Genomic DNA, 52,195 nt, shown 5'->3' with positions numbered 1-52,195 from the left:
AAGAGTATTTTGATTATCATCTTAAAGAAACAGAATGGCGTTGGATGAGGGAGCCTAATGAGCTAGCAACAGAGTTGTGGGACCTCATTAGGTAAAACTAAGTGCAAATCTGCTAGTCTAGAGCCATTCTATTTTTACAGGCAAATAAAAAACCGCTCAGAAGAGCGGTTTTTTTATGGTTTTGACTTCAATGGATTAGAAGCGGTATTTCGCTGCTACACCAAATGAATTGTAGTCATTGTTGTCAACTTCACCGAAACCAACACGACCTTCAAGGCTTACTTGTTGGTTGAAGAATTTACGTGCATTGATCCCTACTTCGTTACGATCAGTGACATCGTTGTTGTAGTAGTCAGCACCAACACTGAATGTTTTGTCGATGAAGTAATCCGCTGCTAGATTGAATTCATCTAGATCACCGAATGCTGCACCCGCTTCAAGGTTAATGTCTTTACCATTGCTTAAAGTTGTTACGTATTTAGCACGTAAAGTTGGATCTACACCATCATCATCATCGTTATCCCAACCTTTCACACCAACTGCAACTAAGAAGCCTGGTGCAGGAAGATAACCGACTTCAGCACCGTAGTAAGTTGTATCGTTGTCTACTGTGCCAAATGGAGTGTCAACTTCGACATTATTACGGCTTACATCACCAGATACATAGAAATCTGAGTTTGGTACGAAATATTCGATACCAACGCCATAAGTATTGTCGTCAACATTGCCACGGTCAGCGAAAGTTGCATGTGCATTTACGTTACTTGCACGGTTTAAGAATGCAGCTTCTGCAAGAGGAGCGTTACGAGTTTGAACAGGGTTGAAGTAATAAGTACCGTTTACACCAAATTCACTGCCAGAGCTTCCATTATCTGGGTCGATGTAACCAGCTGAAGCGCCCACTTCTGCTTGATAAGCATGAGCTGTACCTGTAATAGCAAGTGCAGAAAGAAGTGCTGAAGCAATTGCGAGTTTTTTCATGGAAACTACCCCTCTAAATTGTTTGGCTAAATTTAATACATTTTTTGTTACAAGTTTTAGTCTAGAGAATTTTTAAAGATGGTCAATCGCTGCAAAGTTGCAGAACTGTGTATTCGGTAATTTTATGTAATTTTAATTATTTAAGATATTGAAAAATATATAATTATTATTAATGTTTTGTTTTATTAAAACTGTGTAGATATTATGAATTTGTAGATTATTTGGTCAACAACTGGACTTTTTTTTAAGTAAATATTACATCGAAAAGAAAAAAGCACCTCAAATTTGAGGTGCTTTTTTAATGCACATTCCTAATTCAAACGAAATTAGAAACGTAAAGTTGCATTGATGTTGAACGCTTGAACGTCATCACCAAAACCAACTTGACCACCGATTGCTAGGTTCGGGTTAAGGAAGTATTTTGAACGGATAGCGAAGTAATCCGTGTCTTCATCACCATCATCTTCGATGTTGTAAGATGCACCAATGCTAAAAGCTTGGTCGAAGTAGTAGTCTGCACCAATCGTAACAGAGTCTAAATCACCAAAAGCGCCATCTGCCTCTAGGTTGATGTATTGACCATTGTTCAAAGGCGCAACATATTTTGCTTTAACAGCAAAACGGTTGTCTTCGTCTTCATCATTGTCGCCTTGATAGCCATCAATACCAACAGCAAGTAAAAGGTTAGAGACAGGTAAATAACCTACTAATGCGCGGTATGTTGTTGAATCATAGTCCTCGCTTGCTGAAATGCCAGCAACTTTTACTTCAGCTTTTTCTTCTTTGTAGCCTAATTCACCATTAAAGTAGAATTGTTCAAAGAAGTATTCAGCACCTAATGAAATATGGTGGCTGTCATATTCTGCTTTGCCTGCAAGCGGACCTGAAACAGGAAAATAATCTGATACATCTACTGTTTTTGTATCTAAATATTGATAGCTATATTTAGCATAAATATTGCTGTTATGACCTAAAAATGCAGCTTCGTTTAATGGGCCATTTTTAGGGTTTACTGAGTCTAAATATAACGTGCCTTGTAAGTTGAACAATCCGTTTGAATCTACGATGTCATTGTCCCAATCTGTATAAGTAAAACCGCCATCAACTTGACCATCATAAGCAAAAGTTGATGAAGTGATAACAGCTAACCCTAGTGCAAGTAATGTCTTTTTCATAAAACCCTCGAAACATTATTGTTGTAAAAAAAATGTAATAAATAGTAATGCGAGCGTATTGTTCATATTATGTGCATTGAAGTCAATGATTTGGATGATCAATCTGGCTGAAACTGTGCAAATGCTCTGTGATATAATAGGCGGCTATTTAAGCCAAATTTTTTGATTGAGAGTAATTCACGTGGAAATTAATCCGTATCTATTACAGCTAAAAGACTTAAACGACCGTGGTCAAACATTACGGGGGTATCTTTGACTACGATCTGAAAAAAGAGCGTTTAGAAGAGGTTTTACGTGAGCTGGAAGACCCAGCAATTTGGAATGATCAAAGCCGTGCGCAAGCAATGGCAAAAGAAAAAGGTGAACTCGAAAACGTCATTAACGTGCTCGAAGGGCTTTCAACTCAACTAGAAGATGCCCAAGCGATGTTGGATCTTGCGGTTGAAGCAGAAGAAGAAAGCTTACTTGCAGATGTGCAAGCAGAGTTAACTTCAGCGGAAGCAGAACTTGCGAAATTAGAATTCCGTCGTATGTTCAGTAATCCGATGGACCCGAACCCATGCTATGTCGAAATTCAAGCAGGTTCAGGTGGTACTGAAGCACAGGACTGGGCATCGATGTTACTACGTATGTATCTACGTTGGATTGAACGTCATGGTTTTAAAGCAGAAGTGATGGAAGAGTCTGATGGTGATGTGGCAGGGATCAAGTCTGCAACGATCCGTGTAGAAGGTGAGTATGCATATGGTTGGTTACGTACAGAATCTGGCGTACACCGTTTAGTCCGTAAGTCACCTTTTGACTCGGGTAACCGTCGCCATACTTCATTCTCAGCGGTTTTTGTATCGCCTGAAATTGATGACAATATTGAAATTGAAATCAATCCTGCTGATGTTCGTACTGATACCTATCGTGCATCTGGTGCGGGTGGTCAGCACATTAACAAAACAGACTCTGCAGTACGTTTAACTCACGCTCCAACAGGGATTGTGGTGGCATGTCAGAACCAACGTTCACAGCACGCCAACCGTGACCATGCTTGGAAACAGTTACGTGCAAAATTGTACGAACTTGAGATGCAAAAACGTAATGATGCGGCACAAGCGTTGGAAGACACCAAGTCCGATATCGGTTGGGGCAGCCAAATTCGTTCATACGTTTTAGATGACTCGCGTATTAAAGACTTACGTACCAGTGTGGAAAGTTCAAACACCGGCGCGGTACTTGATGGTGATTTAGATAAGTTTATTGAAGCCAGCCTCAAACAAGGTTTGTAATTTAAATTTATATAGAAAACAAAGTTCTATCTGTTTTTGATCATCATATCTAAAAAAATCGATATAAAAATCGAAAAAATACGATATAGTGTATTCAAGATGCTGAATAGAACTTTGTTGTCCAAATTTTTATTTAATTAAACCCGTTTAAATTATGGATATTGATTTAATTTTTAAAGCACTTGCCAATCCGACTCGACGTCAAATCTTGGAATGGTTGAAAACACCTGAACAATTTTTGTCAGAAGAACAATGTGGCGGCTTTAATCGTGGTGTATGCGCTGGCAATATCGAAAAACTCGGTAATGTTTCGCAGTCTACGATGTCTAATCATTTGTCTGTGTTACAACAGGCGGGCTTAATTCAAGCCGAGAAATATGGTCAATGGTCGTATTTTTCGCGCAATGAAGAACTCATTCAGCAATATATTGATTATCTGCAGAACTCACTTTAAATCATTTTTCGCATTTGAAGTGTTAGGCGAGACATATATGGCTGAACTTAATACTCCTCTCATTTTGGGTGATTTACACCTCAAAAATCGCGTTGTAATGGCGCCACTAACCCGTAGTCGTGCAACCATTGACCGTGTTCCAACGCCGATGATGGCTGAATATTATGCACAGCGTGCAAGTGCTGGATTAATCATTTCAGAAGCAACAGTCATTTCAGAAGCAGCTAATGGCTATTTGCAGACGCCGGGTTTATTTACCGATGCTCAAGTTCAGGGCTGGAAATTGGTGACCCAAGCCGTACATGAACAGCAAGGTTTAATTGTGGCACAATTGTGGCATGTCGGACGTGTCTCACATCCCGACCTTTTGAATGGTGATACACCAGTTTCTGCCAGTGCGGTACAACAGGCGGGTTATGTCAGTCTGCTTCGCCCAAAACGCGAATATGTCGTGCCACGTCCATTAGAGATTGCAGAAATCAAAAGCATTGTAGAACAATACAAACAGTCTGCGATCAAAGCCAAAGAAGCCGGTTTTGATGGTGTGGAATTGCATGCGGCCAATGGTTATTTGATCGATCAATTCCTACAAAGCAAAACCAATTTACGTGAAGATGAGTATGGTGGTTCTGTCGAAAACCGCGCACGTTTATTGCTTGAAGTGGTGGATGCGCTGATCGAAGTGTGGGGTGCAGGTCGTGTAGGTGTACATCTTGCGCCGCGTGGTGATGAACACGATATGGGCGATCATGATCCACGTGAAACCTTTGGCTATGCTTTAGAGCAGTTGGGGCAACGGAAGATTGCATTCTTCTTTACCCGTGAATATCTGGCGGATGACAGTATTAGTGACTATCTGAAACAGCGCTCAAATGGAGTGCCGTACATTGCCAATATGCGTTTAAGCCGTGAAGATGCTGTTGATTTATTGGCCTCAGGTAAAGCCAATGCGGTATCTTTTGGTAAAGCTTATATTGCCAATCCAGATTTGTTTGAACGTTTGCTGGCGAATGCTGCACTGAATGAATTGCAGTTGGAAAACATGATTGGAACAGATGTTGCCGAAGGCTATATTGATTATCCAAGCATGAAAAATAAATTTGGTTCAGGTCGTTCAACCTATTAATCGACACTTGAATATGCATTATCCATTAACATGTGGATAATGCTCTGATATATTCTGCCGATTCAAACCGTTTTTGAGCGTAATAATTTGACTACTCCTTTTTGGTATAACGCAGCTTTGGCGCTGATTAAACCGCTATATCAATGGCGCATCAAAAAACGTGCTGAAGATCTCCAACTATATCAGCAAGAGTGTCTTGAGCGCTTTGGGCCATTTCAGCCGGTTAAAAACCGCAATGCAATTTGGTTTCATGTGGTTTCCGTAGGAGAAACCAACGCTGCACAGCCGCTGATTGAACATTATCTCAAAGCAAGCCATCCAGTCTTAGTCACCAATACCACCAAAACCGGACAAGCGCGTGCGAAACAATTATTTTTAAAAGCACCTTATGAATCACTGTTTCAGGCCGTGTATTTGCCGGCAGATCAAAAAAAATTAGTCCGTCGTTTTATCGAAAAATATCAACCGAAAATGTTGGCACTGGTCGAAACTGAACTCTGGCCAAATTTGATGATTGAAGCCGATCAGGCCAACGTTCCGTGTTTATTAATTAATGCCAGATTATCTGAAAAATCGGCGAAAGGTTATGGCAAAGTCCCGAGTTTGACGCAGCCGATGCTAAAGAGTTTGAAACAATTATTGGCGCAAGATCAGGCAACTTTAGCGCGATTTATTGAGTTGGGTGCAAACCCCCATACCAGTCAGGTCGTGGGAAGTATCAAGTTTGATATTCATGCACCCGATAGCTTTGTGCAACAAGCAGCGCAGTTGCGTGAAGATTGGGCTTTGCAAGAGCGCAAAATCATTACCATTGCCAGTACGCATGCGCCAGAAGAACAAAAACTACTCGCAGCGCTGCAGCCGATTTTGCAACAACAGCCTGAGCTGTTATGTATCGTCGTACCACGGCATCCTGAACGCTTTGATGACGTTTTTGTAGAAGCGCAGAAACTGAATTTACGCACACAGCGCCGCAGTTTAAAGCAAACGATTCAGCCTGAAACACAAGTATATTTGGCGGATAGTATGGGCGAATTATGGCTTTGGCTGGCACTGAGTCAGGCGTGTTTTGTCGGTGGTTCTTTAAATGTACCGGGCGGTGGACATAATATTTTGGAACCTATCGCGCTGCATGTCCCGACAGTATTAGGTCAGCATTATTTTAATTTTCAAACCATTGTGGATGAGTTCGTTGCTGCTCAAGGCGTGAGAGTAGTGCAAGATGCAGAACAGGCTGCTCAGGTGTTGTTTGAGTTAATCGAAGATAAGCTTCAAGCTCAGTGTTTGAATGCTGCAGCGCAGCAGATTATGCAAAAGAATACAGGGTCATTGGCTCAACATATTCAAGTGATTGATCAGTACCTTTAAGTTTTAATTTTGCGATACATTAATTTTTATTAGGCAAGTTTTATCACGGCCTTATTTTATGGTGATCGTTGAACATCCTATTCGTAGGCATAATCTACTTTTAAAGGATTAAAAGTAGCAAAAATCCTCTGTACGCTGAAGGTACTTCCTGTACCTCAGCGCACAGGCGACATCCATGTCGCCTGTCCTCAATGACATATGCTTTGCGTGAATTGATATGGTTATTTATGAACATCGTCTTGCTTGATCCTCGTCAAACTGAATCTGAACTTTGGAGTATTAGCGCCAAACGTCAAATTGAGCATTTAAAAAACCATGTCGATGTACAAGTGGGCGATACACTCAAAGTCGGTATTCGGGAAGGAAAGCGTTATTTAACCCAAATCGTCAGTATTACGGATAACGGCATTCAACTTAAACCCTTACAAGAAGAAGAAGTACCAGCAAAGCATCCGGTGACTTTAATTGTGGCAATGCCTCGTCCGAAAGTGTTGCGCCGTCTGATCATGGATGCCGTCACCTTAGGCGTAGAAAAAATCATTTTGCTGCACAGTTATCGCGTGGATAAAAGCTATTGGCAGACCCCATTTTTACAGCAGCTCGATCACTATGTGACCTTAGGTTTGGAGCAGGCTGGTGACACTATTGCGCCCAAAATTGAACTGTATAAACGTTTTAAACCCTTTGTGGAGGATGTTCTACCGAGCATGATCTCGTCAGACTATCCCGCTTATGTGGCGCATCCTTATGTCGAAGATGTGATGCCTACAGGAATTCAACATGGATGTACGATCATCATTGGACCTGAAGGTGGATATATCCCTTATGAGGTAGATTTACTCATAAAAAACGGCTGCCAAGCAGTCAGCTTAGGCAACCGAATTATCCGTACAGAAACTGTGATTCCGTACGTTTTAGGGCGATTATTTAGCTGTTGAAGCTTCTACCTCAGCTTGATCACCACGGTAAACTTTCACTTCCTGTACAGGGTACGGAATTGAAATACCATTTTGATTGAATGCTTGGATAACGTGTTCTTGCACTTCACTGATCGAGTTCGCAGTGGTGGTTTCTGTGGTATCTACCCACCAACGGACATTCAGATTGACCGAGAAATCAGCCAAAGCATTCACGTTTACGGTAAACGCAGGTTGGCTCAAAATGGTCGGGTCTTTGTCTAAAATGGCCAAAACAATGTTTTTAGCTTTTTGAATGTCATCTTCATAACCAATACCCACCACAAATTCACAACGACGACGTTGATAAGCGGTATTCACCGTTACCGCACTGGTGTAAACCGTCGCGTTTGGAATCACGATACGACGACCATCGGGAGAGCGTAGGAAGGTTGCACGAATTTGAATATCTTCAACTGTACCTTCCATTCCTGACACAATAATGTCGTCACCGATTTTGAACGGTTCACCGAGGAGAATCAAAATACCCGACAGTAAGTTCTGGAAAATATCTTTAAACGCGAAACCGATTGCAACCGAACCAATCCCCAAGGCACTCATGAGCTGACCCGGTGTGAAACCAGGGATCGCAATGACCATTGCAATCAGGAAACCGAAGAACATAATGGCTGAGCTACCGACACGGTTCAGGACCAAAACTAGATTTTGTTTTGAATAAGAACGGTCAGTGAGCGCTTTACGAACAAAGAATCTAAAGAGTTTTGACAGTAGATAGAAGATCGTAAAAACAATTAATGCGATACAAATATAAGGCAGGCGTTCCCAAAATCCATCGACAAATTTATCGATCGTTGAGTATGCGTCATTATATTTAGAGGTATGTTCCAGCACGGTTTGTGCGGTTTTTTCTGTTGCCTCTTGCAAAAGTTGAGTCGTGCCTTGAGTGACATCACTCAAGGCATTTTCTTTTTCAGCCACGAGTTTTCCAAATGTTCAGATTTTTCGCTATTTTGCCTGAAATTAGTGGCGAAAATAACCCTCATTTACAGGCTTGCGAACAGATGTATCAAAATTCAGACAGGCTCAAATTCGGTCAGTGGCTTAGAAGTATTCAGTACCTTGTTGAATGATTTCTGTAGGCGATTCAATTTCTCCGCTACCCATCATATACGAGGTGATGCTACCTGTAGCCAAGAGCGACAAGACACTGATTAAAATCATCAACCATGCCAGAATTTTTTCCCAAACCGCAGCAGGGCGTGGCGCGCCGTATTGATTTACGGTCGGTGTGCCTGAGGCCAATAATAAATACAGGATAAAGAACAGATTGATCACGGGGATAAATAATAATAGTAGCAACCAACCGGCTTTATTGAGGTCATGCAGCCGACGCACGACAAAGACACAATAAAAATAAATGTAGAGAATAATAATCGCCAAATAGGCGAGGCCAGATACCCCTGTGAATATGCCAACAAATTGCTCATTTAACGCCATGGTATTGATGTTGAAAATACCCACAGCAAGGCTTAAGGCGATCAAGGCAAAAAAGCTGATGATATTGAGAAAGCCATACCAACCAATCATGCTCAGTCGACCAAAACGTCCATCTGGTTTCAAGGGATTGTCCGATGTAGTGTTCGTCTGACGGGAAAAGAAAGAAGAGTCTTGGGTATTCATGCTTGGGTCAACTCAACGTGTATGGAAGAATAAAAATGCGGAATGCTGAGTAAAATTACCTTTGCATTATAGGTTCAAATGAACTGATCAGATACTGAATTGAAACATGTTTTTGTTGAAATTTTGCTCAAAAATATGCTTTAAATGGGAAAGAATAATACGACCAAAGCATGATTGCTGCGATTAAAAATTAATCGTCATACTGCTGTGATGCAGAAATTATAAAAGTAGAAATGTGGCATGGCATCTCGTGATGAGATGAATCAGATCAAGGAAAATACAATATGAAAGAGATCTATCCAGTACCTGAAAGTTTTAAAAAAACCGCGCGCATCAATGAGTCGGAGTACTTTGAGCGTTATCAAAAATCGATTGAACAACCAGATGAGTTTTGGGCGGAGCAAGCGCAAAAGATCGATTGGATCAAACCGTTTACCCAAGTTAAAAATACCAATTTTAAGCAAGATGATTTCAAGATCGAGTGGTTTGCTGACGGTGAACTGAATGTCAGTGCCAACTGCCTCGATCGACATTTAAAAGAACATCCACATAAACCGGCCATTATTTGGGAAGGTGATCATCCTTCACGGCATAAAATCATTTCTTTTGAAGAACTGCATGATGAAACTTGCCGTTTTGCCAATGTGCTGAAAAAACATGGCGTGGGTAAAGGCGACCGTGTGGTGCTGTATATGCCAATGGTACCCGAAGCGGCAATTGCGATGTTGGCTTGTACCCGAATTGGTGCAGTACACTGCGTGGTTTTTGGCGGATTCTCACCAGACTCATTGGCAAGTCGTATTGATGATAGTCAGGCGAAAGTCGTGATTACTGCGGATTGTGGGATGCGTGGTGGTAAGCCCATCCCACTCAAAGAAAATGTCGACCTTGCACTCGACATCGAAGGCACATCTTCGGTTCAAAATGTCATTGTGGTGCACCGTACAGGTAACCCGATCGAAATGAAAGCGGATCGTGATTTGTGGTATCACATGGAAATCATGTCGGTTAATGATATTTGTCCACCTGAACCCATGAATGCCGAAGACCCGCTGTTTATTTTATATACATCAGGTTCAACTGGAAAACCGAAAGGTGTATTGCATACCACGGGAGGCTATTTAACCTATGTGAATTGTACTTTCCGTGAAGTTTTTGACTTAAAACAAGATGATGTGTTTTGGTGTACCGCAGATGTCGGATGGATCACTGGGCATTCATATGTATTGTATGGTCCCTTGTCGAATGGTACCACGACCGTGATGTTTGAAGGGGTGCCGCAATATCCAAGTTGGGCACGTACGGGACATATTGTCGATAAGCACAATGTCACCATTTTATATACGGCACCGACTGCAATTCGCGCCATGATGCGAGAAGGCGATGCCTTTGTCCGAGAAAGTGACCGCAGTAGTTTGCGTTTACTGGGTTCGGTGGGTGAACCCATTAACCCAGAGGCATGGAATTGGTACTACACCGTGGTAGGTGAAAGCCGCTGTCCAGTGGTGGATACATGGTGGCAAACAGAAACGGGTGGTTTCATGATTACGCCATTGCCGGGGGCAACTGATTTAAAACCGGGTTCGGCGACGCGTCCATTTTTTGGTGTACAACCTGCGATAGTTGATGCTGAAGGCAATGAGCTTGAAGGCGCCGTAGAAGGTAACTTGGTGATTAAGGATTCTTGGCCGGGACAAATGCGAACCATTTGGGGTGATCCTGAGCGCTTTATTGAAGCTTATTTCTCCACTTATCCGGGGACGTATTTTACAGGTGATGGCGCACGTCGTGATGAGTCTGGCTACTATTGGATTACGGGCCGTGTGGATGACGTCTTAAACGTTTCAGGGCATCGATTAGGAACGGCTGAAATTGAAAGTGCGCTGGTTGCACATGATGCTGTGGCAGAGTCTGCGGTGGTGGGTATGCCGCATGATATTAAGGGACAGGGGATTTGCGCCTTTGTGACCTTACAAGCCGGGACAGCCGAGACGGATGAGTTGCGTCAGGAACTGGTGGCTTGGGTACGAAAAGTCCTTGGACCAGTGGCAACGCCAGATGCACTGCATTGGGCGCCAGCCTTACCTAAAACGCGGTCTGGTAAAATCATGCGCCGAATTTTAAGAAAAATTGCGGCCAATGAGCTGGACTCTTTAGGCGACACTTCGACCTTGGCAGAACCTCAAGTGGTTGAACATTTGATTGTGACGGTTTATCCGAAGTCATAAGAGCAATTTGAGCATGAGTGATAGCGTTCTGATGAAAGTTCACTATCGCTCATACGACGGGTTATTAAGGCAATATTGAACGTCCTTTCCCTTAGGAAAGTTGATTAGGAAGAAGGGATGTTCATGATGCTTTTAATCCACCGTACATACGACGTATAAAAAGACCAAGCCATAAGTCGCCTGAATTTAGGTGACTTAGATTTCATGAGATATAGATTTTACAGATATAGACTGCAGGCATTGAGATAAGCTGAATGCCTGCGCTTTGTTAAGCTAAAACGGTAACAGAATAATCAGATAGACATATGAACGCTTCAACTCCATTGACTCAAGATCCAATCGATATTGCCCAAAAACTGGCGGCAGAATTTGCCACCACGGCTGCTCAGCGTGATAAGCAGGGGGGAAATCCCAAAGCTGAACGTGATTTGATTCGTCAAAGTGGTTTGCTTGCACTGTCCATTGGACAGCAATATGGTGGACAGGGTGCAGATTGGCAGACGATTTTTAAAACCATTCAAACCATTGCCCAAGTGGATAGCTCATTGGCGCATGTTTATGGTTTCCATCATTTATTGATTGCAACCGTACAGTTGTTCGCGCAGCCAGAGCAATATGGCCCATGGTTTGAACAGACTGCACGTGAGCATTTATTTTGGGGCAACACCTTAAACCCTTTGGACCGTCGTACGACAGTGACGCAACTGTCTGAACATGAATATGTGTTTCATGGCGATAAAAGTTTTTGTTCGGGTTCCATGGATTCTGACATTTTGCTGTGTTCTGGGTTCAATGATGACGGAAAATTATTGATCGGGGTGATTCCTACAGCACGTGAAGGCGTCAGTTTTCTCGGCGATTGGGACAATATGGGACAACGTCAAACCGACAGTGGAAGCAGTCATTTTGAACAGGTAAAAATTTCCAAAGATGAATTACTACTGAACCCGGGGCCTTTGAGTACGCCGTATTCCAGCTTGCGTCCATTGATTGCACAGTTGATCTTTGTGCATTTGTTTTTAGGGGTGGCAGAAGGAGCTTTTGAAACAGCAAAACAGACGGTTCAAAACCAAAAGGCGTGGTCAAAATCATTGGCTGAAAATGCAGTGAATGACCCATTTATTCAAAAGCATTTTGCTGAGTTTTATGTGCAATTAGAAAGTGTACGTTTATTGGCAGATAAAGCGGTTCAGCGTTTGCAAGGGGCTTGGGAGATTGGTGAAGCTTTGACGGCGGAACAACGTGGAGAAGTCTCTATTGCGATTGCAACAGCCAAAATTGCGGCCACCAATAGTTCGCTGTACATTACGCAAAATATTTTCCAAGTGATGGGCGCACGTGCCACGACGGCCAAACTGAATTTAGACCGCTTCTGGCGCAATGTGCGTACCCAGACCCTGCACGATCCGATTGATTATAAATATCAGGAAGTTGGTGAATGGGTGCTCACAGCCAAAGTGCCAGATCCAAGTTTTTATTCTTAAACGTATATTGCAAATGAGCCAATAAAAAGCCTCCGAAAGGGAGGCTTTTTGCAATGTGCTGTCAGTCGATTTTAACGCTGATGAATATTTTCTAAGGTATCGACTAAGGTTCGCGTTGTTTGATCAATTTCATAATTCACGGCATCACCGACTTGGACATCTTTCCATGTAGTGAGGCGCAGTGTTTCAGGAATGAGATCGATTGAAATTTCACTATTGGCACGATCAACACGGTTCACAGTCAAACTGCAACCATTGAGTCCAATAAAACCTTTGAGAAAGAAATATTTAATATTGCCTGCCGGAATGTGAATATCGAGATGAAAGGTTTCCCCACGATGTTCTAAGTTTTTGATCGTGGCTGTGCCTTCGATATGACCATACAGATTGTGACCACCATTTTCTGCGCCAACTTTGGCTGAGCGTTCGACATTGACCTCATCACCGGCCTTGAGAGCTTTTAGCGTGGTGAGTTGATTGGTCAAATCTGAGACATCAAAATGTACTTGGTTGGCTGCCAAATCAATATGTGTGGCCGTTAAACACACGCCATTAATCGCCACACTTGCCCCGATAAAGACATCATGAAAAAAATTCTGATGATTTGAAATCACCAAGGTTGTGAAGCCATTGCCTTGACGAATGTCTAAGACTTTTTCTAAACCTTGCACGATGCCTGTATACATGTGAGCGTCTCTAAAATGATTTGCGTTTTCTGTATTGTAGGGACAAAACGACCGCTCGGCTATGCCTTAGAGTGACCATTTCAGTACAGCGTTTTGATCCCTAGCAGTTCGATCTTGGCAATGGCCTACAATGCTCGGAAAGTTTCAATTGCAGCTAAGCGAGACTGCTTTAAATCGACAATCGGCTGAGGGTAGTTCAATTCTAGTTGAGGATTTTTGGCAAAGGGTTGGTGAATTTGCTTTGCATCCAAATCTGCCAGTTCAGGTAGCCATTGACGTAAATAATCCCCGTTCGGATCAAATTTCTGAGATTGGCTGATCGGGTTAAAAATCCGAAAATAAGGTACAGCATCTGTACCCGTCGAGGCGCACCATTGCCAACCGCCATTATTGGCTGCTAAGTCACCATCGACAAGGTGCTGCATAAACCATTGCTCCCCCAACCGCCAATCGATCAGTAGATTCTTACTGAGGAACATGGCACAAATCATCCGCACCCGATTATGCATCCAACCCGTAGCCAGTAGTTGACGCATCCCTGCATCGACAATTGGAATGCCTGTCTGACCTTGCTGCCATGCAGCCAAGTCTTGTGGTGCATGGCGCCATTTTATTTTTAAGGTTTTGGTTTGAAACGGCTGGTGCTGAGATACCTGCGGGTAGTCAAATAAAATGTGTTGGTAAAATTCACGCCAAAGTAGCTCATCGAGCCACGTTTGTTGCCCTCTGTGGTCGATCTGGAAATAGCCACCTTGTTCACGAAACAGGGCTTGCAGACATTGGCGAATAGACAAGATGCCCAAGTTGAGATACATGCCAATTCGACTGGTAGCATTGAGCGCAGGAAAGTCCCGATCATCAGCATAACGATGCAGATGTTGTTCAATAAATTCATCTAAGCACTGTAGTGCGTGATCTTCTCCAATCGGCCAAAGCTCGATTTGAGCAGCTAACAGCGATGTGGGATAAAAAGGAGTTAAATCAAATTGATTTTGCCACAGCGGATGCGGTTCGAGAGCCGCTTGGGCTTCAATAGCGGGATAACAAGTAGGCAGACTGATGCTTAATTTTTCGTAGCAATTTTTCTTAAATGCACCGAAAACTTGATAAGGATGTCCAGATTGATTGCGAATACTGCCAACAGGAAACAGGGTGCGGTCATGGTACAGCTCAACAGAGATGTGCTGCTGTTCTAATAACTGTTGTACTTCGCGATCTCGTTTAAGTTCATTCACACCATGTTCAATATGTGCATGAACAGTGTGTATATTGAGCTGAGTACATAGGGTTAATAGCTCATTGGCGATGTCTGACCAATCGGGAATATGCTGAATAATCAGTGGAATATTTAGTTCAGCCAATTGCTGTCGCAAAAGTTCCAGTTGGGCAAGATAGCGATGGATTTTAATAGGGGCATCATCATGCCTTGCCCATTGTTCAGGAGAAAGCGCAATAAATGCAACCGTTTGACCAGACTGTGTCGCCTGCCACAGTGCGCTATGGTCATGTTGTCTTAAATCTTGTCGAAACCAAACAAGTTGCATGTTTATTGCCTCGTTTTTGTTGGAAATATCACCAGAATTACGGGGGTATCTATTGGTAATGAAATTATCTAAAAAATCGATTTCTATAAAAAAACCATATAATATCTATGGTTTAACTTAAACGATTGCGCACAATCCTGTCAGCTTAAGCGTACAAGTAACGAAGTTTTTAGACGCTATGCGCGCTTTTAAATTTTACCTAAGATTAACTTATACAGGAACAGGACGTTCCGGAACATAAAACAATAACAAAGTGTTCACCATCAGGACTGTGAAGCAAGACAGGAGTCATGCTTAAGTATCCATATAGAAAAAGCCCGACAGGATGTCGGGCTTTTTCTTTGTCTATAGGTTAGCTCATTTTCTAGAATCAAAGCATATCTTTAAATGGGACTCGAGATAAAAAATCCCCTAAGCCGAGCCTTAGGGGAGGAAAGTGAAGTGAGCCGATTGTGATTATTATGCTGATTTTATGAGCTGTGACTGCATCAACAATTATGCTGATTTAGCCTGCACAACTTGCTGCTGTTGAGCTTCCAGTTCACGAACCAGTGGCAACACTTTTTCGCCAAAGTATTCCACTTCTTCAATGAAGTGGAGAAAACCTGAGAGAACCAAATCGACGCCTACACTTTTGAGTTCCACAATGCGTTCTGCAATTTGTTGTGGCGTGCCAATCAGATTGGTTTTAAAGCCGTCGTTATATTGAACCAAATCTTCAAAATTTGATTTTGCCCAGTTACCTTCGCCTTCTTTGGTGGATGCACCTGCTTCACGAGTTGCATCGCCAAAAGCATTGACCGCTTCGGTATTGGCATTGTCGATAATAGCTTGAAGCACCGCTTGGGCTTCTTCCTCCGTATCTCGGGCAATGATGAAGGCATTCACCCCGATTTTGACCTGATGGTTGTTGGCTTTGGCTTTTTTACGAATATCATCGATCTGCTTTTTCAACTCAGCAGGGGTATTGCCGTTGGTGAAGTACCAATCGGAAACACGGGATGCCATGTCACGTGCTGCACGTGAACTGCCACCTTGGAAGATTTCGATATGCGGTTTTTGCACCGGTTTTGGAGATAGGGTGTAGTCTTTAAATTGATAGTATTTACCATCAAAACTAAAGTTATCCTGCGTCCACACGCCTTTTAGGCTACGAATGAATTCTTCAGAGCGCGCATAACGTTGATCATGCTCGGGCCATTCTTCACCAATCGCATCAAACTCTCCACGGAACCAACCACTCACGACATTAATCGCAATACGGCCATTGGTAAGGTGATCGATGGTCGCCAATTGTTTTGCAGCCAGAGCCGGTTTCCAAGGGCCGGGTAAAATCGCTGCAATGACTTTGAGCTTTTCGGTTTTGGCCAAAATACCATGACTGAAACTAACCGATTCATGTTGATTTTCCGCGTTATAGCCTGCGGTAAAACGAATTTGAGTCAGCGCATAATTAAAGCCACTTTTTTCTGCAGCTTGTGCCAAACGCACGTTATAGTCATAGCTCCAATCGGTACGCTGTTCAATATTACTGACCACCAAACCACCACTGACGTTTGGTACCCAATACGCAAATGTAATGTTTTTTCTTGTACTGACATTTTGCAAACCCTCGGGATCGAATTGTTATGCTGTGGTGTTTAGGCCACTTGCGTTTTTGGCTTTTTACTATGCAGTCGAGCTTCAGCGGCATCCAAACTTGGAACAGCTGCAGAAGGAAGGACTTCTTCTTGCTCGATTTGCTTATTAATGCCCAAGTTTTGGTTGGCTTGTTGAGACTTGGCTTTCACCACTTCAGCACGCTGACCTTTGGCTGGAGCCCATTCCAAAATCGGCAGCGCACGTGCTACAGCTAAAGTAATGCGGTCACGGAGTAATTCACTATGAATGGTGTATTCAGGGGTGAAATCACGATCTGTTGCATAGACTCCGATTGGTAATGTTTGCGCTTGAAAGAAACTGAACAATGGACGCAGTTGATGTTCAAGCACTAAAGCATGGCGTTCAGAACCACCCGAAGCTGCAAGCAAGACAGGTACATCCACCAAGGCAGTTTGTTCGACAAAGTCAAAGAAGTGTTTAAACAGGCCTGTAAATGAAGCACGGTAAACTGGTGTTCCAACAATCAGTGCATCAGCAGCTTCAACGGCAGCAAGGTCATCTTGTACACGTTGCGGCAATTGGTTACGGTAAATCGCCCCACCTAATAAATTGCCAATTTCGCTAAACTTAATAAAATGCACATTGATTGGAGTCGCATCGCCGAGTTCATCAACAATGGCTTGTACCATAGCTTCAGTTTTAGATGGATTGTTTAGACCACCTGACACAGCAACAATATTCAGGGGTTTTTGTAGATTAACTTGAGACATTTTTTAAACCTAAAAGTGTGGTTTCTCGGAATGCCTTTTATTAATCCCGATGGGTGGATCACTGTAAAATAACGAAAATCAGAAAAGTTATCTGATTTTTAGATATGTTGGAAAAACCACAAGATTCGTGAAATTTCGAATTTTAAACTGTTGATATTTCAACATATAATGCTTAGATATAAGCATTTTTACTGTGTTGATAAAATTTATATGAAAATATGATTAGATTTAAAGATTTATAGAAAATGCGAAAAAAGACGCATTTTAGGTGAAAATCTACATTTTAAATGCAAAAAAATAAGTTCTTGCATATCCTTCACATAGCATGTGTGGTTAGAATAGGGTCATTGTGCACAAGATCTCTCACGTTGCTTATGAATATTTTAATCGTTGATGATCACCCGCTGTTTCGTCATGCTTTAATTCAGGCGGTTCGTTATAGTTTGCCTCAGGCGCAAATTCATGAGACTGCAGCAGTCAATGAATGCTATGAACGTCTTGAAAATGGCCCTGAGCCTGATCTTGTGTTATTGGATTTAAACTTGCCGGGTGCTTCAGGCTTTTCTGCCTTGGTGCATATACGCGCACAATATCCATCGATTCCAATCATTGTGGTCTCTGCGCATGAAGAAGCGTCGATTATTCAACGTGCGATTGCACATGGCGCGATGGGTTATATTCCAAAATCTGCGCATCCAAGTCACATTGGTGAAGCGATTCGTCAAGTCTTAGAAGGCGAGATTTGGTTACCACCAAATTTACCAGCCAATATGAACTTTGATCCACGTGCTGCAGATGAAACGGCATTGGCAGAACGTATTCAGTCTTTAACACCGCAACAATTCCGCGTGTTAATGATGGTGGCGGAAGGTTTGTTGAATAAACAAATTGCCTATGAGTTGGATGTGTCTGAAGCAACCATCAAAGCACATGTGACGGCGATTTTCCGTAAGTTGGGCGTACAAAACCGAACTCAAGCTGTTTTGGCAATTAATGCATTGAATATTGAAGAAAAGAAAATCTAAGGATTTTTTCAAAAAAAAAGACCTCCACGATGGAGGTCTTTTTTTATGCTATTTAAGCGCTAATGCTGGCGCTGGATCATTTCGGTGTAAATGCTGTTAGGTCTTTACATGTGGTTTAAAAGCAATAGAGCAATGCAACTTAACAATGACTTAAACAAACCACTTCAACTTAAGCAATATAGTCTTGCTTAGGCGTCAGATCGGTACAATACAAAGGATTGAGCGCACATTGCAGTTCATCAATTTGTTCATCGGACACATAGCCGCGCGCTTTGAGATAATCCGCGACACGGTCATCACGTAAACTTAGAAAAGTAGCATCATAAACACCCAAATCCACAAATAGGGCTGCAGTTTCTAAGCTGTTAAAACGGTCCAGATAGACATCATTGTCGTACATCAGGAAGATATGGTCTTGCTTGGAGTTGGCATCGACATTTAAACGTTGTGCCAATTCAAATGGCGCTGTTTTAATAAACAGTAAATCAGATAATTCATCAAACTGTGTTTTATCCAGCTGGTTTTTGTCGGTTTTGACTTTACCGAGCCAAGCTTTAAATACTAAGACCGCACCACCACGCAGTAGCATGCTCCAAATCTGATGACGGGTGTCCAAACCTAAGCTATTGGATTCTGCTTCTAAATTTTGCAGCAGTAGATCTTCTTGTTCTGCCAGTCGATCGAATAAGCCAAGACCTTGGGGTTTGTAAGCATTCGGTGCAAAGACATCAAAATTCAGTTCGTCAAATACTTGTAAAGCGAGAGGAACGGCACTGCGATAGAGCGTTTCCAGCGCTTCGACTTGCACATCACTTAATTTGCTGAACTTAAATAATTGACGCCAATCGATCTCTGGCAAAATGGCATTGGCACCATACTGACGATGAAACTGTAGATTTTGATCAAAACCATGCGGCATTGTTTCTGAAATATTCACAAGATCACTCCTAATATGCGGGGGAGATCAGCTTCTCAAGTGTTGAGTTATGACGCTTCTTGAATTGGCTTGAAACTGATCAACTTCTTATGAATATTTTTAAAACGAACGGCCGCAGCTAAATATACGACTAAAGTTTTAGTTTTTATTTTTGGTTATAAAAATATGATTTAAATCAAATAGATTTTTAATTGTAACTAAGTGTACAAGTGTTCACTCACGCATTCGATATCTTTTGCCATAGGCAATCTTAATTTGATATTTATGGCTAATAAATAGACGAAATATCGGGGCTATTTTGAATGGTCTTGCCGTTGAGACAAATTTTTTTGCCAGTTAGGTAAGTTTAAGTAAAAGCAAGGTAAACAAAAGCCCATTTCATGTGAATGAAATGGGCTACTTTTCACAGAGCGATGTCCTGTAACAACGCTACTGATTTGAAATTTTTAAACCAGATAACCATGAACGCAGTGAAGCCGGTTTCAATGGTTTTTTCAGTAAGACGATGTTTAACTCTTTTAGACGTTGCGGTAGTTCAGGATCAGAATCTGCGGTAATCAGCGCCACAGGGACATTTTCCTGACGGTTATCTAAAATAAAGTCGAGACCGATCTTGTTGTTATTCAAGTGTTGGTCAACCAACCAAACTTGAATATTTTCTTGTTGAATCAACTCCATGGCCTGTTCAGGTTCAGTGGCTTTAAAGACTTGATAGCCCCATTTGGTCAGTAAGGTCGACATCCCTTCCAAAATGGTTTCATCATTGTCTAAGCACAGAATCTTATAGGCTTTGGTCTTCAGCGGAACCGCTTGAGTCGGTGCAGCGACCACTTTTGGCGCAGCGACCACAGGCACTTCAATCATAAAACACGAACCATGACCAAGTTCTGAGAACACATGCACTGGGTAGTCGAGTAGGCTGGTCATGCGTTGCACGATGGCTAAACCTAAACCTAGACCCTGTTCGCCCCAAGGAGAGGTATGTCCACAGCGTTCGAACTCTTGGAACAACTTAATGCGCTGTTCTTCCGCGATCCCTGGACCTGTATCCCAAACGCCAATACGAATATGTCCTGGACGTGCTGAACGTAGCACACCCACCACAACACGACCACGCGCCGTATAGCGTAGGGCATTGCTGACGAAGTTTTGAATAATACGACGAATCCACTGTGGGTCGGTGTCAATCCAGAACTGAGCATCATGTACGGTCAGTTTGATATTACGCTGTGCTGCAATCGATTTAAATTGCAGTTCAAGATCGCTGAGTAAGTCATGCAGCGGATAAGGTTGACGTTTCGGTTGAATGGTTCCGCCTTCGAGTCGTGCAATATCCAAGAGGGCAGAGAGCATACTTTCCGCACCATGCAGCGCACGATCTAGTTGCTGAAGCGTTTTACGATCATCGTCATTTTGTACGCTTTGCTCGAGGGCGGTACTGAACAGGCGAGCAGCATGCATCGGTTGCAATAAGTCATGGCTTGCGGCAGCAATAAAGCGGCTTTTCGACATATTGGCTTTATCGGCTTGCTCACGTGCCAATTGTTGTTCAGACAGGGCATCTGCCAACTGTTGCGTACGGTCTTGTACACGTCCTTCAAGCAAGGCTTCATTTTCACGGAATGCAGTAATATCGGCAAAGGTCGTCACGAAACCGCCGCCTTCGATTGGGTTCCCGCGCATCTGAATTACACGGCCATCTTTACGGATCCGTTCAAATTCGTGTGCGCTGCCGACTTGCATCCAATGCATACGTTTACGCACATGTTCTTCGACTGAACCGGGACCACATTCGCCGCGTTCAGCGTTATAACGAATTAAGTCTGAAATTGGACAACCGACATAGACAATGTCTTTTGGATAATCAAACAGTTTGAGATATTGATTATTCCATGCCACCAAACACATATTTTCATCAACCACGGACACACCTTGAGTCATATGGTCGATCATGGTCATGATCAGGTTTTGGTTAAAGCGCTGCCACTGTGAGGCTTGGTCAAGAATATTGGCGACCTGACCGAGTGCTAAACCATTATTGACCATGGCTGTGGTGAGTAGGGTACGGGCAGATGCCGCACCGATGGTGCCGGCAAGATACTGTTCGGTAAAACGCCACCACATGCCGTTGGCGCTGCTATTTTCATTCAAAACCACATTGTTTTGTGCGCAGAACTGGTTGAAGGCGCGCATAGTTGGACCTTCACCGGTAATGCGTTTTGCCAAAGTAATCAGATCACCTACTTTTAAGCGTGCCACATCATGGTGAATATAGCTGATGTCGTTTGATGTACTTTGAGCCGGGAGGGGCTTGGTTTCATAATAAAAGAAACTTTCGGCCTGAATTTGCTCGGCAACACTTGGACGGAAGACGCGGGAAATCCAAATATAGAGGGTGATATTTAAACCCAGTGCCCAAACTACGCCATGGGTAAGTGGATCGAAAGATTCAAACCCTAACAGTGCTTCAGGACGTAACCAACTCAAGCCTAGCGGACCCTGACTTAAAAGATTTTCGGTAAATGTTTTAAATTGTTCAGGCAGGCTACGCAATACGGTTGGTAATAACAGGGTATAAGCCCACATGCCAAAGCCGACCAACAGACCTGCATATACGCCTTGCTTACTTCCGCCGCGCCAATATAAACCACCAATTAACGCCGGTGCAAACTGTGCCACAGCACTGAAGGCCAATAGGCCAAATACCGATAATTGGTCAATGTCATTGAAGAAATGGAAGAACAAGAAGCCCAATAACATGACCGCTAAAATACATACACGACGTGTGAATTTCAGTACGAGTGGTAGGCGTTTGTCATGACGTGACAATAAGCGTGTACGCCACAGTGCAGGCATGATCAAGTCATTACTGAGCATAATCGACAAGGCCACTGACGACACCAACAGCATACCTGTCGATGCTGAAAAACCACCGAGAAACGCAAGTAAGGTCAACCAGTCTTGGTTATAACTCAAAGGCAGTGAGAGCACGGCAACATCGGGGATTGCCAAGTAGGCAGGTGCTGCATGCAGCGCCCAACTGGCAATCGGGATGATCGCGATAATGGTTAAAATCAGATAAATGGCAAACCAACGACGAGCACCACGGATATGCTTTTCATCTCGCAGTTCAACCACCGCGACATGGAACTGACGTGGTAGACAAATAATCGCTAATGCAGCCAATAAAGTTTGAATCCAAAAGCTTTCTGGCACACCTTTGAGCTGAACATCTTTAAAGGTGGTGTTGATGTCATGGCTGATTTGAGCCATGTTTTCAGGTGATTCAAAAACAAAGAAAAATGCGACTGCAAGTAGTGCAAACAGCTTGACGAAAGACTCAAATGCCACAGCCAACATTAAGCCGCCGTGCTGTTCAGTATTGGCAATCTGTCGTGTCCCAAACATCATCGCCAAAATCGCCAATACACCAGTCAAAAACAGCACACTATTGGTGGTGCTGGTCAGACCAGCGGTCGGTTCTAAAATGACCGTTGCACTTAGGGCAATTGCACGTAGTTGCAAGGCTAAATAGGGAATAATGGCAATCACGGCAAGGATCGTGACTAATGACGCTAAGGGGCCACTTTTACCATATCGTGCTGCTACAAAGTCGGCAATCGATGAAATGGCATGATGCTGACGGACACGGCCTAAACGTCGCCAAATATCATAGCCGAGCGCAACAAATAGCAGCGGTCCTAGATAGATCGGCAGGAAAATAATGCCCTCACGAACCGCGGCACCTGTTGCGCCATAAAACGTCCAAGATGAACAGTAAACCCCTAAAGTTAGACTAAAGAGAAGCATTCTGCCGCGAGTACTGAGCCTGCTGGCATGCTTTTCACCAAAGAATGCACATACAAAGAGTAATGCGATGTAAAGGGCCAATACCCCGACGATAAGCCAACTATTCATAGAGCCTGCAGCATATTAATTCTCGCTTAATGATAACGCATCCATAGGCTTAGGGAGGTTATTGCTCAAAATTTAACGACCAAAGTCTAAATTACAAGAGATAAGGAACATTGGTAAGTTTAGCTTCGAAATAATTCGAATTAGAAAATTGCGCGCCAAGGTTCGGCGTAAGGAGAACATTATGGATGAGAGACAGGTAGAACAAATTCTACAGAATCCAAAATTTAAGGAAATGGTTAGCCGTAAAAGTAAGTTGAGCTGGACTTTGACGATCATCATGTTGGTGGTCTATGTCGGCTTCATGCTACTTGTGGGCTATAACAAAGAGTTCTTGATGCAATCCGTGAGTGGTGGTGTAACCACGATTGGTATGCCATTAGGTTTGAGCATTATTGTATTGTCATTCCTACTCTGTGGTGTGTATTCGTACATTGCAAATAATAAATTAGATGCATTAAACGAAGAAGCAATGCGTGAAGTAGAAGCAATTACTCAAGAAAAAGGACTTCACTAAGATGAAATGGAATTCATTGAAAGCAACAGCACTGGCGGCTCCCGCTCTGCTCATGTCAAGCATGGCAATGGCAGGACCAGATTTAGGTGAAGCACAGCAGCAAGCGACCAACTGGCACGCAATTATCATGTTTGCCATCTTTGTAGGTTTTACGCTGCTAATTACTAAATGGGCTGCAAAACAAACTACCAACACTGCAGATTTCTATACTGCTGGTGGTGGTATTTCAGGTTTCCAAAATGGTCTAGCGATTGCCGGTGACTATATGTCAGCAGCATCGTTCCTCGGTATTTCCGCAATGGTATTCAGTTCAGGCTTTGATGGCTTGCTGTATTCATTGGGCTTTATGGTGGGTTGGCCAATTGTATTGTTCTTAGTAGCAGAGCGTCTGCGTAACTTAGGTAAATTCAACTTATCTGACGTTGTATCGTTCCGTTTGGCTGAAAAACCAGTACGTACATTGGCAGCAATGAGCTCGCTGGTGGTTGTAGCGTTCTACCTAATCGCACAGATGGTAGGTGCAGGCCAGTTAATCAAATTGTTATTCGGTCTAAACTACAACATTGCGGTTGTGATTGTTGGCTTGCTGATGATGGCGTATGTAATCTTCGGCGGTATGTTGGCAACGACTTGGGTACAGATCATTAAAGCAGTGATGCTACTTTCTGGCGCAACGTTCATGGCATTCATGGTCATGAAGGGCGTGGGCTTCAGCTTCTCTGAAATGTTCTCACAATCTATTCAAGTTTTCTCTAAAGTTCACGAAGTGACTTTGGCAGAAGCGGGCAATATTATGGGGCCTGGTAAATTGGCTGCGAACCCAATTGATGCGATCTCTCTAGGTCTGGCATTAATGTTCGGTACAGCAGGTTTACCACACATCTTAATGCGTTTCTTCACGGTTAAAGATGCCAAAGAAGCGCGTAAATCAGTGGTTGTAGCAACAGGTTTCATTGGTTACTTCTACCTGCTGACTTTCATCATTGGTTTTGGTGCGATCCTTTACGTTTCAAACAACCCACAATTCCTTGATGTTGCAAAAATGGCGGTAACTGGCAAGCTAGAGCTTGTTGGTGGTAACAACATGGCTGCGGTGCATTTATCTGATGCATTAGGCGGTGATTTGTTCATGGGCTTCATTTCAGCGGTGGCATTCGCAACGATTCTTGCAGTTGTTGCAGGTCTAACATTGTCTGGTGCTTCAGCTATTTCACATGACTTGTATGCAAACGTATTCAAGAAAGGTCAAACAACGCCAGAATCTGAACTTCGTATGTCTAAAATCGCGACTTTAGGTCTTGCGATCTTCGCGATGATTTTAGGTATCTTGTTCGAGAAACAAAACGTTGCATTCATGGTTGGCTTGGCGTTCTCTGTAGCAGCATGTGCAAACTTCCCAGTACTTGTATTGTCTATGTTCTGGAGAGGCTTGACCACTCGCGGCGCAGTGATTGGCGGTTTAGTAGGTCTGCTTACAGCAGTGACCCTAATTATCTTATCTAAAGCAGTTTGGGTAGATACATTTGGTATTTCTGAAACACCAATTAACCCGTTCAATGGTCCTGCAATCTTTGCAATGCCATTAGCATTCATCTGCTGCTGGTTGTTCTCTGTGACTGATAATTCAGCACAAGCACAAGCTGAGCGTAAAGCATTCGATGCACAGTATGTACGTTCACAAACTGGTATTGGTATCTCTGGTGCTTCAGATCACTAATCTGAATCGCCTAAAAAGCCCCTAATAAGGGGCTTTTTTTATATTTAGTGAATGATATGACGCAGAGGTTTGTAGACAAATCTCTGTCCTATTTGCGTGTATAATTTTCTCCATTGATCGACATTTTCCAATGGCCTTGATCATCTTGATAAGGCGAGCGCTGAATGGTGAATTGTTGAGAGAAATTATCCTGACCGATGCTAAAGCTCTGATCACCAAAACTGCTCAAATGGGCTTTTATTCGCGACTGTTCAGCACCACTGAAGGCTTGGTTGGCAATACTTTTTTCAGTATGTTCTTGATGGTAATACGTCACTTCGCCCGACGATTTGATCACTAATTCACTGTGGTTGTTTTGCCAAGTCCCCACATAATTTTCATGGCCTTTGAGGAGCGGACTGTTTTGTGTACAGGCAGAGAGCATGAGCAGACAGAGGGGTGCAAATACGAGATGTTTTTTCATAATGAAATCTACCACGCAGGAGATTTCTTTAAATGTGCGCCTGAATGCTGAAACTTACAATAGGCTTTTTGAGGCTCATAGGTGATAAAAAAACTGAGGCAGAACAGTAGGCATATGTGATGTTTTTCAGGACACGCTCAACAAATCTTTGCAGTAGAAGAAACTTGCTTCATGCTAATTTAAAATCAATCAGTTGATGATGCTTCAGATTGATCATTTCAGCGCATGATAAAAAAATATAGAGATTGAACATAATGCAAGGATTCGTGGATTTTTGGAAAAGCTTTAGACTTTTACCCTCAGCATGGCTGTTATTGGTGCAGTTTCTGATCTTGGTATTAACCGCGATTACCCGAGAAAGTCTGTCTTTTCGTGCGCTGATTTGGGTGCTTGGCGTGTTGGTGCTGTTGATCATTGCCAAAGTGATTCGCCAAACTCCGATGTTTACGATTCTTGGGCTGAGTTTTGTTGGCTGCGCCGTATTGTTTTCCACTTTGATTATGCTGGGTGTAAATCATCCGAATATTCAAATTATTGCGCATGGTTTTGAAGCCTGTGCGTATTTTAGTGCAGCCTATGGTGTATTGCGCTATATGTTTGCCGATCGCTATTTAACCAAAGATGAACTTTTTGCAGCAGGGGCAGTATTTACCCTCATCGCATGGGGTTTTGCCTTTCTCTATAGTATTTGTCAGCTGATTTATCCGGATAGTTTTGTGAATCCTGCAGAGCCGGGCATGCAGTCGTGGTTAGATTTATTATTTTTAAGTTTTAGTTTGCAGTCTGCCACGGGCTTGTCGGATCTCATGCCTGTGAGTGCGCCTGCACGGGTCTTGGCTATGCTTCAAATGTTCTGTGGGGTGATGTATTTGGCTCTCATCGTTTCACGCTTAATTGCATTGCAATATATTGCCCATTTACCGGAACGCCATGAGCCCAAAGACAAATAATGGCAGGAAAAAAAAGGACGCAAATGCGTCCTTTTTGGTATTCAGTATCTAATATGAATTAGAAACGGAATTTAGCGTTTACGCCAACAGTTTGAGTGTCAAGCGCAACTTCTTCAGCATTAGCATTTACATAGCTAGCACCAACTGCAACAGCAGGAGTGATGAAGTAGTTTACGTTCGCGCCCCAAGCTGAGTCTGGAGTACCAGCAAAGCTAGATTCAGCGTAAGAAGCACCAACGCTTAATTTAGGAGTTACGAAAAGATCAGTTTTGAATTGGTAAGCAGTGTCATCACCGTAGATGATGCCTGATTCGAAACCAATTGCCATGTTAGTGTCGTCGATTGCGCCAACATATTTAGCACGTGCAGTGATTGCGTCTTGGTCTTGGCCAATAGTTGTAGCTTCAGCAACAGCTTTAGCAACACCGTTACCCATAACGTTGAACGCGTCAACAGCAGCTTGGTCAGCAACGCTAGTGTAACCAACAGCAACTAAGAAGTTTTGAGTTGGAAGCGCACCAACTTCTAATGCATAACGGTCGCCGTTGTCATCAGTGTTGTTTGCATTTTTGCTGTCAAGGATAGTGTGGCTGTAAGAAGCACTAGCGTATACAGGAACAACTTTAGTTGGAACATAAGCTTCAGCTTTAGCACCGAAGTTATGAGCAATTACGTCAGTACCTTTTGAACCAACTTCACCGTAGTTGTAAGCAACAGATACGTTAGAAGCTTGGTTTAAGAATGCAGCTTCTGCTAAAGGACCTTTTGTAGAGTCAACATTTTTGAAGTAGTAAGTACCTTGAACACCACCAATGAAATCTTTGTCATTTGCAGTTGTGTCGATGTATTCTGCTTGGCCTTGAACTTCAAATTGGTAAGCTTGAGCACCGGTCATGGCTAATAATAAAGCAGTGGCTAAACCGAGTTTTTTCATGATTTTCTACCAGTTGTTACAAATGGATTAAACATTGAGCATTGTATTGTAACAATATATTAAGTCAATGATCCTAAAGGTTATTATTCAGTCTCTGACTCAGATCTTTATTTCATAATAAGAAATTCAGTTTTTACTCTAACTAATAAGTCACTGAAAAAAAATCATTGAGAACAATTAAGTAAGTTTGATTAAATTCTTAATTAAAAAAATACACTTGAAAAAATACACAGCTTTTTAATCTGAAATAACAATTATTATTGTTATTTTAATTCAAAATAACATTTATTGTAGTGGGCAAATTCTAACGCTTTTCACGCATTTGAAGCGATAAATTGCGGTTTTGACTGCCGATTTGTTGGGCGAAAACTGTTTATTTGCATAGTAAATGGACGTTTTTGTGTTAAATCTGAGGTCCATTTCACTTAAATGAATATCTTGGTGATAAGTTTAATACCATTATGAAATACTTGGCTTTACATCAGGTTTTATTTGATTCATAATTTGCCAATCGAGTCGTTACACAGTTTAAAAGTGTGACTTTGACCCTGATTCTCCATAGTTTGTTTTTTATTCGCCCAGCTTTCCCCAAGGTTGGGCTTTTTTTTTATTCAAAAATTTAACTTTACTGTAAATCTTAAAGATAAAAGGATTATGAATAAAAAAATATGCACTACTATGGTGCGTAAATTATTGGATTTATCATCTAGTTTAGAGACTATAGACAAAAAAATCCTGATTTTCATGGAAAATCAGGATTTTTTAGCCAAAATTTTCGGGAAACTAAAATATTCTGCTGAGGAAGAAATCTATTGTGCCCTAATACGGTGCATTATGCACCAATTTATTGCAATTGTAAATATTTATTTAAGCAAGTTCATAAAAAAATTTATTCCTTTCAAATATGTTGCTGTTTTTTAGCAAATTATCTCGTTTTAAAATGATAAAAATGTGACAGATTCAACACATTTGTATAGAATTTAGCTGTATAAATGTTCATTTTATAAATTAATAAATTATTGATCATTAATTTAAATATTCCCGCGTTTAGTTGATAAGTGGGTTGGGGTATGCAACAAGTGTGGGGCATAAAATAGATGGAAACATTACGAACAGAGCATATTAGTAAGCGCTTGCAACTTGCGATGCTAGTAATCGTCTTGTCTATCGTATTTATTAGTGTTCCACTGATTGTGAGCAGTTATCAAAACTACCTCAAAAATGCTCAAGCGCTGAAAGAAATTCAGATGCTAAAAATGGTGGCAGATTTAACCAACCAAATTTCTCGTGAACGTGCGCCAGCTAACAGTGCAATGTCGAGTCAAGGTGAACAGCGCGAGCAAAAAATTATTGAGTTGGCTGAATATCGTCAAGGCGTTGATCGGCAATATCAAGATACACTGAAAGTTTTAAAAGAAACGGGCTTTGCACCGATCGCCCAGCAGTTAGAGTCCAATTTATATCCATATTTGTTGCAGGGTCGCAAAACGGTCGATCAATATATTGCGCTGCCGACACAACAGCGTGAAGCTAAAAAATTGGATCATGCCATTTTGGCGATGTTCCAAGCTTGGGATCAAAGCTATATTGCCATGCAGAAATTGGTCAATCATTCACATGGTAAAGATACCCGTGTATCGAATTATTACACGCTGATTTTATTACTGGCAGAATTACGTGATCAGGCGGGACGAGTCGCATCAAATATTATGGCTGCGGTATCATTTCAACAGGAAATTCCAGAGCAAAATTTAGCGCGGAGTTTACAAACCCAGCGTCAAACACGCTATCTATGGGAATTGATCAATGTCGTGCAGTCCGAACATGACAAAACACCCGAGTTTAAACAGTTACATCATGCGGTACGAACGGAATTTTTAGATAAAGGTTTGCCAATTATTGATGGTTTGGCTCAAAAAAGTCTTCAACATCAGCGTTATCACATGGATGGCACCCAGCTCACTGATGCAATGGTCAATAAATTTGTCACAGTGGTGGAATTGCAAAGTTATATTTTAGATTACAGTCTCAAAGTAGCTGCGGATGAACAACGTGAAGCGCGAAATAAATTGATTTTCACGCTTTTTGTCTCGCTCGTGTCATTACTGACTGCATTATTAACGATGTTCTATGCCAAGAAATGGGTGTTTGAACCTTTAATTCGTGCTCGTAATCAGTTATTTAAACTGGCTCGGCACCGACAAATGGATCAAGGCGTGATTGAACCTGCCAAAGTAGGTTATCTCAGTTTATTTGATGCCATTCAGCATATTGAAAACATGTTGGAACAACGTGATGCCTTTGAATTTCAGCTTAAACATATTGCCAATACTGACTCACTCACCAATGTCGCCAATCGTTTTGCCTTAGATGAATATATTAAATTTCGCGACAGCCAAAATTCAGGCTTTTTACATACAGCACTGATCGTGATTGATATTGATCACTTTAAACAGGTGAATGATCGCTATGGGCATATTGTCGGCGATTTGGTGATTCAACATGTTGCCAATCAATTACGACAACATATTCGTTCATCCGACTTGGTGGTGCGATATGGTGGAGATGAGTTTTTAGTCCTGATCGAGGGGATTGATATGCTCAAAGCCCAGCACATTGCCGAAACCATACGGCATGATATTCAGCATGTGAATTTCAATTTGGCAGAAGACGAAGCAGATCTCATCGTGACGGTGAGTATTGGTGTTGCAGTGGGTGCCAAAAGCTGGATCGATTTATTAGAGCGCGCAGACCAAGCATTATTTAAAGCCAAAGCTGCGGGGCGTGACCGTGTTTCAGCCTAAACGCAGCTTGATATTCATAAATATCTTGGCAGATTCATAAAGTTAGCTAGAAAAATCAATTAATCTTCATCTTTATATAATTTATTGCAGGCTTGTTGGTTCATTTGACTACCATCTTCATTCCAACACTGGGCTTGGGTAATTTTGCCTAAATCGTACTGAAGCACCGCTTCAGGTTGCCCATTGTTATACCAAATTTTATAACTGTTATGACGAACGCCATTACGATAATAACCTTGGCGTTCTAGTTTGCCGTTTTCAAACCACATTTTCAGCTCGCCAATCAATTTATTGTTTTGAAAATTGGCATAGGTCCACGGTTTACCATTACTGTACCAACGTTGGCGCAGGCCATTTTCGATCCCATTTTTATAATTTTGAGAAAAAGCCAGTTGCCCATTTGGATGCCAAATTTTGTAATCCCCCTGCGATTCACCATTGATGATGCTACTTTCTTGCTCTTTTATCCCATTGGCAAACCAAAACTCAAGTTTGCCCTCGTACTCCCCATTTTTATAAGCAATGCGGCTACGGGGTTTGCCGTTGGGGAAGAAACTTTCAAATACGCCTGAGCCTTGAATACCATCTGGAAAGTGAATGAGATGTTCACATTCACCGTTTTTAATTTTGCTATTACTCAGAAAGATGGTGGTCAGGGCATTGCCATTGGCATAGACATATTGATTTTCAAAGATCCCATTGTGTGGTGTCGGGGTGCTGAGGGCTTTACACTGCAGCTTATCTTTCCATGGGCTAAGATCGGGGTCTTCTTGTGAGACAAACAGCACCATGTATTCGTTTAGATAGCCATAGGCAAAGCTATATATCGGACATAATAAGAGGCTGAAACTTAAGATAAATTTATTCATTGTTAGTATGCTTTTATATTTTAAAAAATTAAAAATTATTCGTTGTTGAGTCCACGATAGGCGTCATCATAAGGATGTTTTGTTTAAAAATAAATAGTGGTTAAGCTAAGTTTGGAACAGATACAAGACTGTTGAAAAGTACACAATTCAGGTTTGAACTTCATCTTATACTATGGACTTTAAACACCATAAAAATAGTGCAATGAAAAAAATATATCTATCGTTGATGACTGTCCTGAGTTTGACAGCATGTACAGCAAATGAAGGCATGTTGGATTCATCTCAACACTTAAAACAAACGGCTCAAGCCAATTTAGAAAATTCACGGGTGAGTGAGATTCTGTCTTTATTTAATCAAGCACAAACACAGGCAGTTTTTGTCACATTTGATGGTCAGCGCGTGAGTCATTATGGCAATGACTTACAGCGTGCCCAGACAGAATACATTCCTGCATCTACTTTTAAAATGTTAAATGCTTTAATTGGTTTGCAACATCAGAAGGCGACAGCCACTGAAGTTTTTAAATGGAAAGGTGAAAAACGTGCTTTCCCGTCATGGGAAAAAGACCTGACTTTGGGTGAAGCCATGCAAGCGTCTGCTGTACCGGTTTATCAGCAGTTGGCACGGCGGATTGGTCACGACTTAATGCAAAGTGAAGTCCAGCGGGTTGGTTTTGGCAATGCCAATATTGGCAAACAGGTGGATCATTTTTGGTTGGTAGGGCCGTTAAAGATTACGCCTGAACAAGAAGCTCAATTTGCGTATCAGCTTGCGACAGAGAAACTACCGTTTGATGTCGCGGTGCAAAGGCAAGTCAAAGACATGCTTTATATTGAAAGTCGTGGCGATGCAAAATTGTATGCCAAGAGCGGTTGGGGCATGGATGTTGACCCTCAAGTCGGTTGGTATACCGGTTGGGTGGATGATGGTCATGGCAAGATCACGGCGTTTAGTTTGAATATGCAGATGGCAGCAGGGGATGATGTGGCAGAGCGTAAGCAGTTGACGTTGGATGTATTGGATAAGTTGGGTGTGTTTCATTATTTACGTTAATTTTTTGAATTTTGAATTTTGAATTTTGAATTTTGAATTTTGAATTTTGAATTTTGAATTTTGAGTTGGCACGTCCTCGCTTTGCATTAGGTTTTAGCTTCCATTGCGTAGGATTTATCTTACTTTTGAAAGCACAAAAGTAAGCAAAATGCTTTTGTTTGACTGAGGGCACATCCGTGCTGCCCCAGTCAAACAGGCGACATCCATGTCGCCGTCATGTGATTGAATTTCAGTTTTGATCTTTGGTTTTATCAATTAAATAGTTAATAAAGTTTGTGCATGCAACGAGCATAAATTTAGCATCTATATAAGTTAAATTCGATTCTTCAAGCATGGCATGGCGGATACCGTCTCCATCAGAAGTGTACCCATAGAGTTGACTTAAACTTTTCTTTAATGCTTCATGCAATCCATATTTATCTTCAATAAGTTTTAAAGCTTGACCTAAACTTGCTTTATCATTTTTCGTGATGATCTTACAAATAGATTCGACGGAACTAATGGACTCTTTAATTGAATTTCGATAATCAGGATTTTGACGATCTGACATCAATTTTAAAGCTTGATTTAAGTGCTGCTGAACACCTGAATATGAATTGGTGCTTTTTAATGTTTCTTCGATGGATTGGATTTCTTGTTCGGAGGTAATAGGAGTTATTTCATTACCAATTAAGCGATAGGCACTATTCTCTCTTTCTAAAATATTGTTGATTGAATGTATGAAATCTATTTTTTGCTTTATTAAAGAGGGTGGATAATTTTGTAAAGTTTCTTCGAGGAAGCTATAAATTTCATGCCAGTTTGTACTAAAAAAATATTCCCGAATTTGTTTTAGAGTATCAGCTGTTAAAAGGGGAATGGAATCAGTAGGTTTTTTAAAAAAGTTAAAGTAATAATTATAAATGAGAGTATATATGTTAGAGCTGTTGGTATGTTTGTATTGCCAATATTCATGTGTAACTTTTTTCCAAATATAAGTATCAAAAATACTCCATAATCCATTTTTTAAGTGATCATCCATACTTTCCTTTTGAATAATCTCTCGTACAGGTTTATATCCATATCGTTCTGAAAACCGCATTATTTTCCCCAAAAATTTTAATCTTATATTTTATTTTTAATCTCCCCTAACCCCTCTTTTTCAAAGAGGGGAACAGCATTTTGCTGGTAATGGAAACTCCCTCCTTTTTAAAGGAGGGTTGGGGAGGATTAAGTACAATAAATCGCGTTATTTCAACATCGGCTTTAAAAACTTTGCTGTATGCGACACTTTATTCTTAGCCACCTGCTCAGGTGTACCTTCAGCAATAATCATACCGCCACCTGCACCACCTTCAGGGCCTAAGTCCACAATCCAATCGGCCGTTTTAATCACATCCAAGTTATGCTCAATCACCACGATGGTATTGCCTTTATTACGTAGCTCATGCAGGATGTCGAGCAATTTGGCAATATCATGGAAGTGCAGACCTGTCGTCGGTTCATCAAGCACGTACAAGGTTTTGCCTGTATCACGTTTCGCCAACTCACGTGCCAATTTCACACGCTGCGCTTCACCACCTGAAAGTGTGGTTGCAGACTGACCCAAACGGATATAGCCCAAGCCCACTTGGTTCAAGGTTTCCAAACGACGGTGAATCACAGGAATGGCGTCAAAAAAATGCATTGCATCTTCTACTGTCATTTCTAAGACATCTGAAATGTTACGACCTTTATAGCCAACTTCTAATGTTTCGCGGTTATAGCGCTTGCCGTGGCAGGCATCACAAGGCACATACATATCAGGTAAGAAGTGCATTGCAACCTTAATCATACCGTCGCCTTCACAGGCCTCACAGCGACCGCCTTTCACGTTAAACGAGAATCGACCTGCAGCATAGCCACGTGCTTTGGCTTCAGGGGTTTGCGCAAACAGTTCACGAATAGGGGTAAACAAACCGGTGTAAGTTGCAGGGTTTGAACGTGGAGTACGACCAATTGGGCTTTGGTCAATATCGACGACTTTATCGAGGAATTGTAAGCCATCAATCGAGTCAAATTTTTCCGCAGTCAGTGTGGTTGCACCGTTCAATTGGGTTGCTGCAAGCGGCAATAATGTCCGGTTAATCAGTGTCGATTTACCTGAACCCGACACCCCCGTTACACAGGTCATTACCCCTAAAGGAATGGTCAGATCAACATTTTTTAAGTTATGACCCGCAGCGCCCATTAACTTGATTTGTTCTTCAGGTTTGGGTGGCTGTACACGTTGTTTTGGAACTTCGATTTTTAACTTGCCTGATAAATACTGACCTGTCAGTGAGTCAGGGTTTGCCAAAATTTCATCATAAGTTCCTTCGGCAATGACATGACCACCATGTACACCTGCACCCGGGCCAATATCAATAATATGGTCAGCCGCTCGAATGGCATCTTCATCATGCTCAACGACGAGCACCGTATTACCAAGGTCACGTAGGCGAACTAAGGTTTCAAGCAAGCGGTCATTATCACGCTGATGTAGACCAATTGACGGTTCATCGAGGACATACATCACGCCCATGAGGCCCGCGCCAATTTGTGAAGCCAAACGAATACGCTGTGCTTCACCACCCGATAGTGTTTCTGCCGAGCGCGATAAACTTAAATAGTTCAACCCCACAGAGACCAGGAAGTGTAAACGCTCACGGATTTCTTTGAAAATCTTGTCGGCAATTTCGCCTTTGGCACCGCTTAAGTTGAGATCTTGATAATAGCTTTCAGCATCGCCAATTGACATTTTGGTGATCTGGGCGATGGTTTTATCTTTAACTCGAACATGACGTGAAATTTCATTGAGACGTGAGCCACCGCAAGCATCACATGCAGCATTGGATAAATACTGCGCCAAATCTTCACGCACGTAGTTTGATTCGGTTTCACGGTAACGACGTTCTAGGTGCGGCAAAATCCCTTCAAACGCTTGTACACGTTTGTGCGAACGACCACGCTCATCAATATAGCTGAGGTCAACTTTTTCCTTGCCTGTACCATAAAGGAATTTCTTTTTGGTGTCGGCATCGAGTTCATTCCACGGTGTGTCTAAAGAATAACCAAAATGATCTGCCACTTTTTGGATCATGCTATAGTAATACGGACGTTGACGGTCCCAACCACGGATTGCCCCTTGGCTAATCGAAACTTCATTATTGGGAATCAATTTGTCAGCACTAAAATGGCTGCGGGTGCCTAAACCATCACAAACAGGGCAGGCACCGAATGGATTGTTGAAGGAAAATAGACGCGGTTCCAGTTCACCTACGGCACGTTCACATTCAGGGCAGGAGTGTTTGGCTGAAAATACGCGGTCTTCTTGTTCGCCTTTCATCCACGACAAAATGGCAATGTCGCCGCCCATGCGTAAAGCGGTTTCAAAACTTTCTGCAATCCGGTTACCAAGATCATCACGTACCTTAAAACGGTCGACCACTACTTCAATGGTGTGCTTTTTCTTTTTGTCTAATTCAGGTGGTGTGTCGATATCAATGACTTCACCATCGACACGGGCACGGACGAAACCCTGACCTTGTAATTGTTCGAACAAGTTGGTGTATTCACCCTTACGGTCGCGGACCACAGGGGCAAGCAACATAAGTGCCGTACCTTCTTCTAGACCTTTTACGGTATCGACCATTTCAGACACAGTCTGAGCCACCATCGGTAGATCATGTTCAGGACAGTATGGCGTGCCGACACGGGCATAGAGCAGACGTAAATAATCGTAAATTTCGGTGATTGTCCCCACCGTCGAGCGTGGGTTATGGCTAGTTGATTTTTGTTCAATGGCAATCGCGGGACTCAAGCCTTCAATCGAGTCGACTTCGGGCTTTTCCATTTGCGAAAGGAATTGGCGCGCATAGGCAGATAAGGACTCGACATAGCGACGTTGACCTTCAGCATACAAGGTATCAAAAGCCAAAGAGGACTTCCCTGAACCAGAAAGACCCGTAATGACCACAAACTTGTCGCGTGGAATATCGAGTGACACATTTTTTAAGTTATGGGTACGTGCACCTCGAATACGGATATGGCTTTGGCTCATGCAAGGGGTCCTAAAAGATTCATCGAAAAACCTATATATGATAGCGCATGAAAAATGTTCAAGCTTTATTTAAATGAAATTAAACGTCAGCCTATGACGGCTAAATTAACCTATTGTCAAAGCTGTAAACTTTATCTAGGGTAATTAATAGAAAAATTGCATTCATCCAGTTTGAGCTGTTAGGGATGGATCATCATTTGGCAGTTTAGGCAATCTATCCTAAGCGAGTTAAAACAAAAAGGAAAATCACATGATTGTTGGAAAAATTTTCATCGCCCTGATTGCATTCTTGCATATTTATTTTTTAATTTTGGAAATGTTTCTCTGGGATAAACCTTTAGGCATGAAAGCTTTTGGCAATAGTGCAGAAAAAGCAAAACTGACTAAGGTGCTGGCACAAAATCAGGGACTCTATAATGGCTTTTTAGCAGCAGGGCTTATTTGGTCACTGTTTGCACCTGAAAGCTATGCTGTTGCACTGGCGAATTTCTTTTTGGGCTGTGTGTTGGTTGCAGGGATCTATGGCGGCATCACTGCGAGTAAAAAAATTATCTATATTCAGGCGCTGCCAGCCTTAATTGCTTTAATAGTGGTGAATTTTGTCTAAGCAAATCATGTTTTGAAGCGTAGACTACGTGGCGTGATGAATTAATTTGTGGAAACGGTTAGGCATGCTGTCCTTATTTCTCAAAAGCTTAATGGGTGCCTTTGTTGTGGTATTAATTGCTTTGCTGTCTAAAAGTAAGGCGTTTTATATCGCCGGTTTGGTCCCGTTATTTCCGACTTTTGCGTTGATTGCCCATGTCATTGTGGCAAATGATCAGGGTGCATCCGCATTACAAAAAACAGCGTTGTTTGGGCTCTGGTCTCTTATCCCGTATTTCATTTATTTATTGTTGGTGTATCTGCTCGCAACACGTATGAGCTTAACGGCATGTTTGAGTGTAGCAACTTTGAGTTGGGTGCTTGCAGCAGCTGTTTTGATTTATGCATGGCAGAGTTTTCAGTAAGCATCGAAAGCCTATATAGGTGCTGATTCAGATCAACTTTTTATCGGTTCTAGATCATTTATAAAACAATAGATTTGCCTAAAATTAGGATGAATTTCCAATCATTAAATATGTGATTTTGAATGTAAGTATTTGAATAAATAATTATAATTCTGCCAGAACAGCAAATAATCATGATAAGAGCAAATAATGTTAAAACAATTTTGGGTGATCATCTGCCTCATGTTTTCAAGCCAAATCTTGTGGGCTGAAGACAGTCAAATCCTCGCGTTTGAACAGTTTATTGACCCTGCAGAAGAGCAGCGCTATAGCGTGAGCGTGCCTGCGGTCGCGCAAAATGAACAGCTATGGTCTGTGGTCTATATGGTGCTACAAACCAACCAAGTCCCTGACAACACCGTATTGGACTTTAAAGTCGTTCCCCAAGGCTTATTATTGAAAAATAATCCTGCACAAAAAATACAAGAGTATGGTTTTGACGGCGTGCAGTTGGCACAGAAAAAAGACTATGTACTGTCCCAATTTTCCGATTTGAGTGAACAATTGGAAGATCAAACTGGCAAGAAAGTGCAGGATGCATCGCTCTTTGATACTAGTCGTGCCCATGTATATGCCCGCGTAGAAGATTGGGTGCCTGACTATAATGCACAAGCAACTCAACTGAATATTGAACTGGGTAAACTGAATGAAATGCAGATGAAAGGGCTGTATTTGATTTTAGGTAAAGGCGAGAAACCCAAAGATTTATTGGCCATTGCTCAACTTGATCCGATGATCAAATCACAATTTCATTCAGAAGAAATGCAGGAACGCAAAGCAGCGCGCAGTGAATTGCGTGAAGCACGTTTGGCGATTTTTTTGGTGATTATTGCGATGGGGATTTTCCTCGGATGGTATCGTTTTAAACGCTAATACACTGAATGATCGTGTAGGGTCATTTGAACCGAATCCAACCGTATTAAAAAAAGGATCTAAAAGTAATTTTAGATCCTTAAATTTTTATACAGCTAAAATCACAGGTTTATTCAATGGGCCAAGTCCGCTGTTGATACGCGCTGTCCCAGAACATCCATTCTAATTTTGCGCCGTTCGTGTAAGCCGCATGCATTTTTTCACGTGTATCTGCATCACAGCGAGCCGCCACTCGATCAATGGTTTGAATCACATTTTGTACAGCGCTGTTGAAGTCTTGACCTGAGTAGGTGTCGATCCATGCTTGGTAAGGGTTATTCGGCACAGATTGGCTGACAATGGCTTTGCCGACTTCCGCATAGATCCAAAAGCAAGGCAGGAGTGAGGCAAGGACCACAGGGTAACTTTCTGACCATGCTGTCGCTGTTAGAAACGAAGTGTAATGATGGCAGGCAAGGGTCAGTGGGGTATTTTCAAACTGTTCTTTACTGATGTTGAAACCTTGCATAAAGTCATTGTGCAGACTACGTTCCACCACGATGGCAATTTTGGCGGCTTCAGAAAACTGAATCACATCGTCGGCATCAAACGCCTTGGCTGCACACACCGCAAGCGCACGACCATAGGCCAATAAATAATGGGCATCCTGAATGACATAGTGGCAAAAGGCGTCGCGGCTTAAACTGCCCTGAGCCAATTCCTGATTAAACGGTAGATGGAGAATCTGCTGATATAACGCGGTATTACGTTGCCAAACTTCTTCAGAAAAACGCATTGAACATTCCTGTCGTTAAAAATGAAAGACGGGTCTACACCATGATGCGATGTAATTGAGAGCCTCCATCTTAGAGTGTTTATTCAAAATGTAACGAATAATTTTTGGTTTCAATTCTGAAAAGCGGCATAATTGCGCCATAAACTTAGCTTCAAACTGGGTATTCCCTCATTTTGAAATCTTATTGAATGAATAGGTCGATCTATCATGATGAAACATTTTGGTTTCTCAATCGTCTTTACGATCGTGTGTCTTGCTATTTCTGCATATTGGGGTCTGAATCATGGCCCAAATGCAGGCGTGCAAGCCATGCTGACAGCACTGACCATTACTGCCATTTTAGCGGTGATGGAAGTGTCTTTGTCTTTTGACAATGCCGTTGTCAATGCATCTGTACTCCGTGGTTGGGATCATTTTTGGAAAATGATTTTCTTAACCGTCGGGATCGTGATTGCTGTCTTTGGTATGCGTCTGATTTTCCCAATTGTGATCGTGGCTGTAACTGCAGACATGGGTGCAATGGAAGTGGTTCAAATGGCGTTGAATGATCCAATTCAGTATTCAGCTAAATTGATGGCACATCATGCAGAAATTGCGGCCTTTGGTGGTGCTTTCTTATTATTGGTGTTCCTGAACTTCTTCTTAGATGAAGGGAAAGATACCCATTGGTTCCGTTGGTTAGAGCGCCGTTTGGCCAATCTTGCAAACGTTCCTGCGATGTCCGTGTTTATTGCTCTAATTGCGTTATTGGTAATGGCAGCAAACGTGACTGAAGCCTCTCGTTTAGCAGTTGTGATGGCGGGTATTTGGGGGATCGTGGTGTATATCGGTGTCCAAGTACTGAGTCATTTATTGGGTGGTGAACCTGAAGTTGATGAAAATGGTAATGCGGTTGGACATGACGCAAATGGCGTACCGACAGGCGTGATCAAAGCCGGTTTTGGTGGTTTTCTTTATCTTGAAGTACTCGATGCCTCATTCAGTTTTGATGGTGTGATTGGTGCATTTGCGATTACTTCTGATGTCGTAATCATTATGCTTGGTCTTGCCATTGGTGCCATGTTCGTGCGTTCGATGACCATTTACTTAGTGGATAAAGGCACCTTAGATGCTTATATCTTCCTTGAACATGGTGCGCATTATGCGATTGGTGCTTTGGCCTTCATTATGTTGGCGAGTGGCACAGGTCTGCATGTCCCTGAAGTGGTAACGGGCCTGATTGGTGTGGCATTTATTGTTTGGGCGGTGATTGCCTCAATTCAATATAAAAAGCGCCAAGAAAGTCTAGGCTAATTTAAATTTGCCTGAAATCTCCCAAAAAGCGCAGCATTAGCTGCGCTTTTTATTTGTCCAATTATCAGGATATTTAAAATCAATAAAAATCCTGCTTCGTTTTAAGCTGAATGTCCTATAATCCCATTCCAAGATTAATGAATTTTTAACCAGCTATGATGAATGCTCTTGAACGACGCTCAACTTTTGCTTTGAGTAGTATTTTTGCCTTACGTATGCTGGGGCTGTTCATGATTATTCCTGTTTTCTCTGTGGCAGGTCAGCAATATGCAGGGGCAACACCAGCACTTATTGGTTTAGCGGTGGGTGTCTATGGTTTGACCCAAGCGATTTTACAGATCCCGTTTAGTTTGATTGCAGACCGTTATAGCCGGAAACCGTTGGTGGTGATCGGGCTGCTGTTGTTTGCTTTAGGCGGTGCAATTGCGGCGATGTCCGATAGCATCTACGGCGTGATTATCGGGCGTGCGATTGCCGGTGGTGGTGCTGTATCTGCCGTAGTGATGGCTTTGTTAGCCGATGTCACACGTGAAGAACAGCGTACTAAAGCCATGGCCATGATGGGGATGAGTATCGGTTTGTCCTTTGTGGTCGCGTTCAGCCTTGGGCCTTGGCTCACAGGTTTAGTCGGCATCTCGGGTTTATTTTGGGTGACCACCATCATGGGACTTGCCGCGATTGCGATGTTGCTATTGGTACCGAAAGTAACGCGTCATCATAAAAATTTTCAACAAGGTTATCTGACGCAGTTAAAGCAAGTACTGAAAATGCCTGATCTAAATCGTTTACATGTTTCAGTCTTTTCATTGCATTTACTGCTCACAGCGATGTTTATCTATGTGCCGTCTCAGTTGATTGACTTTGCTAATATTCCATTACATTCACATGGTCTGGTGTATTTGCCGCTTTTGGTCGTGAGCCTGTTTTTTGCATTTCCAAGTATTATTTTGGCGGAAAAATATCGCAAAATGCGCGGTATTTTCTTGACCGCCATTGGTGGCATTATTTTAGGATTGGGCATCTTAATTTTTGGTTTCGAATCAAAATATATTTTGCTGACAGGCTTAGGTTTATTCTTTATCGCATTTAATGTGATGGAGGCATTATTACCGTCATGGTTATCGAAAGCAGCTCCAATTCAATCCAAAGCGACTGCCATGGGGGTGAACGCCAGCAGTCAGTTTCTGGGGGCATTTTTTGGTGGTATGATTGGTGGGCAACTTCTGTTGCTAAATGATACGGCAATGGGATGGGGCATCCTGACAGGGCTAGCCATTTTATGGTTGATCATTAGTTTTGGATTGGCTCAACCGCGTTATTTATCGTCTATGGTTTTCAGTTTGCCTGAAGATAAAGAAACGGATGAATGGACTTCTCAGCTTTTAGCAATTCGTGGTATTGAAGAAGTTGTGGTGATGTCTGACCAGCAAGTGGCTTATGTAAAAGTGGATAAGCAGCAGATGGATGAATCTGCGCGACAACATTTAACGCACTTGTTAGGGAAAGAGGTAGCCATTTAACCATAACTCTTATAAAGTAAATAATAGAAACAAATAGGAAGAATACGTCTGATGCGTGGTGTAAATAAGGTCATTTTAGTTGGTACTTTGGGTCGTGACCCTGAAACAAAAACTTTCCCAAATGGTGGTTCTCTCACTCAGTTCTCAATTGCAACGAGTGATTCATGGACAGATAAAAATACAGGTGAACGTAAAGAGCAAACAGAATGGCACCGTATTGTGTTACATAACCGCTTAGGTGAAATTGCACAGCAATATTTGCGCAAAGGTTCTAAAGTTTATATTGAAGGTTCATTACGTACTCGTCAGTGGACAGATCAAGGCGGTCAAGAGCGTTACACGACTGAAATTCGTGGTGAACAAATGCAAATGCTTGACAATAATCGCCAACAAGGCGAACAAGGTCAAGGCGGTGATTTTGGTCAGCCTCGTTTTAATAACCAACAAGGTGGTTATAACAATAACCAAAACCAAGGTGGCTACGGTAATAGCTCAAACCAAGGCGGTTATGGCAATAATCAACCGGCTCAAGGCAATAGCTATGGCAATAACAACCCAGGTGGTTTTGCGCCAAAACAACAGCCTGCACCGACACCGGCTCCTGCAGCAGCAGATTTAGATGATGACTTACCGTTCTAATGAACCTTAAACACAGCGTTTAAAACGGTAGATCATCATCAAAAAAAGCCCTCAATCTTGAGGGTTTTTTTCGCAGGTCTCATCTTGAAAGATCAGTTTCATTTTGCAATTGAGTCGATGACTTATTTTTTTGCAGAAACCCACATGGTAATCACGGCTTTAAAAACTGCTTCATTACGTGTGTTGTTCACCACGACATTCACCAAATAATCACTCCCTGCATTCCACGTAAAATTAACATCGACAGGCGTGGCAATGGCTGTTAAATCTGTATCGGCTTTTTTCAAATATTCCACAGTCATGCCTTTGGGAATCCAACGATGGCTGCTCGGAACGGTCACATCGGTCATGGTTCCGCCAGCCAATTCAGCCATATTACACATGGCAATCGCGTGGACAGTGCCAATATGATTCAGCACGCTGCGCTGTTTTTTTATATGTAGTTCACAGTATTGGGGCTTTAATTCATCAAAAACAGGCGAAATACTGCTGAAATACGGTGCTTTCAAACACAGCAATTTTGAAAAAGTCCATTTCCCTGCGGGTTTGTTTTGGAAGGTCTTCCATAATTTTAATGCTTGGCTCATGCTTAATTATCCGTCATTATTCAGAATATAATTCTAATACAGAATATTGTTCTGTTAATGGCGTAAATGACGTCACAGCTATTAAAAAAAGCCAACATTGTTTTAAAATGACCCGATCAAAGGGAAGGTATCGATGTCGTCAAATCAAGCATTATTGCAACGAATTTACAGTGGTCGCCGAGCGGAACTTAAACGGCAGATCTTAGGAGAAGCCCTTGCATGTTTTTTAGAGCAAGGGATTGAAACGACGACGATTGAACATGTGAGAGACCGTGCAGAGACCAGTGTTGGCGCGATTTACCATCATTTTAAAAATAAAGATGGTTTAGTGGCGGCATTGTATTTTGCGGCGTTGCAAGATCAATTTGTGAAAAGGGCAGATGCATTGACACAGGCCCAATCGCTGCAGGAAGGCATTCAAGCCATTTTGTGCTCGTATATCGACTGGGTCGAAGCGTATCCAGATTTTGCAGGATTCTTGTATGCGGCAGGGTTTAGTATGCGTAAGGAAACGCTACAAGCCGAGTTAAAAAAACATAATTTGCAACGCAATAGCGCACTACTGGATTGGTTGACCGCACAATCCGATTGGCATTTGATCGAGCATTTACCCAAAGAATTAATGATGTCTTTGGTCTTAGGGGCAACGGAAAATTATTGTCGGGCATGGTTGTCGCATAAAGTCAAAACGCCACCATCACACTATAAACAACAGTTTACACAGGCTGCTTGGCAGGCCCTCTGTATGGATATAAAGCCTTGCTCTCATTGAAATTGATTGCTTTGTACGATGGAAAGGCAAAGATTGATTTAAATAATAAATCTAAAAATCCGATAGTTTTTATAAAAAAGTTCGGTTTTACCTATGATTTGATAAGTCGTATTCTAGCTTCAACAGATAAGCAATCCCTGAAATGAGTTAGAGGAATATCAAATGAGTTTAATTAATACTGAAGTAAAACCATTTAATGCTACCGCTTACCAAGACGGTCAATTTATTGAAGTTTCAGAAAAAGACTTCTACGGTAAATGGTCTGTGGTGTTTTTCTATCCTGCTGACTTTACGTTTGTATGTCCAACAGAATTAGGCGATCTTGCTGATCACTATGCTGAATTCAAAAAAATGGGCGTAGAAATTTATTCAGTATCTACTGATACACACTTCACGCATAAAGCTTGGCACGATTCTTCTGAAGAAATTAAGAAAATCGAATACCCAATGGTTGGCGATCCAACTTGGACACTTGCGAAAAACTTTGATGTTTTAATTGAAGCGGATGGTCTTGCTGACCGTGGTACTTTCGTAATCGACCCTGAAGGTAAAATCCAAATCGTTGAAATCAACGCAGGTGGTATTGGCCGTGATGCTTCTGAATTGATGCGTAAAGTAAAAGCTGCTCAATATGTACATGCACACCCAGGTGAAGTATGTCCTGCAAAATGGAAAGAAGGTGAAGCGACGCTTGCACCATCGATCGACCTAGTGGGTAAAATCTAATTTGGTGATCCAACCGTAGATTTAAAAAAGCCAGAACTCAGTTCTGGCTTTTTTTGTGGTCAAGAACATTAAACTAAATAGCCATCATGTTTTGGAGCATAGTCACGAATTCCATCGACTAAATAGTCAATTAATCTCTCCATGACTAAGCGCTGACCTTTACGCGAAGCATATACCAATTGTACCTTACCGACATTTGAGCACCATTCGGGGAAGAGGTGAATTAAACGACCTGCCTCTATATCTGCTTGTACCGTTAAATAGGGTAAGTCTGCAATGCCTAAACCATCGAGTACCGCATAGTAAGCACCGGCTAAGTCATTGCTTTTAATCCGAGGTTGTAAGGCAATTTCAATCTGTTCTTGCTGTCCCGTATGATGCAAATGCCATTGATAGCGGTTTTTCTGTGTACCTAAAACGATACTCGGAAATTCTGTCAATTCGAAAATATGCTTTAACTCGCGTCCTTGTAAAAGTTCAGGACTAATCACTAAGCAATGCACGGTTTTAATCACGTCACGTACAATAATGCTCGAGTCTTCATTCTTACTAAAATTGGTACGAATCGCTAAATCAATGTCGTCATGCAAGACATCTACACGGCGGCTAGACAGCTCAAGTTCGACCTGAACTTTGGGATGATCTTTTAAAAATTGATTTAACAAGGGGCGAATTTGATGTTCCATCATGACCGGTGGACAACTAATTTTAACCAAGCCTTCAAGTTCACTTTTTTGCTTCAGGAGCACCTGATGCGCACATTCAACTTGTTCGATTACTTTTATGCATTCTTCATACAATTCTTGGCCTAATGTCGTGACCTTAAAGTGTCGGGTAGAACGCTGAATAAGGGTGACATTATATTTGGCTTCAAGATCTAAAATGCGTCGGCTTAATTTTGATTTTGTAATATTCGATGCTTCACTTGCAGCGCTAAAACCGCCATGTTTCACCACCAAGTAAAAGTAGTAATAATCATCAAATGAATGCATGGATCACCTTATGCAGTGAAAATTATTTCAATTCAAATCATCATACGTCAATTTATACATCAGGTATAAAAAAAGCGGCTCGAAGCCGCTTTTTACTACTGAAGGATTATTTCTTTTCAGTATTTTGCGTATAGCTGTTGATTAGGTTGCGGTAGTCCGGTATATGGTTGCCGAAAAGCGCACCTAAACCTTCAATATCATTACGCCAGTCGCGGTGTAATTCACACGCGGTACCAAACCACGTCATAAGCTGCGCACCCGCTTGCGTCATACGTTCCCATGCTGAGTCGCGGGTTAAATGGTTGAAAGTACCTGAAGCATCGGTCACTACAAAGACGTCAAAGTCTTCTTCTAAAGCAGACAAGGTTGGAAATGCAACACAAACCTCAGTCACTACACCGGCAATAATCAATTGCTTTTTGCCTGTTGCTTTGACGGCTTTCACAAAGTCTTCATTGTCCCAAGCATTAATTTGACCTGGGCGTGCAATATAAGGTGCGTCAGGGAACATTTCTTTTAGTTCTGGAACCAAAGGGCCGTTTGGACCTTGTTCAAAACTGGTGGTGAGAATCGTTGGAAGATTGAAATATTTAGCGGCTGCAGCCAGTGCGAGCACATTATTTTTAAATTTATCTGGATCAATGTCGCGAACCAATGAAAGTAGACCTGTTTGATGGTCAACTAAAAGTACCGCGGCATTATCTTTGTCTAAACGAACGTAAGGTTTGCCCCATTTTATTGTCCTCTTTCCTGTTTGCAAGTACGCAGGATCAGATGAAATCTGCGTGTTAACTAGATTTAGAATAGTTGTAAAAATGAGACAATGAAATGGGTTTAAATGAGAAGCTCAATCATAAAATTGGGATAATTCATCGTTATATATGTCTTAAACCTTAGAATTTCGAAATTAATGCTTGGTTTTGAGTGAGGTGCAGATTGTATGTCTGAGTATTGTTCTAATTTTGAGATATAGAATGCTATCTGGAAGATGGTCAGTAAGTATTTCAAAGCTTAAAATAAGCGCTATGTTCATCCTATCGTATGAATATAGGAGCTAAGAAATGAAAAAAGTAATTGGTGTTTATCGTAATCAGCAAATGCACTGGGTGGGCGATGGTTTTCCAGTCAAAAGCTTATTTTCCTATGATCGTCTAGGTCAGGCGATTAGCCCATTTTTGCTTTTGGATTATGCGGCACCTTATCAGTTCGATCCCACCACTGCACGGCATGGTGTAGGTTCACATCCACATCGTGGTTTTGAAACGGTGACTATCGCCTACAGCGGTGAAGTGACTCATAAGGACTCAAGTGGTGGTGGCGGCACAATTCAAACAGGCGATGTGCAATGGATGACCGCAGGTTCGGGGCTGGTGCATGAAGAATTTCATTCGCCTGAATTTGCTCAAGCAGGTGGTCTTTTTGAAATGGTTCAATTGTGGGTGAATTTACCGGCAAAAGACAAAATGACCCAGCCTCGTTATCAAGCGATCACACGCCAAGATATTCCTCGCATAGACATGGATGAAGGTGCAGGGCATATTCGGGTGATTGCTGGTGAAATGGGTGGTCACCTTGGGCCTGCACAAACCTTTAGTCCAGTGAATGTCTGGGATGGTGAATTGAAAGCTCAATATGAAACCATCTTACATGTACCTGAAGGGCATAACACCATTTTGGTGGTCTTGAAGGGTGAGGTTGTGGTGAATGAAAGCCATAAAGTTCAAGACAGTTCGATGGTCATGTTTGCCAAAGATGATATCGCCATTCAGCTACAAGCGTTGCAGGACACACAATTTCTGTTACTTAGCGGTGAGCCACTAAATGAGCCGATTCAAGGTTATGGCCCATTTGTGATGAATAGCAAAGCTGAAATTATTCAAGCCTTTGATGATTTCAATAACGGAAAATTTGGTGAAATTGCGCTAGCGCATGAGGCTTAAGTGAAATTCATGCCGTTGAAATAGCCGAAAAAAAAGCCTCTGAACAGTCAGAGGCTTTTTTATTGAGCGCTGTAGTATTTATAGTTGTCATGATTTAAATATCATTTTACTTTTTATAAATTGTGATGAATTTATCACTTTATTATGTGGCGCATCTTAGCGAGACTTGGCTTTAAAGTAAACCGAAAGTTATAAAAATGGTTAATTTAATTGTTTGGTTTTATAGGGTAATTAAAATTTTAAAGAAAAATATGTTTAAAAAACAAAGCTTAAATTGTGTGCTTTTTGACTGTAAATATTTGTAAATTTAACTTAAAAACGGCTGTACTGAAATCCATACAAAAAATGCGAATCTGGTATTTTTTAATAGCTATTTTTAAGTTCTGATCAGTCATACTTTTAAACTGTGTTTTATAGATGGAAAAGAAAATTGGAAATTGCAGTCATCGGTAGTGGCATGGCTGGGCTGGCTACCGCAAGAATTCTTAAAGACGCAGGGCATAACATTACAATTTTCGAAGCTCTGCCTGGTCGTGGTATGGATAGCCACAGCACTGAGTTTGAAGGCGGCTTGATCGATGCCCCTTTGCGTGTGATGAATCCACACCTCTGGAAAAATACCTTAAGTTTGGCGACCCATTTAGGGATTAAAACCTTCCCAGTCCGTACCTATATGGCATGCAGTTGGCTATTTGAAGATCGTACAGAAACGTGGTTGACCACCAGTCGTAGCCGTATTGGTAATTTCCCAATTATTAATAATCGTAAAGGCTTACAACAATATGGCTGGCGTTTAGTCAAAGGAATGTTGCAACTCAAAGCCGCGATCACTCGATTTTTTAAATCAAAAAATCAGGACATTACGCTTGCTGAATTCATTAATAAAAATGAAATTGAAGAAGTATTTTGGCATGGTGCGGTCATGCCTGTGTTGTATACCATTTGCACCTGTAACCCGAAAACGATTGGCGAATGGCCTGCGAAACCGCTGTTGATTTTCTTGCGTCAATTGACCAATGGTGATGCCTTGCTGCGTATCCAAGGCGGTACACCTGCGTTGGTTGATAAACTGATTGAAGGTTTAAATATTCAAAGTGGTACGGCAATTACCAAAGTGCACGAGCAAGACGATAAAGTCTTGGTGGAAACTGAGGCCGGAGCACATCATCTATTCGATCGTGTGGTAGTCGCAACACCAACCACCAAAACGGAAGAATTTTTAGATTCTACTCAGTTTGCTGACGATATTGAGCTTTTAAAGAAATTTAAATTTGAGCAAGGTCAGTTGGTGATCCACACTGATCAAACGGTGATGCCGCCGAAGCGCAAAGATTGGTCTGTACTAAGTTATATGATGGATCGTAAATTTACTCGTCAGCAATTTACCGTGTGGCTTAATTCAATCGAGCCGAGCTTGGTGGGTAAAACTCCAGTGTTCCAAACTTGGCAGCCAGTGACACCGATTGATCCTAAAAAAGTGATCTCTTCGGTCAGTTTGACACGCGCAGTGGTGGATTCACATACGGTGGCGCTGAATAAAGAGTTACAGCAACGACATTTATCCCCTGAGCGTAAAGTCTTCTTTTGTGGTTCATGGTCTTGTGACGGTCTGCCGATTTTAGAGTCTGCGGTAACGTCTGCTATGCATATTGCAGAAATTTTTGGTGCACCATTGCCGTTTGTGGGTTTAAAACCTAAAGTGGAGGTAGCCCCTCAACTCGGTTACTAACATGAAATGGCTTCAAGCAATTCGTCAGCACATCCCTAGCCATAAATATGCGATTAACAGTCGACTACTCGGAGATGATGCGGAACTTGCTTGGAGCAATTTGGGCTATTGGGATGATGCAAAATCATCCTATCCTGCGGCCTGTCAAAAACTCGCTTTCCATCTTGCCGAATCCATTCAATTAAAATCTACAGATCGTGTTTTAGACCTCGGTTGTGGGCAGGGTGCGAGCTTGGTTTTTTGGATGGAACATTTTCAAATTCAAAACTTATCCGCAGTCGAATTGCAAACCGCATGTGTGGAAAAAATCCAAAAAAATTTAAATTCAAAGATTAAAATCCAGCAAGATTCATTTTTGAATTTAAAAAATATTTATCCACAAAACGCTATGGATGCAGTGCTGTGTATTGATGCTGCGTATCATAGTGATTTGAATTTATTGCTTTTATCAGTCGTTGATGTTTTGAATTCAAAAGGGCGCTTTGCTTTTCACTATTTAATGTTGTCCGATGCGTTTTTGAATTTAAATTCATTACAGCGACTGAAATATCAAAGTCTGTTGAAAGCAGCAGATGTGAATTTGAAAAATTTAAATTCAAAGCAAAATTTACAACACCAAGTACAACAGGCAGGTTTCGAGTATATCCAGATTGAAGATATCAGCGAATTCGTATTTCAGGGTTTTGCCGATTATATTCAAGAACAACAACGTCAGATGAGCCTGAGTCATGTGGATCAATTCAAAATCAAGATGACGGCAAAATTGTGCGAGAAGTTGTATCGAGATGGGCTGATTCGTTATGTGCAGATTAGCGCGAGGAAGCCATAAAAGAGTGGCTCTAAAAACATCAAAGCCTCACTAAAAAGCGAGGCTAAGAAATGGTGCCGGCACACGGATTCGAACTGTGGACCTACTGATTACAAGTCAGTTGCTCTACCAACTGAGCTATGCCGGCGTTGTGGAATGCATTCTACAGATTTTTTGAAGTGGTGCAAGTTAAAAAAACAGCAAATCGAATGTAATTTATACGTTTGATTTATTCAGCATTCAACCGATGTTTGGCTCTAAAAACCAGAAAAATAAAATTAGGCAATGTTTCGCCCACAAGATGTGGGCGAAAAAATAGGATGGATGAACGTTGAGTGCTATTTCATTCTTAAAATTTGGTCTAGATCCTGTGCGCATTCCTCAAGTGTATATGCCATCTCAAGTTGCATTTGTGGGCGGAGTTCATTGGCGAGCTTTCGCCATTCATCGATGAGACGCTGTGCTTTTTGAATTTTATGTTTATTGATGTCTTTGGCAAGGGTTGGGGTATAGCCACCACGTTTGGCGTTCTTGATCTGCTTAACATAGTTCTGGCTGTTATTCATGTTCTCTCCGGAATAGCAGTGATATATGAAAGGTGTTTTTTAAGTTTTTCGTTGATCAAGTTAAAAGTACCGCAATCGCGTTTCAGTTCTATGATGTTTAAATTAATGAATAATTTTTTGAATAGCGCCTATATTGAGAGGATGATTTATTTTTAGCATAGGCTTAAGTAATTGTCTTTAGAATATAAAATTTGTATTTGTAAATAAACGTGTCCTTATTGCTGCCAATAAAAATCCATAAGTCGTGCATTACGAAAAAAACGTGTGATTTAAATCCATCAATCAGGAGTTAAATACTGTGAAGTTATTGAGCTAAACAAATAGAAGATCAATTAGGGGGATATTTAATATTGAGAACAATAAAATTAAAAAAGGCCTAAATTTTATCAATTTAGACCTTCGTTCTGCTTGGCATTGCAGTTTATTCTGGCGAAAGAGGGAGTTATATTTTTGTATTAAGCATATGATAATTAATTAAAATAAAAAATTATATTTTTATTTTACCCCCATTTTTACCCCCAATTAGATCGAGGTGGCGGTGTTCTTTTAAGTTCATGGAACCATAGAACAATTATAAGGTTATTTCACATACATTTTTCAAAATGACATGTTAATAGTAGTCCACTAAATGATTCTCAGATGTACTGTGTCGTTATACTGATAGGTGTTTGTGTTAGTGAGTTACTACAAGCACACTGGGAAGAATTTGATCTGGAATGGCGTAAGTAGGATATTCCTGAGGAGCGTATGAAGAACCGATTGCCACATCGTGTGCCATTGACGGACATGATGATTGAGGAGCTGCAGGCTTTAAGACTTACTTACAATCAGGAACTGCTTTTTCCACATCGTTTGGATAACAAAGAACCTATGCGTAGTGAGTCTATTTTGGCGGTGATCAAGCGTTCAGGCAATGCAGGAAGAATGACCACACATGGTTTTAGATCTCTATTCAGTACAGTCGTAAACGAATCAAATTTATTTAATCCCGATGCCATTGAAAGGCAGCTTGCTCATGTGCCTCAAAATAGAATTCGCTCGGCATATAACCGAGCGCAATATTAGGATGAGCGGGTGAGGTTGATGGAGTGGTATGGGGAGCAGGTGAAAAGGTGGATTACTCAGTAATTAGCCTTTCCTTTTTCATTACACATTTCCTTTTTATACGCCTCATTAATTAGTTTCTCTAGAACTTCGGTTTTAGAAATGTTTTTGAAATGTGCTAATTTTTCTAAAAACTTTTTCGATTCTTTCTTTAATGGTGTTAGCGGCAGTGTAAAAATGACCCCCTAATGGCATTTAAAAACTGACCCCCTTGGTTAATATAGCGGTCATTTTGGACTGCTCAACATGTTAACTTTGGAGCAAGCAGTGACAATCCAAATACTT

Annotated in this window: 44 protein-coding genes, 1 tRNA gene and 2 pseudogenes; 26 read left to right on the top strand and 21 right to left on the bottom strand. The window is 41.7% G+C overall.

Annotated features, from left to right (window positions below):
- Positions 1-95, top strand: a pseudogene (locus tag FTU17_RS08565) (IS1595 family transposase); the annotation flags it as partial.
- A gap of 100 nt (positions 96-195) precedes the next feature.
- On the opposite strand, the gene FTU17_RS08560 reads toward FTU17_RS08565, so the two are convergent.
- Positions 196-981 (bottom strand): putative porin, encoded by a 786-nt coding sequence (locus FTU17_RS08560; protein WP_180135112.1) that lies wholly within the window; start codon positions 979-981, stop codon positions 196-198.
- Between the two features lie 326 nt (positions 982-1,307).
- On the bottom strand, positions 1,308-2,156 hold the full coding sequence (locus FTU17_RS08555) for a putative porin (RefSeq protein ID WP_180116813.1): 849 nt from the start codon (positions 2,154-2,156) through the stop codon (positions 1,308-1,310).
- A gap of 181 nt (positions 2,157-2,337) precedes the next feature.
- Here FTU17_RS08555 and prfB point away from each other — a divergent pair.
- The 5 genes from prfB to FTU17_RS08530 all read left to right on the top strand — a co-directional run bounded on the left by prfB (position 2,338) and on the right by FTU17_RS08530 (position 7,319).
- A protein-coding gene (gene prfB / locus FTU17_RS08550) for a peptide chain release factor 2 (RefSeq protein WP_111884474.1) occupies positions 2,338-3,433 on the top strand; the annotation gives its coding sequence in 2 pieces (ribosomal slippage) (positions 2,338-2,409 and positions 2,411-3,433; 1,095 coding nt in all).
- A 154-nt stretch (positions 3,434-3,587) separates the two neighbouring features.
- Positions 3,588-3,887 carry a helix-turn-helix transcriptional regulator gene (locus tag FTU17_RS08545; RefSeq protein ID WP_078190555.1) on the top strand — a complete coding sequence of 100 codons (300 nt, stop codon included), beginning with the start codon at positions 3,588-3,590 and terminating at the stop codon, positions 3,885-3,887.
- A 37-nt stretch (positions 3,888-3,924) separates the two neighbouring features.
- Positions 3,925-5,013: an alkene reductase gene (locus tag FTU17_RS08540; protein WP_180135111.1), complete on the top strand. Its 1,089-nt coding sequence runs from the start codon at positions 3,925-3,927 to the stop codon at positions 5,011-5,013.
- 87 nt (positions 5,014-5,100) lie between these two features.
- Positions 5,101-6,381, top strand: coding sequence for a 3-deoxy-D-manno-octulosonic acid transferase (locus FTU17_RS08535; protein WP_180135110.1), 1,281 nt, complete (start codon positions 5,101-5,103; stop codon positions 6,379-6,381).
- Positions 6,382-6,608: 227 nt separating this feature from the next.
- The gene (locus FTU17_RS08530) at positions 6,609-7,319 is read left to right on the top strand and encodes a 16S rRNA (uracil(1498)-N(3))-methyltransferase (RefSeq protein WP_180135109.1); all 711 of its coding nucleotides are present in this window, start codon (positions 6,609-6,611) and stop codon (positions 7,317-7,319) included.
- Here the strand turns inward: FTU17_RS08530 and FTU17_RS08525 are convergent.
- The gene (locus FTU17_RS08525) at positions 7,305-8,276 is read right to left on the bottom strand and encodes a mechanosensitive ion channel family protein (protein ID WP_180135108.1); all 972 of its coding nucleotides are present in this window, start codon (positions 8,274-8,276) and stop codon (positions 7,305-7,307) included. The two genes, FTU17_RS08530 and FTU17_RS08525, sit on opposite strands and share 15 nt — an antisense overlap.
- Before the next feature lie 123 nt (positions 8,277-8,399).
- Positions 8,400-8,978 carry a DUF805 domain-containing protein gene (locus FTU17_RS08520; RefSeq protein ID WP_168379414.1) on the bottom strand — a complete coding sequence of 193 codons (579 nt, stop codon included), beginning with the start codon at positions 8,976-8,978 and terminating at the stop codon, positions 8,400-8,402.
- Between the two features lie 284 nt (positions 8,979-9,262).
- Between FTU17_RS08520 and acs the strand changes: the two genes are divergently transcribed.
- A complete protein-coding gene (gene acs / locus FTU17_RS08515) occupies positions 9,263-11,206 on the top strand; it encodes an acetate--CoA ligase (RefSeq protein ID WP_180011584.1) in 1,944 nt (647 codons plus the stop codon).
- Positions 11,207-11,511: 305 nt separating this feature from the next.
- Complete coding sequence (locus FTU17_RS08510) at positions 11,512-12,690, top strand: acyl-CoA dehydrogenase family protein (protein WP_168379415.1); 1,179 nt, start codon at positions 11,512-11,514, stop codon at positions 12,688-12,690.
- 71 nt (positions 12,691-12,761) lie between these two features.
- Here the strand turns inward: FTU17_RS08510 and FTU17_RS08505 are convergent, their stop codons facing one another.
- From FTU17_RS08505 to msuE, 4 genes are all read right to left on the bottom strand, one after another.
- Complete coding sequence (locus FTU17_RS08505) at positions 12,762-13,376, bottom strand: riboflavin synthase subunit alpha (RefSeq protein WP_180022763.1); 615 nt, start codon at positions 13,374-13,376, stop codon at positions 12,762-12,764.
- A gap of 125 nt (positions 13,377-13,501) precedes the next feature.
- The gene (locus FTU17_RS08500) at positions 13,502-14,920 is read right to left on the bottom strand and encodes a deoxyribodipyrimidine photo-lyase (RefSeq protein ID WP_180135107.1); all 1,419 of its coding nucleotides are present in this window, start codon (positions 14,918-14,920) and stop codon (positions 13,502-13,504) included.
- A 495-nt stretch (positions 14,921-15,415) separates the two neighbouring features.
- Positions 15,416-16,528: a dimethylsulfone monooxygenase SfnG gene (gene sfnG / locus FTU17_RS08495; protein ID WP_180135106.1), complete on the bottom strand. Its 1,113-nt coding sequence runs from the start codon at positions 16,526-16,528 to the stop codon at positions 15,416-15,418.
- A gap of 32 nt (positions 16,529-16,560) precedes the next feature.
- Positions 16,561-17,292, bottom strand: coding sequence for an FMN reductase (msuE, locus tag FTU17_RS08490; protein WP_180135105.1), 732 nt, complete (start codon positions 17,290-17,292; stop codon positions 16,561-16,563).
- Between the two features lie 374 nt (positions 17,293-17,666).
- Between msuE and FTU17_RS08485 the strand changes: the two genes are divergently transcribed.
- Positions 17,667-18,317 (top strand): response regulator transcription factor, encoded by a 651-nt coding sequence (locus tag FTU17_RS08485; RefSeq protein ID WP_078190543.1) that lies wholly within the window; start codon positions 17,667-17,669, stop codon positions 18,315-18,317.
- A gap of 169 nt (positions 18,318-18,486) precedes the next feature.
- On the opposite strand, the gene FTU17_RS08480 is transcribed toward FTU17_RS08485, so the two are convergent.
- On the bottom strand, positions 18,487-19,254 hold the full coding sequence (locus FTU17_RS08480; RefSeq protein WP_180135104.1) for a hypothetical protein: 768 nt from the start codon (positions 19,252-19,254) through the stop codon (positions 18,487-18,489).
- 429 nt (positions 19,255-19,683) lie between these two features.
- Positions 19,684-23,172, bottom strand: coding sequence for a PAS domain-containing hybrid sensor histidine kinase/response regulator (locus FTU17_RS08475; RefSeq protein WP_180022766.1), 3,489 nt, complete (start codon positions 23,170-23,172; stop codon positions 19,684-19,686).
- Between the two features lie 181 nt (positions 23,173-23,353).
- Here FTU17_RS08475 and FTU17_RS08470 point away from each other — a divergent pair, with 181 nt between their 5' ends.
- Together FTU17_RS08470 and FTU17_RS08465 are read left to right on the top strand one after the other, a co-directional pair.
- Positions 23,354-23,686 (top strand): DUF485 domain-containing protein, encoded by a 333-nt coding sequence (locus tag FTU17_RS08470; RefSeq protein ID WP_078190540.1) that lies wholly within the window; start codon positions 23,354-23,356, stop codon positions 23,684-23,686.
- Position 23,687: 1 nt separating this feature from the next.
- Positions 23,688-25,403 carry a cation acetate symporter gene (locus tag FTU17_RS08465; RefSeq protein WP_180108842.1) on the top strand — a complete coding sequence of 572 codons (1,716 nt, stop codon included), beginning with the start codon at positions 23,688-23,690 and terminating at the stop codon, positions 25,401-25,403.
- Between the two features lie 88 nt (positions 25,404-25,491).
- Here FTU17_RS08465 and FTU17_RS08460 read toward each other — a convergent pair whose 3' ends face one another.
- A complete protein-coding gene (locus tag FTU17_RS08460; protein ID WP_180135103.1) occupies positions 25,492-25,866 on the bottom strand; it encodes a hypothetical protein in 375 nt (124 codons plus the stop codon).
- Positions 25,867-26,120: 254 nt separating this feature from the next.
- On the opposite strand from FTU17_RS08460, the gene FTU17_RS08455 reads away from it, so the two are divergent.
- Entirely contained in the window at positions 26,121-26,816 is a 696-nt protein-coding gene (locus FTU17_RS08455) for an ion channel (protein ID WP_168379423.1), read from the top strand.
- Between the two features lie 58 nt (positions 26,817-26,874).
- On the opposite strand, the gene omp33-36 is transcribed toward FTU17_RS08455, so the two are convergent.
- Positions 26,875-27,750: a porin Omp33-36 gene (gene omp33-36, locus FTU17_RS08450; protein WP_078193188.1), complete on the bottom strand. Its 876-nt coding sequence runs from the start codon at positions 27,748-27,750 to the stop codon at positions 26,875-26,877.
- Between the two features lie 1,097 nt (positions 27,751-28,847).
- Here omp33-36 and FTU17_RS08445 point away from each other — a divergent pair.
- Positions 28,848-30,554 carry a diguanylate cyclase gene (locus tag FTU17_RS08445; RefSeq protein WP_180049778.1) on the top strand — a complete coding sequence of 569 codons (1,707 nt, stop codon included), beginning with the start codon at positions 28,848-28,850 and terminating at the stop codon, positions 30,552-30,554.
- A 59-nt stretch (positions 30,555-30,613) separates the two neighbouring features.
- On the opposite strand, the gene FTU17_RS08440 is transcribed toward FTU17_RS08445, so the two are convergent.
- Positions 30,614-31,423, bottom strand: a complete 810-nt coding sequence (locus FTU17_RS08440; protein ID WP_180135102.1) for a toxin-antitoxin system YwqK family antitoxin — start codon at positions 31,421-31,423, stop codon at positions 30,614-30,616.
- Positions 31,424-31,625: 202 nt separating this feature from the next.
- On the opposite strand from FTU17_RS08440, the gene blaOXA reads away from it, so the two are divergent.
- Positions 31,626-32,477 carry a class D beta-lactamase gene (gene blaOXA / locus FTU17_RS08435; protein WP_373684065.1) on the top strand — a complete coding sequence of 284 codons (852 nt, stop codon included), beginning with the start codon at positions 31,626-31,628 and terminating at the stop codon, positions 32,475-32,477.
- A gap of 229 nt (positions 32,478-32,706) precedes the next feature.
- Here blaOXA and FTU17_RS08430 read toward each other — a convergent pair whose 3' ends face one another.
- Both FTU17_RS08430 and uvrA read right to left on the bottom strand, forming a co-directional pair.
- Positions 32,707-33,558: an AbiJ-NTD4 domain-containing protein gene (locus FTU17_RS08430; RefSeq protein ID WP_180135101.1), complete on the bottom strand. Its 852-nt coding sequence runs from the start codon at positions 33,556-33,558 to the stop codon at positions 32,707-32,709.
- 147 nt (positions 33,559-33,705) lie between these two features.
- Complete coding sequence (gene uvrA, locus FTU17_RS08425) at positions 33,706-36,537, bottom strand: excinuclease ABC subunit UvrA (RefSeq protein WP_180024597.1); 2,832 nt, start codon at positions 36,535-36,537, stop codon at positions 33,706-33,708.
- Positions 36,538-36,790: 253 nt separating this feature from the next.
- Between uvrA and FTU17_RS08420 the strand changes: the two genes are divergently transcribed.
- From FTU17_RS08420 to FTU17_RS08410, 3 genes are all read left to right on the top strand, one after another.
- Entirely contained in the window at positions 36,791-37,144 is a 354-nt protein-coding gene (locus tag FTU17_RS08420) for a DUF1304 domain-containing protein (protein ID WP_180063075.1), read from the top strand.
- Between the two features lie 64 nt (positions 37,145-37,208).
- Complete coding sequence (locus FTU17_RS08415) at positions 37,209-37,547, top strand: GlpM family protein (RefSeq protein ID WP_180008824.1); 339 nt, start codon at positions 37,209-37,211, stop codon at positions 37,545-37,547.
- A gap of 189 nt (positions 37,548-37,736) precedes the next feature.
- The gene (locus tag FTU17_RS08410) at positions 37,737-38,459 is read left to right on the top strand and encodes a hypothetical protein (RefSeq protein ID WP_180135100.1); all 723 of its coding nucleotides are present in this window, start codon (positions 37,737-37,739) and stop codon (positions 38,457-38,459) included.
- Positions 38,460-38,568: 109 nt separating this feature from the next.
- On the opposite strand, the gene tenA is transcribed toward FTU17_RS08410, so the two are convergent.
- Positions 38,569-39,234, bottom strand: coding sequence for a thiaminase II (gene tenA / locus FTU17_RS08405; protein ID WP_180022380.1), 666 nt, complete (start codon positions 39,232-39,234; stop codon positions 38,569-38,571).
- Positions 39,235-39,441: 207 nt separating this feature from the next.
- On the opposite strand from tenA, the gene FTU17_RS08400 reads away from it, so the two are divergent.
- From FTU17_RS08400 to ssb, 3 genes are all read left to right on the top strand, one after another.
- The gene (locus tag FTU17_RS08400) at positions 39,442-40,527 is read left to right on the top strand and encodes a DUF475 domain-containing protein (RefSeq protein ID WP_180135099.1); all 1,086 of its coding nucleotides are present in this window, start codon (positions 39,442-39,444) and stop codon (positions 40,525-40,527) included.
- A 155-nt stretch (positions 40,528-40,682) separates the two neighbouring features.
- Positions 40,683-42,047 carry an MFS transporter gene (locus tag FTU17_RS08395; protein WP_111884498.1) on the top strand — a complete coding sequence of 455 codons (1,365 nt, stop codon included), beginning with the start codon at positions 40,683-40,685 and terminating at the stop codon, positions 42,045-42,047.
- 51 nt (positions 42,048-42,098) lie between these two features.
- A complete protein-coding gene (gene ssb, locus FTU17_RS08390; RefSeq protein WP_078193176.1) occupies positions 42,099-42,686 on the top strand; it encodes a single-stranded DNA-binding protein in 588 nt (195 codons plus the stop codon).
- Positions 42,687-42,808: 122 nt separating this feature from the next.
- Here ssb and FTU17_RS08385 read toward each other — a convergent pair whose 3' ends face one another.
- Positions 42,809-43,273 (bottom strand): hotdog fold domain-containing protein, encoded by a 465-nt coding sequence (locus FTU17_RS08385; RefSeq protein WP_180050626.1) that lies wholly within the window; start codon positions 43,271-43,273, stop codon positions 42,809-42,811.
- 133 nt (positions 43,274-43,406) lie between these two features.
- On the opposite strand from FTU17_RS08385, the gene FTU17_RS08380 reads away from it, so the two are divergent.
- Together FTU17_RS08380 and ahpC are read left to right on the top strand one after the other, a co-directional pair.
- Positions 43,407-44,045, top strand: coding sequence for a TetR/AcrR family transcriptional regulator (locus FTU17_RS08380; protein WP_180135098.1), 639 nt, complete (start codon positions 43,407-43,409; stop codon positions 44,043-44,045).
- A gap of 162 nt (positions 44,046-44,207) precedes the next feature.
- Positions 44,208-44,771 carry an alkyl hydroperoxide reductase subunit C gene (gene ahpC / locus FTU17_RS08375; RefSeq protein WP_078190520.1) on the top strand — a complete coding sequence of 188 codons (564 nt, stop codon included), beginning with the start codon at positions 44,208-44,210 and terminating at the stop codon, positions 44,769-44,771.
- A 68-nt stretch (positions 44,772-44,839) separates the two neighbouring features.
- Here the strand turns inward: ahpC and FTU17_RS08370 are convergent, their stop codons facing one another.
- Positions 44,840-45,763, bottom strand: coding sequence for a LysR substrate-binding domain-containing protein (locus FTU17_RS08370; protein WP_180135097.1), 924 nt, complete (start codon positions 45,761-45,763; stop codon positions 44,840-44,842).
- Between the two features lie 106 nt (positions 45,764-45,869).
- Positions 45,870-46,502 carry an isochorismate family cysteine hydrolase YcaC gene (gene ycaC, locus FTU17_RS08365; protein WP_180092934.1) on the bottom strand — a complete coding sequence of 211 codons (633 nt, stop codon included), beginning with the start codon at positions 46,500-46,502 and terminating at the stop codon, positions 45,870-45,872.
- Positions 46,503-46,824: 322 nt separating this feature from the next.
- On the opposite strand from ycaC, the gene FTU17_RS08360 reads away from it, so the two are divergent.
- The 3 genes from FTU17_RS08360 to FTU17_RS08350 all read left to right on the top strand — a co-directional run bounded on the left by FTU17_RS08360 (position 46,825) and on the right by FTU17_RS08350 (position 50,261).
- The gene (locus tag FTU17_RS08360) at positions 46,825-47,703 is read left to right on the top strand and encodes a pirin family protein (RefSeq protein WP_180135096.1); all 879 of its coding nucleotides are present in this window, start codon (positions 46,825-46,827) and stop codon (positions 47,701-47,703) included.
- Positions 47,704-48,133: 430 nt separating this feature from the next.
- On the top strand, positions 48,134-49,432 hold the full coding sequence (locus FTU17_RS08355; protein WP_143221600.1) for an FAD-dependent oxidoreductase: 1,299 nt from the start codon (positions 48,134-48,136) through the stop codon (positions 49,430-49,432).
- Between the two features lies 1 nt (position 49,433).
- Positions 49,434-50,261 (top strand): cyclopropane-fatty-acyl-phospholipid synthase family protein, encoded by an 828-nt coding sequence (locus tag FTU17_RS08350; RefSeq protein ID WP_180135095.1) that lies wholly within the window; start codon positions 49,434-49,436, stop codon positions 50,259-50,261.
- A 51-nt stretch (positions 50,262-50,312) separates the two neighbouring features.
- On the opposite strand, the gene FTU17_RS08345 is transcribed toward FTU17_RS08350, so the two are convergent.
- Both FTU17_RS08345 and FTU17_RS08340 read right to left on the bottom strand, forming a co-directional pair.
- Positions 50,313-50,388, bottom strand: a tRNA-Thr gene (locus FTU17_RS08345).
- 190 nt (positions 50,389-50,578) lie between these two features.
- A complete protein-coding gene (locus FTU17_RS08340; RefSeq protein WP_078190515.1) occupies positions 50,579-50,806 on the bottom strand; it encodes a hypothetical protein in 228 nt (75 codons plus the stop codon).
- Between the two features lie 651 nt (positions 50,807-51,457).
- Here FTU17_RS08340 and FTU17_RS08335 point away from each other — a divergent pair.
- Positions 51,458-51,934, top strand: a pseudogene (locus FTU17_RS08335) (tyrosine-type recombinase/integrase); the annotation flags it as partial.
- Positions 51,935-52,195 lie beyond the last annotated feature (261 nt).

The organism is Acinetobacter sp. YH12070 (genome assembly GCF_013419625.1).
In the GTDB taxonomy this organism is placed as follows: Bacteria; Pseudomonadota; Gammaproteobacteria; order Pseudomonadales; family Moraxellaceae; genus Acinetobacter; species Acinetobacter amyesii.
Note: the sequence above shows the minus strand (reverse complement) of the source record. Positions and strands in the feature narration are given on the sequence as shown.

Coding starts and splice junctions, on each gene's coding strand:
- FTU17_RS08560 (WP_180135112.1), bottom strand. CDS start 981: ATGAAAAAACTCGCAATTGCTTCAGCACTTCTTTCTGCACTTGCTATT.
- FTU17_RS08510 (WP_168379415.1), top strand. CDS start 11,512: ATGAACGCTTCAACTCCATTGACTCAAGATCCAATCGATATTGCCCAA.
- FTU17_RS08415 (WP_180008824.1), top strand. CDS start 37,209: ATGCTGTCCTTATTTCTCAAAAGCTTAATGGGTGCCTTTGTTGTGGTA.
- FTU17_RS08350 (WP_180135095.1), top strand. CDS start 49,434: ATGAAATGGCTTCAAGCAATTCGTCAGCACATCCCTAGCCATAAATAT.
- FTU17_RS08395 (WP_111884498.1), top strand. CDS start 40,683: ATGATGAATGCTCTTGAACGACGCTCAACTTTTGCTTTGAGTAGTATT.
- FTU17_RS08430 (WP_180135101.1), bottom strand. CDS start 33,558: ATGCGGTTTTCAGAACGATATGGATATAAACCTGTACGAGAGATTATT.
- ssb (WP_078193176.1), top strand. CDS start 42,099: ATGCGTGGTGTAAATAAGGTCATTTTAGTTGGTACTTTGGGTCGTGAC.
- FTU17_RS08400 (WP_180135099.1), top strand. CDS start 39,442: ATGATGAAACATTTTGGTTTCTCAATCGTCTTTACGATCGTGTGTCTT.
- FTU17_RS08475 (WP_180022766.1), bottom strand. CDS start 23,172: ATGAATAGTTGGCTTATCGTCGGGGTATTGGCCCTTTACATCGCATTA.
- uvrA (WP_180024597.1), bottom strand. CDS start 36,537: ATGAGCCAAAGCCATATCCGTATTCGAGGTGCACGTACCCATAACTTA.
- FTU17_RS08530 (WP_180135109.1), top strand. CDS start 6,609: ATGAACATCGTCTTGCTTGATCCTCGTCAAACTGAATCTGAACTTTGG.
- FTU17_RS08440 (WP_180135102.1), bottom strand. CDS start 31,423: ATGAATAAATTTATCTTAAGTTTCAGCCTCTTATTATGTCCGATATAT.
- FTU17_RS08340 (WP_078190515.1), bottom strand. CDS start 50,806: ATGAATAACAGCCAGAACTATGTTAAGCAGATCAAGAACGCCAAACGT.
- FTU17_RS08465 (WP_180108842.1), top strand. CDS start 23,688: ATGAAATGGAATTCATTGAAAGCAACAGCACTGGCGGCTCCCGCTCTG.
- acs (WP_180011584.1), top strand. CDS start 9,263: ATGAAAGAGATCTATCCAGTACCTGAAAGTTTTAAAAAAACCGCGCGC.
- ahpC (WP_078190520.1), top strand. CDS start 44,208: ATGAGTTTAATTAATACTGAAGTAAAACCATTTAATGCTACCGCTTAC.
- msuE (WP_180135105.1), bottom strand. CDS start 17,292: ATGTCTCAAGTTAATCTACAAAAACCCCTGAATATTGTTGCTGTGTCA.
- FTU17_RS08360 (WP_180135096.1), top strand. CDS start 46,825: ATGAAAAAAGTAATTGGTGTTTATCGTAATCAGCAAATGCACTGGGTG.
- FTU17_RS08445 (WP_180049778.1), top strand. CDS start 28,848: ATGGAAACATTACGAACAGAGCATATTAGTAAGCGCTTGCAACTTGCG.
- FTU17_RS08455 (WP_168379423.1), top strand. CDS start 26,121: ATGCAAGGATTCGTGGATTTTTGGAAAAGCTTTAGACTTTTACCCTCA.
- FTU17_RS08410 (WP_180135100.1), top strand. CDS start 37,737: ATGTTAAAACAATTTTGGGTGATCATCTGCCTCATGTTTTCAAGCCAA.
- blaOXA (WP_373684065.1), top strand. CDS start 31,626: ATGAAAAAAATATATCTATCGTTGATGACTGTCCTGAGTTTGACAGCA.
- FTU17_RS08500 (WP_180135107.1), bottom strand. CDS start 14,920: ATGCAACTTGTTTGGTTTCGACAAGATTTAAGACAACATGACCATAGC.
- FTU17_RS08385 (WP_180050626.1), bottom strand. CDS start 43,273: ATGAGCCAAGCATTAAAATTATGGAAGACCTTCCAAAACAAACCCGCA.
- FTU17_RS08370 (WP_180135097.1), bottom strand. CDS start 45,763: ATGCATTCATTTGATGATTATTACTACTTTTACTTGGTGGTGAAACAT.
- FTU17_RS08470 (WP_078190540.1), top strand. CDS start 23,354: ATGGATGAGAGACAGGTAGAACAAATTCTACAGAATCCAAAATTTAAG.
- tenA (WP_180022380.1), bottom strand. CDS start 39,234: ATGCGTTTTTCTGAAGAAGTTTGGCAACGTAATACCGCGTTATATCAG.
- FTU17_RS08540 (WP_180135111.1), top strand. CDS start 3,925: ATGGCTGAACTTAATACTCCTCTCATTTTGGGTGATTTACACCTCAAA.
- FTU17_RS08380 (WP_180135098.1), top strand. CDS start 43,407: ATGTCGTCAAATCAAGCATTATTGCAACGAATTTACAGTGGTCGCCGA.
- FTU17_RS08545 (WP_078190555.1), top strand. CDS start 3,588: ATGGATATTGATTTAATTTTTAAAGCACTTGCCAATCCGACTCGACGT.
- omp33-36 (WP_078193188.1), bottom strand. CDS start 27,750: ATGAAAAAACTCGGTTTAGCCACTGCTTTATTATTAGCCATGACCGGT.
- FTU17_RS08460 (WP_180135103.1), bottom strand. CDS start 25,866: ATGAAAAAACATCTCGTATTTGCACCCCTCTGTCTGCTCATGCTCTCT.
- FTU17_RS08485 (WP_078190543.1), top strand. CDS start 17,667: ATGAATATTTTAATCGTTGATGATCACCCGCTGTTTCGTCATGCTTTA.
- FTU17_RS08520 (WP_168379414.1), bottom strand. CDS start 8,978: ATGAATACCCAAGACTCTTCTTTCTTTTCCCGTCAGACGAACACTACA.
- FTU17_RS08505 (WP_180022763.1), bottom strand. CDS start 13,376: ATGTATACAGGCATCGTGCAAGGTTTAGAAAAAGTCTTAGACATTCGT.
- FTU17_RS08555 (WP_180116813.1), bottom strand. CDS start 2,156: ATGAAAAAGACATTACTTGCACTAGGGTTAGCTGTTATCACTTCATCA.